The organism is Aminobacter sp. AP02 (genome assembly GCF_003148805.1).
GTDB lineage: Bacteria > Pseudomonadota > Alphaproteobacteria > Rhizobiales > Rhizobiaceae > Aminobacter.
This window is the reverse complement of record NZ_QGGX01000006.1, coordinates 1-55446: the sequence shown is the minus strand read 5'-3', so window position 1 is coordinate 55446 and position 55446 is coordinate 1. Positions and strand designations below refer to the sequence as shown.

Below are 55446 nucleotides of genomic sequence, written 5' to 3'. Positions count from 1 at the left end.
ACAAACAGGTTTTTCGGCGTCTTGTAGAGGTCCATCGGCGAGCCGACCTGCTCGATGTTGCCGGCATTCAGCACCACGATCTTGTCGGCCATGGTCATCGCTTCGACCTGGTCGTGGGTGACGTAGATCATCGTCGTCTTTAGCTGATGGTGCAGTTCGCTGATCTCCAGGCGCATCGTGCCGCGCAGGGCCGCGTCGAGGTTCGACAGTGGTTCGTCGAACAGGAATGCCGAGGGCTGGCGCACGATTGCGCGGCCAATGGCGACGCGCTGGCGCTGGCCCCCCGAGAGCTGGCCCGGCCGGCGTTCGAGATAGTTTGTCAGGTTCAGAACGCGAGCAGCATCCTTGACCTTCTTGTCGATGACGGCTGGATCGTCGCCGGCCATCTTCAGCGGAAAGGCGATGTTCTTGTAGACGCTCATATGCGGGTAGAGGGCATAGGACTGGAACACCATCGCCAGCCGGCGCTTGGCTGGGGCCTCGCCGGTGACGTCGCGGCCGTCGATGTCGATGGTGCCGGAGGTTGTGTCCTCCAGACCGGCGATCAGCCTGAGCAAGGTCGACTTGCCGCAACCCGATGGTCCCACGAAGACGACGAACTCGCCGTCTTCGATCTCCAGGTCGATATTGGGGATGATGGTTGTCGCGCCGAAGGATTTCGACACTTTCTTGAGGTTGATGTTGCCCATGGTTTCCTCCCGCGGGTTCGTCTACTTCACGGCGCCGAAAGTCAGGCCGCGGACAAGTTGGCGCTGGGAGAACCAGCCCATGATCAGGATCGGTGCGATGGCCAGCGTCGATGCCGCCGACAGCTTCGCCCAGAACAGGCCTTGCGGGCTTGAGAAGGAGGCGATGAAGGCAGTCAGCGGTGCCGCGTTGGTGGTCGTCAGGCGGATCGTCCAGAACGACTCGTTCCAGGCCAGGATAATGTTGAGCAGCATCGTGGATGCGATGCCGGGCACGGCCATCGGCGTCAGCACGTAGACGATCTCGCCCCACAGCGAGGCGCCATCCATGCGTGCCGCCTCCAGGATCTCGCCGGGAATCTCGCGGAAATAGGTGTAGAGCATCCACACCACGATCGGCAGGTTGATCAGCATCAGCATGACGGTGAGGCCGATGTGGCTATCCAGCAGGCCGGTGTCACGGAAGATCAGGTAGATCGGTACCAGAACCGCAACTGCCGGCATCATCTTGGTGGATAGCATCCACATCAGGACGTCCTTGGTGCGTTTGGTGGGAGAAAATGCCATCGACCAGGCCGCGGGAATGGCGATCAGCAGCGCAAGGATGGTCGAGCCGACCGCGATGATCACCGAGTTCAGGAAGAACTTGAAATAGTTGCTCTGGGCCTGGACCTCGGCGTAGCTCTCCAGCGTGCCCGACGGGATCAGGCTGAAGCCGGCGATGGCTTCGGTCTCCGACTTGAAGCTGGTGATGATGGTGTAGAGGATCGGGAAGAAGATCAGCAGCGCAACCACCCAGGCGGCGACTGTGAAGCCGATCTTGCGATTGGTCGAGACGGCGCGTGCCATGGGTTGCTCCTCACTTGTCCAGGTTCTTGCCTACGGCGCGCATCAGGAAGAAGGCGACGATGTTGGCGAGGATGACCGCGATGATGCCGCCGGCCGATGCGCCGCCGACGTCGTAGCCAAGAAGCGCCGTCCGATAGATCAGGAAGGGCAGGTTGGTCGACGCGTAGCCCGGGCCGCCATTGGTGGTGACGAGAATCTCCGCGTAGACGCCGAGCAAGAAGATCGTCTGGATCAGGATGACCACTGTGATGGCGCGCGAGATGTGCGGTATCGTCAGGTAGATGAAGCGGCTGATGAAGCCCGCGCCATCCATCTCGGCCGCTTCCTTCTGCTCGCCGTCGAGCGATTGCAGAGCGGTCAGCAGGATCAGCGTCGCGAAGGGCAGCCATTGCCAGGCGACGATGATGATGATCGAAAACAGAGGATATTGCGCGAACCAGTCGACAGGCTGGGCGCCGAAGAACCTGGCGATGTCGGCGAACACACCATAGCCGGGGTGCATGATCATGTTCTTCCACACCAGTGCCGCCACCGGCGGCATGACGAAGAAGGGTGAGATGACAAGGATGCGCACGATGCCTTGGCCGAACATCGGCTGGTCGAGCAGCAGCGCCAGGGCGATGCCGCCGATGACGGTGATCAGCAGCACGCCGACGACCAGAACCAGCGTGTTCCAGATCGACTGGAAGAAGGCCGGGTCGGTGTAGAAATATTTGTAGTTGAACAGGCCGGCGAAGCTGACATTGGCCGGGTTGAGCAGGTTGTAGTTCAAGAAGGAGAACCACAACGTCATGGCCAGCGGCACGATCATCCAGATGAAAAGCAGGATCACCGATGGCGCCATCATCAGGCGCGCGAGCGTACGGGTCTGTCGAGTAGCCATGGCTTTCACCGCCTTCGATCAGAAGATGTTTCGAGCGGAAAGGGGCCGTCCGGACTGGGAAACCGGACGGCCAGGCATCGGGAGGATGCCTATTTTATGTAGCCGGCACGGGTCATCTCGCGGACAGCGGCGGTCTGGGCACCGGCAAGCGCGTCGTCGACGCTCGACTGTCCGGCAAGTGCCGCCGAGAACAGCTGGCCAACTGTCGTGCCCAGGCCCTGGAACTCGGGAATGGCGACGAACTGGACGCCGACATAGGGCACCGGCTTGACGGTGGGCTTGGTCGGGTCGGCCGAGTTGATCGAGTCGAGTGTCATCTTGGCGAAGGGCGCGGCCTTCTGGTACTCGGGGTTGTTGTAGAGCGAGGTGCGTGTGCCGGGCGGCACATTGGCCCAGCCTTCCTTGGAGGCGACGAGCTCGAGATAGGCCTTGCTGGTCGCCCAGGAGACGAACTTCTGCGCTGCCTCGGCCTTCTGCGTGCCGGCGGGAATGCCGAGCGACCATGCCCAGAGCCAGTTGCCACGCTTGCCGAGACCGGTGTCGGGAGCGAGGGCGTAGCCGACCTTGTCGGCGACCGTCGAGTCCTTTGGATTGGAGACGAAGGAGGCAGCGACGGTGGCGTCGATCCACATGCCGCACTTGCCCTGCTGGAACAGCGCCAGGTTCTCATTGAAGCCGTTGGAGGAGGCGCCCGACGGGCCGGCATCCTTCATCAGGTCGACATAGAACTGGAGGGTCTTCTTCCATTCCGGCTGGTCGAACTGGGGCTGCCACTTCTCATCGAACCAGCGCGCGCCGAAAGAGTTGGACATGGCGGTCAGGAAGGCCATGTTCTCGCCCCAGCCGGCCTTGCCACGCAAGCAGATGCCATTGATGTCGGCAGCCCGGTCGGTCATCTTGCGCGCCGCGTCGGCGATGAAATCCCAGGTCGGCGCATCGGGCATGGTGAGCCCGGCCTTCTCCATAAGGTCCTTGCGGTACATGACGAACGAGCTCTCGCCATAGAACGGTGCGGCATAGAGCTTGCCATCTACCGAAAGGCCGCCGGCGATTGCCGGAATGATGTCGGCGGTATCGTAATCGGCGCCGAGACCGTCGAGGGGCAGCAGCCACTGCTGCTTGGCCCAGATCGGAACCTCATAGGTGCCGATCGTCATCACGTCGTACTGGCCGCCCTTGGTGGCGATGTCGGTGGTGACGCGCTCGCGCAGCACATTCTCTTCGAGCGTGACCCATTCGAGCTGGATGTCGGGGTTCTTGGCGGTGAAGTCGTCCGTCAGCTTCTGCATGCGGACCATGTCGCCATTGTTGACCGTGGCGATGGTGATGGTCTCGGCATGAGCGGCAAACGCAAGCGCGCTCGCTCCGCACAAGCCCAGGAAGAGCGTGTTTAGTTTCATCGATTTCCTCCCAAAGGCCAAGGTGAGCATTTGCCTCGGCTATGGGCAATTATTCATCTGATCTGATTTATGTCAAGCTGGAATGTGGGCACGCGCGATCCGCGACTGCCCACGAATGCGCCGAATGCTCAGGATATGAACACTAGAGCGTTCACGCGTGCCGCCCAGATGCGGACGCGCCAAGTATTCAGGACGGCGGCTGCCGCCCAAATTGTCGGGGATTTGGCTCAGCCGGCCAGCAAGGCGGCTGCGGTGCTCTCGTCGGTGATGAGGCCATTGACGAGGCGGCGGGTGATGGCGGCCAGTATGCCCGGCAGCTTGCGTTCGCCCATGGCGAGCGCCACGACCAGCGAGCGTTCGCGTGAGGGCAGGGGGGCGGAGGCGACGCGATCGTTGGTGATGCCGTCGATCAACCGGCCGTCGCGGTCAAAGGCCCAACCGACGATCTCGCCGACGGCACCCGCCTTCTGCAGCGCTTTGAGTTCGGCTTCGGTGATGAAGCCGTCTTCGTAGAGTGGCGCCTTGGGGCCCATGTCGCCGACGCCGACGAAGGTAACGTCGGCTTGCGCCGCCAGCGCCAGCGTCGGCTGGATCAGCGGCTGGCTATGCAGCATTTTCCGCTCTTCCGGCGAAGAGGCGATGGCCGGCAAGGGCATGGGAAAGCTGCGCGCCTTGATCGTATCTGCCATGTTGAAGATGACGTTGTAGAACGCCGCCGAGCCATCCGGCGAGATGTTGCCGGTCAGCGAAACCACCTTGTGGTGCGGGCATTCCATCGGCGGCAGCTGTTCGATCGCAGCCTTCAGCGTACGGCCAGTACCGATCGCCATGACGATCGGTTCTGCAGAGCGTAGCCATTTTTCGATCTCGGCCGCGGCGGCCTGAGCGATGCCGATCGTCGTCGACGACGAGTCCGGATCGCTTGGCGTGACCTCGACCAAATCAAGCGCGAAGCGCGAGCGCAGTCGCGCGGCAAGGTCGAGGCAGTTGGCGATCGGGTGATCGACGCGAACCTTGATCAGGCCTTCGGACATGGCAAGCGACACTAGGCGCTGTGCGCTCTGGCGCGACACGCCAAGCTTCGTTGCGATCTGGTCCTGGGTGTTGCCTGCGACGTAATAGAGCCATCCCGCGCGGGCGGCCTCGTCGAGCCTTGCGTTTTCTGTCCGGGAATTCATGCGTCGCGCCTCTGCTCAGTGCCAGCAGTTTCGCAGGGTTTGTGGAAATGCGCAATTGCCCAAGGATGCGTCATTTGCTCGAATGGTGATGCGCTAGTCGCCAGCCTAATGGCGCCGGAGTCGGCATCGCGCCGGATCTCCGCCAAGTCGCTGTCCCACGTCGAAGATACCCCCGGCGCGGCGTGCCTACCAGCTGTACCTCAATGAAGCGGCCGCCCCGTATGCGGAAACATTGCCGGAAAACTCGCCATTGAAGGATATTTTGGCCGACATGTTGTCGGAGATGCCAAATTCGGCGCCAGCATCTACAAGCAGTGCGTTGCGGTCCGGTTCTGCGCCATCCACGGTAAAGCTCGGCGCACCGAGGTTCTGGAAACTAGCCGTGACTGTGCGTGCAGTGTCGGCATTCCAGGCCCATGCGAGGCGCCCGGTCAATTTGATGCTGGCACTTTCAGTAGCGATGAGGTGCTCCAGACGTGCGCCAAGTTCGGTGCGGACGATGGACTCGGTGTGCGCCTCGTAGTTCAGCGCCATGGGCGCACTGCCGCCCTTGGACGTCTCGGAGTAGTCCGGCATGAAGTAGCTCGCCCCCTGCACCGCGCCATACGGCGTTATGGCTGCAAAGGACGTTTCGTGGCGGTATCCGGCTTCCAGGCGGCCTGACAGCGTGTGGGCGTCATAGTCGGCCTCGTAGTCGTTGCCCATTACTGCGCGCGAGGTGTCGACACTATTATAGGCGTAGGCGGCCGCGCCCGAAACATAAGCCTGGCCGAACGCGCTCGAACCGTAGACGCCGGCATTGAATATCCCGGCGCGGCCGGAGCCCAAGTCGTTGTCCAGAGAGAAGGTCGAGCCGGCGCCTCCGAGCGCCAAGCCGAATTTGCCGCCGTCCAGCTGACGGTCGAACCCTGTCGCGAGACCCCAACTGCGCGTGGTCAAGTCCGACGAGCCGACGCCTGCGTCTCCGTTGACGTCCTGTGCGCCACCATAGGCCGTACCCCACATGCGCCAGGGCGTTTCGAAACCAAGACCGGTCACATCGGCCGAATTCACGCCCGCTTTTGCGAGTTCGTTGTTGGCGGCTTCTGCTGCGCTCGGCGTGTCCCCGCCAAGGGCGGCTAGCGCCACCTGCGAGGACAGTTGTGTGGCGTCAGGCGAATAGCTGTTGAGCGGCGCGGGTTGCTGCGAAACCGGCAGTATGCTGCCAGAGCCCGTTACGAACGGGTCGCTGATCTGTGCCAGGAACATATAGGATGAATGCAAGGCAGATGAGATTGCGGCTGTCCCGACCTCTCCGGAAATGACCGTCAGGTCTTCCGCGCTGAGATCCGCAAATGCCGGTGGAAGTGTGTCATGCGCATCGAAGTAAGAAAGAAGCGAATTGGCGGCTGCCTGCTGGTTCTGGTTCAGCGTTCCATAGTCGGGGCGAGCCAGCCCGAAAGTCATCAGGAATGCGAGATCTTGCTGAATCTCGGACCACATTGATGATGATAGCTGCGAAAAGTTGGTGGAGTTGTTAAAAAATACAAACCTTCCACCTGAGTAATAAGAGTTTGTTGTTAGCGCGCCCCATTTGTAGGAGCCGTTCGCTTGGGATGCGACAGTGGAAGTCGTGAGAAACACCACATACTGCGTCCCGGCCACCAGAGTAACGCCCCCGGTGGTTATGGTAACGGGGCTGTAGGCGGCGCCAGAAGGGGCGGTGAAAACATCCGACTGGTAGAGCGCCGAACCCACTATGCGATTTGTCGACGGGTTCCACTCGTAGACGAAGGCTTGCGTCTGGGGCGCTGTTGCAGATGTGTGAGACAGATAGAACGTGAATTCATGCAGCCTGGTCTGTGCCGAGGTCGGAGTGATGGTTTGGCCGTAGGTCGCTGTATTCGGCACGCCGAATGACGAAATGAAACTGGTCCCATTCCACTCGGGACGGGTATCGATCACTTCATATGTCTGCGCCTGCGCGACACCTGAAATCGAAAACAGCGCAACTGTCGCTGCAATGAACAGCGTACCCCGCCCAACCATGTCGATTATTCCCCCTCAAGCCCAGCAGACGAATATTGCAAAGAATGGTCCGGAGCAATCGCCAACTGCACTCGGTTGCAAAAACGTGGCGCCGCGGCTGTAGGGCAGAGGTTGGTCTGGACACGTGTGCGCAGCGGGCAGGCAGAGTAACGAGGCGACATTCCGCGAACCGGTCCGCTTGTCGCTACAAGCGGGCCGGTCCGGCTCCAGGCTCAGTTCAATTTCACCGTCAGCTTGTCGATCGTTCCGGTAAAGGCGAACGGCACCTGATAAGTCGTCCGGCCATTCGGTAAGTTGCGTAGTCTCGGGAATGACGCCAAGGCGCTTCTGGTTGGCGAAAATCTGGTCGCGCATCGCGTTCCAGCCCATGTCGAACTTGCCTTTGAACTTGGCAATCCATTCGGGCGTCGCATGGTGCGGTGCATGGGTGGCACCGGGCGCGAAATAGATAAAGAACGGCTTGTCCGGCGCTGACGCGTTCAACTGCCTGATGGGTCGATCGCGTTGTCGGCCTCGTCGGTGATCAGATTGTAGCCGGGTTTGCCAACCCACGGGGAAATCTGGGTGTGGTCCTGGAAGGGGTAAGGCTGGCACTGGTTGGAGTCGCCACCATGAAGCTGTAGAAATAATCGAAACCCATGTCGGACGGCCATTGATCGAATGGCCCGGGACAGATGTACTGGAAGGATGGCGTGTTGTGGTTTTTGCCAAACCACGACGTGGCGTAGCCGTTTTGCTTCAGGATGGTGCAGGTCGTGGCATTGTCCACGCCAAACACGGAGTCATAGCCGGGATAGCCCGTCGCCTGCTCGGAAATCACCCCGAAGCCGGCCGAATGATGGTTGCGCCCGGTTATGAGTGCCGCGCGCGTCGGCGAGCACAATGCCGTCGAATGGAACTGCGTGTAGCGCAGCCCCATCTTCGCGACACGGTCGAGCGCTGATGTCGGAATGACGCCGCCGAAGGTCCCCGCTACCCCCTAGCCCGCGTCGTCGGTCATGATTACAGGATGTTCGGCGCACCCTTCGGCGGCACGATCTGCGGCGGCCAAACCGGCCGGTCGTTGAGACTTTCGGGGGCAGGGCGCCCCACGAGTGACAATCCTTTGAAATCAAGGGAACTCAACTGCAACGCGACGCGACATGAAGGCGGTTGCTCCACTGCTTTCATGCTGCCTAAGCTGCTGATTTATTTGAGAGGAGAGTGGTAGCGGGAAGTGGACTCGAACCACCGACCCCAGGATTATGATTCCCGTGCTCTAACCAACTGAGCTATCCCGCCAGGGTGGAGAAGGCTCGAAAAACTGTCTCGCAAGAGGCAGGCATCGATGCGTTCGCCAAGGTCGGGCGGATATAATGTCTGGATGACGAGCCTGTCAAGCAGTCACGTCGGGCAATTTCGGATTATTCCCAAGACGTATCGGCAGGTCATTTGCGCGACCCTTTGCGGCCGGGATTTCGCGGAACATTCTTCCACACCCGGCCATGATGGAAGCGCGCGCGCCCTGCTTGCGGCCTCGCCATGGGATTCGTCGCAAGCGGATTCGGTGCTGCGCCAGCGCGTCAACGCATATGAGCTAGGCGATATTGGCGCAGCGCGCGGGGTTGAGTTCACAAGGCGCGGCCATTATGTCTGCCGCGTAAACTCCCCCAGGAAAGAGCCTGATGAAACCGCGTATTGCAGTCCTTGGATGCGGATATTGGGGCGGCAATCACATCCGCACCCTGAAGTCGCTTGGTGCCCTTCATACCGTCTCCGATGTCGATCCGGCTCGTGCCGAGCGCTTTGCCGCCGAGCAGGGCTGCCTGGCCGTCACCCCTGATGAACTCTTTGCCCGCGACGACGTCGATGCCGTGGTCATGGCGCTGCCGCCGCAGTTCCACGCCGATTTTGCGATTCGTGCCGTCGAGGCCGGCAAGGACGTGCTGGTGGAAAAGCCGATCGCTTTGACCGTGCCTGACGCCGAGCGCGCCGTTAAGGCTGCGCGCGACAATGGCCGCGTCTTCATGACCGGCCATGTGCTCCGTTTCCATCCGGCGTTCGAGGGCCTCAAGGCGCTTGTCGACAAGGGCGAACTCGGCGATGTGGGCTATATCCATTCGCACCGCCTCGGCCTCGGCAAGTTCCATGCCGAAAACGACGCGCTGTGGGATCTTGCCCCGCACGATCTGTCGATGATCCTGGCGATCACCGGCACCGCCCCCATCGAGGTGCGCGGCGAGGGCGCTGCGGTGCTCAACCACCTCAGCGATTTCGCCCATCTGCACATGCGCTTCCCCAACGGCCTGCGCGGGCACTTGTTCGCCTCGCGGCTCAATCCCTATCGTGAGCGCCGGCTGACTGTCGTCGGTACCAAGGGCATGGCGGTGTTCGACGACGTCGAGCCGCAGGAGCGCAAGCTGGCCGTCTATCGCCACAATGTATGGCAAGATGGCGGGCAGTGGACGTCGACCATGAACGAGCCGACTTATATTCCGCTTGAAAATGCCATGCCGCTGACGCGCGAGCTCGAGCATTTTATCCATTGCATCGAAACGCGCGAAGAGCCGCGCACGGGCGCTGAAGAAGCGCTCGGCGTGCTCAGGATTCTGACCGCGGGAACGGTAACGCACGATTGAGCTGAAAGGGGATAGGGCAATGGGGCTGTTGCGGCTGCCCTACTGCCTTATTCCCCTTGGGATCGTCCCAGAAGCCACTAGCCGGCGAGGGCCAGGGTGGCAAGCCACACCACCACAACGAAGGCGAGGCCGGCCAGGCTCCGGGGCTTGGTGACAATTTCGGCCGCCTCGGCGCGGAAGCCGGCCATCAGTTCGGTCGGGATCATGCGGACAACCAGCCAAATGCCCAGAGGCACGATCAGAAGATCATCGAGATAGCCGAGAATGGGCACGAAATCGGGGATGAGGTCGAGCGGGCTCAGTGCGTATGCAGCGACGCACGCGGCGGCGAGCCGGGCGTACCAAGGCGTCAGCGGGCTGCGCGCGGCACGATAGAGCGCCACGACATCGCGCTTCAGGAGCCGCGCCCAGCGCTTGGCTGCTTCCAGCATGGTGACGGGATTATTCCGCAGCTATCGGTCCCGGCGTTGCCGCCAGCCGCGACAGCATCGCTTCGGCGTCGGCGTGGCGTTCGGAGCGCTCGATAAAGCCGCCGCCGAAGACGCGCGCCTCATTGCCATCGTCGGAATACAGCACGCAGGCCTGGCCGGGGGCTATGCCCGACTCGCCGTCGACCAACTCGACCCAGGTCGCGCCGTCGCGATGATGCAAAACGACGGGACGCGGCGGGCGCGACGAGCGCACCTTGGCGTAGAGTTCGAGGCCGCTTGCAGGCACGCCTGACAAGGCATCGTCGCCCAGCCAGTTCATGCCGCGCAGAAAGATCTTGTGTGTCTCCAGTGCCTCGCGCGGGCCGACGACGACACGCGCATGCTCGGCGTCGATATGGACGACATAAAGCGGCTCGCCCGAAGCGATACCAATGCCGCGGCGCTGGCCGATGGTGTAGCGCAGGATGCCTTCATGGCGGCCGAGCACGCGGCCGTCAATATGGACAATGTCACCGGGGTTGGCGGCCGACGGCCTGAGCTTGGCGATGATGTCGGAATATTTGCCCTGCGGCACAAAGCAGATGTCCTGGCTGTCCTGCTTGGCGGCGACCGTCAGGCCCATGCGCTCGGCAGCGGCGCGAACATCGGGCTTGGACATGCCGCCCAGGGGGAAGCGCAGATAGTCGATCTGATCCTGCGTGGTGGCGAAAAGGAAGTAGCTCTGGTCGCGGTCGGCGTCGACCGGGCGATAAAGCGCGCGGTGGGCGCCGTTCTGCTTGGAGCGGATGTAGTGGCCGGTGGCGAGAGCATCGGCGCCGAGCTCGCGCGCGGTGGCCAGCAGGTCGGCAAACTTGACGGTCTGGTTGCACGACACGCAGGGGATCGGTGTCTCGCCGGCGACATAGCTTTCGGCGAACGGATCGATGACCGCCTTGCGGAAGCGCTCTTCATAGTCGAGCACGTAATGGGGAATGCCGAGTGTTTCGGAAACGCGGCGGGCGTCGGCGATGTCCTGGCCGGCACAGCACGATCCGGCGCGGTGGGTGGCAGCCCCATGATCGTAGAGCTGAAGCGTGACGCCAACGACGTCGTAGCCCTCTTGTTTCAGCAGGCCGGCCACGACTGAAGAATCGACACCACCCGACATGGCTACAACCACGCGGGTGTCTTCGGGGCGTCCGGGCAGGTCCAGGCTGTTCATCGGGATTGCGTTCCGCTGTCTTAAGTTCGGCTGCATGCCAATGGCTGCAATATAGGTCAAGCCTCATCGCAGTACCACCCGCACCGGGCCGATGCGCCTTTTTCGGCGCGAAACCAGCCAACAGGGCAGATGGTTAAATTGCGGATTGAGAGTCTAACGATCCGTTCACGTTCGTTACTTAGCTCTTAGTACACGCTTAGGCAATTTTTAAAGCTGTGGCGCTAGTGTGGCAGGTGATTGGGTCTTTGAGTTTTTAGTAGAGAGTACGATGACCGATCTGGTTAGACCGCGTGTCAAATATGTTATCGGGCCGGACGGCAGCCCGCTTACGATTGCCGATCTGCCCCCGACCAACACGCGCCGGTGGGTCATCCGCCGAAAGGCGGAAGTGGTCGCGGCGGTCAGGGGAGGGCTGCTCAGTCTCGACGAAGCGTGCCAACGCTACAAGTTGACGACCGAGGAGTTTCTGTCCTGGCAGGCTTCCATTGACGAATACGGCCTTGCCGGCCTGCGCACCACGCGCATCCAGCAATACCGTCACTGACACCGGCCGTTGCGGCCAACCAACAAGGAAGGGTGCGGCTTGCCGCACCCTTTTTGTTTGCAGCTAGGTTTTTGGGAATTTTAGACCGTTAGCACCACCTTGCCCGCAGGCTTGCTCGCCAGGAAATCGTGAGCAGCGGCCGCCTCGGCAAGCGGGAAGCGCTTGGCAACATGCACCTTGAGCTTGCCGGCCTCGATCAGCTTTGCCAGTTCTTCCAGGCCCGCGCGGTCCGGGCGCACCGAAATGCGCTCGATCCTGATGCCGCGGCCGGCCGCTTCAGCCGCTGCCTTTTCGGTGACGCCGAGCAGGACGACGAGCGTGCCGCCTTGCTTCAGCACCTTCAGCGACTTTTCGGGATGGTCGCCGCCAAGCGCCTCGAAGACCAGGTCGACCATGCCCGCCTTCTCAACGAAATCATCCTTCGTGTAGTCGATCACCTCGTCGGCGCCGAGCGAGCGCACGAAATCGACCTTGCTTGGGCTCGCCGTTGCAATGACGTGGGCGCCTTTCGCCTTGGCGATTTGCACGGCGAGGTGACCGACCCCGCCCGCGGCAGCCTGCACAAGGACGCGGTCGCCGGCCTTGATGTGGCCAGCCGTCACCAGACCCTGCCAGGCGGTCAAGCCGGCTAACGGCAATGCGCCGGCTTCGACGTGGTCCAGCCCGTTCGGCTTGTGGGCAAGTTCAGCCGCCGGCGCCACGGTGAGATCCGCATAGGCGGAGGCCGCGGCCGGAAAGCGCGGCATGCCGAACACCTCGTCGCCAACCGCAAAGCCATTGGCGCCTGTGCCGACAGCCTCCACGGTGCCTGATACGTCCCAGCCGAGCACGAAGGGCGGTTCGCCGAGCAGGGGATAGAAACCGCCGCGAACGGCTGCGTCGACCGGGTTGACGCCAGCGGCCTTGACGCGGATCAGCACTTCACCTGCCTTCGGCTGCGGCGCAGGCTGCTCGCCAATCCTGAGCACTTCAGATCCGCCGACGGTGTTTTGGGTAATGGCACGCATGGACTGTCCTCCTTGGGATGAATGCAAGCTCACTATCATTTGGATAGTATCTTTACCTTGTCGAGTATGTACCTCGATGATATATAGGTACCCCATGGATAGTGAATGCGCCCCTGACACCCCCTTCGGCTATGACGCCTTCAGGCGCCACTGCATGTCTCACACCGTGCTCGAGATGCTGGCGAGCAAGTGGGTCTACCTGGTTGTCGGGGCTTTGAAGCCGGGCAGGCGGCGCTATGGCGAGCTTCAACGCAAGGTCGAGGGCATCACGCCCAAGATGCTGACGCAGACGCTACGTGTGCTGGAGCGGGACGGGCTGGTGCGGCGCGAAATCTTCCTCGTCATTCCGCCGCGCGTCGAGTATGAGTTAACCGATCTGGGGGGCAATCTTGCCGATCTGCTCAACCAGATCAGGGTCTGGGCGGAGCGTCACGCGCCTGAAATTCGTGATTCGCGCGCGCAGTCACTGGCTAGCGAGAATGTGCCCATTGAATATTCGGCCTAGGGCGCGGGCGCGCTCAGGTGGCGATGGACTGACAGCGCTGCTCGTGTTGGACTAAGCTTTTGAAAAATAGGCGGTGGTCTTAGCCGATCATGGCGCTTCGGCCGCTGGTCTCCGCGTCACGCGTGCTGCGGTCGCGCGATTCCAGCATTTCAGCCTTGGACAGCTCCGCTTCAGCTTCGGAGAGTAAGGATTCTGCAGTGGCGCGCTGTTGCGCCAGGTCTTGCTGGGAGTTTTTCAGATTGTCACGTCGTTGCCGTGCGGCTTTGGCGAAGGTTGGATAGGCAAAATGATTGAGATCAGTGATCCCTGCCTTCTTTTCCTCCGCAACGATCTGCAACTCCAGATCGTTGGCCATGCGGTCGAACTCGGCGATCATCGAATCGAGCTGCATCAGCTGCCGGCGCTTTTCGTTCACCTGAAACTGCTTGAGCCTGACCAGGTTCTCACGTGATTTCATGACCCGATACTCCCGAACACCGAAAAACGCACTTCTACTCGCCTACTCCGGCCCCAAGGGACCTTGCCGCACCCGAATCGCATATCAACACCCGGCTATGGAAAACAAACTTTTAAAGTTTTTCTCCGCCGGTAACCATTCGTTTACGGGCATCGTTAATCATACCCATCGAGACTTAAGACCCGGTAAAGATTCTGGTTTTCGCCGCGAATGTGATCGGGACGTGTCCGGAGTCGCTTAGTCAGCCTTGTTAATGCATCGCGTTAAGATGTTGACCGTGTGATTCATGTTTGGATTCAAGAGGGTGTATGCGCCGGTTAAAATTTCTGATATGGTCTTCCATACGAAATTAGGTTTTGTTAACCATTCGATGGCAGCCTCCGATTCAGTAGCACTGAGCCGGCATGGATTGGACCGCGAAGAGGTTCCGGCAGCAGAAAAGGGGATATGAATGCGCGTTCTGCTGATAGAAGACGACAGTGCAACCGCACAGAGCATCGAATTGATGCTCAAATCGGAAAGCTTCAACGTCTATACGACTGATCTCGGCGAAGAAGGCGTCGATCTCGGCAAGCTCTATGATTACGATATCATCCTTCTCGACCTGAACCTGCCCGACATGTCGGGTTACGAGGTTCTGCGCACATTGCGCCTGTCCAAGGTCAAGACGCCGATCCTGATCCTGTCCGGCATGGCCGGCATCGAGGACAAGGTCCGTGGCCTGGGTTTCGGCGCCGACGACTACATGACCAAGCCGTTCCACAAGGACGAGCTGGTGGCACGCATCCATGCGATCGTCCGCCGCTCGAAGGGCCACGCCCAGTCGGTCATCCTGACTGGCGATCTGATCGTCAATCTCGACGCCAAGACGGTCGAGGTCGGTGGCCAGCGCGTGCACCTGACAGGCAAGGAATACCAGATGCTGGAGCTGCTTTCGCTCCGCAAGGGTACGACGCTGACCAAGGAAATGTTCCTCAACCACCTTTACGGTGGCATGGACGAGCCAGAACTGAAGATCATCGACGTCTTCATCTGCAAGCTTCGCAAGAAGCTCGACGCGGCATCCGGCGGCCAGAACTTCATCGAAACTGTCTGGGGTCGCGGCTATGTGCTGCGTGAACCGGAAGAGCTTCGCGAAATCGCCTGAATTCTTGGACTACCTTCAGTCAAAACCCGGCCTCCGTGCCGGGTTTTTTTTAGAGTTTTTTTGAAGCTGACTCAGGCGGCTACGTCGAAGGCGCGGAAGCGGTCGATCAAATGCGGCCTTGTGAACGGCTTCAACAGGTAGCCCTGCGCGCCGGCGCGCTTGGCGCGCATGATGGCGCCGATGTCGACCTCTGTCAGGCAGATCGCGATCTGTGGCTTGATGCGGCCGTCCATGGCTCGGACGCGCCGGATGAATTCAGCCGGCGTCATGTCCTCCAATGCGCCGTCGACAACGATGATCTCGGGCATGTCGTAGGCGCACATGTCGAGGCCCTCGGCGCCGGTCGATGCTTCGACCACGACCAGGTCCGGGCCATTCAGGATGCGTTTGGCGACTTTGCGAATGACGCTCGAATCATCGACGAACAGGCAGCGCTTCATATCCCGGTCCTCTTTTCGGGAGCCGGACGCGTCAGGCGCGCCGGTGTGTTGGCTTAACCCTAGCGTGGTTGCGTAAAGAAGCAGAAAACCCGGATGGTAAAAATCTAGGAAATGGCAGGCTGCGGGACCCGAACCGGTCAGTCGGGGCGCGCGGACCGCATCAGGCGAGGGCGTGTCGCTTCACCATCAGGTCAGTAAAGTCGTTGCTAATATTCGCAACCGCGCGCCATCATTGCCGAAAATCATCTTGGATTTTCGGATTGATGCGGCAAGGCTGCCGCGATCTGCAAAGCAGTGCTTGGATTATACTGGAACGGTCCGCCGATCACTCGGCGGTCAGCAGGATCTCTTCCGGCGTTGCGTGGATCGAGATCGTCATGCCCGCTTCGCGCGCCAGAAGCAGCGTGTAGTAGGGTTGTACCGAATGGGCATCGATTGCCTCTTCCGGCTTGTGTCCGGAATGCAGTTCAAGGAACTTCGGTGGTACGCGAAGCATCGGTCCGCTGGCCGACAGGGTGAATTTCGGCGCGGCATCGACGTTTTCAAGCGTGACGCTGAGCTTGCCGCCGCGCGGGATCGCAGCATGGGCAACCAGAAGGAGGTTGAGCAGCAGCTTGACCTTGTTTTTGGGCAGCAGCGCGCGACCGCCGTTCCAGATCAGTTCCGGCTTCTCGTTCTTGAGGAATGCAGTGGCGACCGCTTCGGCGTCGCCGGTGTCGATCAGCATGCCGGCGGAACCAGCGGCCCCAAAGGCGATGCGGGCGAACTGCAGTCGCGCCGAGGCGTTGCGGGCGCTGGTGCGGATGAGGCGCATGGCGTCTTCGTCGGCGCCGCCTTCGTCGAGCAGTTCGAGGCCGTTGTTGATGGCGCCGACCGGCGAGATGATGTCGTGGCAGACCCGGCTGCACAGCAGCGCTGCAAGGTCAGGGGCGGAAAGCGTCAACAAATCGGCCATGAACGGCATCCCTCGGGCAAATGGCTTGAACCAATGGTAATGCGGCCACGGGACCCAGTCGTGCGAATCAGGGCTGGCCTTGCAGTCCTCTTGGTTACACAGCGCTGCCTCATGCGGCAAGAAACAGCAGCCAAGGCTAGGGCGAAATGCTGGCTTTTCTGCGCAATTCCGGGCTTTTCCATGCGTATGCGCGCCTTCGATCCGCCATCTTCATGGGTCAATTTAATGGTTGAAAAAGGATTACGGCATAGTTTGCCGGAGTTGGACCAGCGAGCCGCCGATCAAGAGCAGCAGCGGGTCCGGGGCGTCGGAGAAAGTGTGCTCCCTGACGGAGATTTGGAAGCATGATTTCCCGATTCTATGGCCGGACGTTCGCCCGGCTTGTTGCCGCGATGTTCGTCCTTGTCGGCGTTCTGGCATTTTCGACATCTGCGTCTCGCGCGGAACAATATACCTCGCAGGAGATCCTTGATTCCGGCCATCGCTTCTTTGGTTCGACGTCGGGCGGTCTCGCCAGCGTCGTGGAGAAGGTCTTTTCGTCCTACGGCCTGCCGAATGGCTATGTCCTTGGCGAGGAGGGTTCGGGTGCCTTTGTCGGCGGCCTGACCTACGGCGAAGGTACACTCTACACCAAGAATGCCGGCGACCATAAAGTGTACTGGCAGGGCCCTTCGCTCGGCTGGGACTTCGGCGGGCAGGGCTCGCGGACCATGATCCTGGTCTACAATCTCGACGACGTGAACAATCTCTATGATCGTTATGGCGGCGTCGCTGGTTCGGCCTATGTTGTCGCCGGCGTCGGCTTCAACGTTCTCAAGCGTGGCAATATCCTGCTCGTGCCGGTGCGCACCGGGGTCGGTGCTCGGCTGGGTGTTAATCTGGGGTACCTCAAGCTGACCCAACAGCCGACCTGGAATCCGTTCTGATGGTAGCGGGTTGATTGGCGCTTGCAGCGCTTCGTGTCCGGCAGGGCGCGCATGGCGCTGCAACACTTTAATTCTGTGCATGACCCCATAGGAAAATCGATTCTGATTTTCAGGGTCATGTGCAGCATTTGCAGCGGTGCTGGATTCCTGCCATGGGAACATGGCAAACTCGCGCCTGACCGCAACGGGTAAAGTGCTTTGGTCCAGTCGATCCTGTTTTTCGTTCTTGGCTTCCTGACCGCCGGGTTTTTGGTGCTGCTGATCGCACCTGCGGTGTGGCGGCGCGCCGTCTCGGTTACCCGGCAGCGGGTCGAAGCAAAGCTTCCGATGACGTTGGAAGAAATCCGCGCCGACAAGGACAGCCTGCGCGCCGAGCACGCCATGGCGCTGCGCAAGGTCGAAGTCCAGCTCAAGGCCTCGCAGGAAAAGGTGCTGTCGCAGGCCGTTGAGCTCAGCCGCCTTCGCGAAGCGCAAAAGGTTGCGGCTGCAGATCACACCACCAAGCAAGGCGTGGTCAGCGAACTCGAAGCCAAACGTGGCAATCTGCGCGAGGAAATTGGCAAGCGCGATGCACATATCAAGGGGCTCGCCGCCCAACTCGCCGAGGCCCAGCGTCTGCTTGAGCAACGGGCCAGAGAAGCAGAGGAAATGGGACGGCTATATGAAGAGGCCACCCTTTCCTCCAGCAGTCGCCAGATTGAACTGGTGAGCCGTGAAAGCGAACTGGGCAAGCTTTCCGACGACATGTCGACGCTTCGCCATCAGCGCAGTGACTCCGACCGCCGCCTGAGCGAACTCGAAGCCGACAACAAGGCGGTTCGCGAGGCCTTGAAGGTGGAGACAAGACGCGCGGGCGAACTCGACAGGAAGCTGCAGGAGATGGCGGCGTCGCTGGGCGACCGCGACGAGAAGATCGAGCAGCGCGAGGGCGAATTGGCCCGTGCGCGCGAGCAACTGAACACGCCGCATGATGCGCCGGAGACGAACAGCATGACCAATGGAGCCGCGCAGGCGCTCGAGCGCGAACGTCTTGAAGGTCGACTGACTGTGTTGGCCCGCGAGAACAAGCGGCTGAAGGGTGAGCTTGCCAAGGCAGGGCGTAACGCTTCGACGCCGGGCCAGGATTCGCAATTGCGCGAACAGATGCACGAACTGGCGGCGGAGGTCGTAGCGCTGACGGCGCGGCTCGAAGGGCCGAATTCACCGATCTCCAGCCTGCTTGGGAATACCGCGGAATTCCGCGCCTCGGTGAACGGCGATCGGCCTGCCGTCATCAGCCTGGCAGACCGCGTCCGGGCGTTGCAGAAATCGCCGGCTGCCGAATAGGCTCCCTCAATTTGTGGCGTCGGTAAAATGATGCAGCGCGATCGCCGAGGCGGCCGCGACATTGAGGCTGTCGAAGCCTGGCGCCATTCTTATTCTTGCAGTGGTCAGCCGCTTCAGCAGCGGCTCCGGCAGGCCTTCCCCTTCGGTTCCGAGATAAAGCGCCAGCCGCTTGGGGCGTTCGACATCTCTGATGTCGGCCTTGCCGGCGGGCGATAGCGCCAGTTGCTCGAAACCGTGGCGAGACAGTGCGTCGGCGAGCGTGCTTGCCGTACCGCCAACCGTGAACGGCACCTTGAGGACCGCGCCAACCGAAACCCTGATTGCCTTGCGGTAGAGCGGATCGCAACAGGTCTCGTCGAGGAGTACCAGATCTGCGCCAAAGGCAGCCGCGTTGCGGAAGATCGAGCCGATATTGTCGTGATTGGAGATGCCGACCGGCACCGCCACGAGTGCCCGCTCGGGCAGGGCGTCGAGCATGTCGTCGATCGCAATCGTCTCGCCCTTGATGCCGATGGCAAGAATGCCGCGATGCATGTGGAAGCCAGCGATGGCATCCATCACCGCGGCCGAAACCACATATACGGGCAAGTCCTCGCGGGCGAGCGCCAGCGTGTCGGCCATGCCTGCCACGCGGTTTTCAAGAACCAGAACGGATTCCGCCTTGAAGCGGCCCGCACCAAACAGCACGTTGAGCACGACCTTGCCCTCGGCGATGAAGCGGCCTTCGCGGCCGACAAGATCACGCTCGCGTATGTCGAGATAGGGTGCGACGCTGGGGTCGGCAGGATCGTCGATGCGGATGATGTTCATGGCCGTTTCATAGCGGAGGGCAGGCCGCTATGGGAGCCTAGAAAAGGCTGGACGATGGTCAGGCGTCTTCGAAGATGCCTTCCAGCGTGCCGAGCAGCTTGCGCACGGCCTCGGACTTGCAGGTGTAGTAGATCATCTGCCGGTCGCGACGTGTTTCGACCAGTTCTTCGTTGCGCAGGCGCGCAAGATGCTGCGACAGGGCCGATTGGCTCAAGGAAACCTTTTCGGCGATCGCGCCCACCGACATCTCGGTGTCGAGCAGGTGGCTCATGATCATCAGCCGCTTTTCGTTGCCCATAAGCGTGAGCAAGGAGGCCGCGGCTTCCGCATTGGCCGTCAGTTTTTTCGGTTTCATGGGTACCCCGTGTATCCGCAATGCTTTCCGGCGTCATGGGGGCAACAACGCCGAATTACCAAACCAGATCGTTAGTGGAATCATTAGCCGATCTAGCTATTCCAGCACAATCAGCTTTCATTTAAAAAATCAAGACTTTGCTGCGCGACCTTCCTTCGCCATTTCGACAAGGCTTCGCCTGAGATCTGCCGCTTCTGCAAGCATTTCAGGGAAAAGAACCCGCCCGGTCTCGTCGCCCGACGCCAGATCCATCCCTTCCGGATCAAAGCCGCTGAGCACCCAGGCCTTGTCTGCGAGCTTGCCGAAATGGCTGGCGTAGATGGCTATCGCCTCGCGGTGATCGGCGTTCATGTGATCGAGTGCCGACTGTTCGGCATTCGCAATGGCCTCCACCGCCGGGCTGGGCAGGAGCAGGTCATCGCGGCTCAGCAGGTAGGCCTTGCCAAAGCCGCCATTGAGGTTGGCGCGCTCCAGTTCGAGCCGGAAAATCGCGAAATCGCCAAGCCCGACATAGAGCTTGGCCTTGGGATTGCGGTTGAGGTAGCGGCGCTCGGCCCGCGCCTGCTCTGGCGTGCCGCGTTCGAGGCGAACAGCCCGGCAAAACAGCGTGATGCGTGGATAGGCCAGCGGATCGCCCTTGCCGATCTCGCCGACCAGGAGCGAGCAGACGGGATTGGCGACGATGCCCTTGGTGTGGGCTGACAGGCCGGAGATCAGGATCAGCGGCGTGCCGTCGACGTCGGTGGCTGTGCCGACGCGGCTTGCAAGCGGAGACCCGGTTTCCGGCTCGATGACGGCAAGCGCGCCGTGACGGGCCGTGCGCAGCAGCGAACGCGCGAGCGCGATCGCCTCGGCGTCGGTCTCCCGGATGACATCCTTCTTGCGCTCTTCCACTGCTGCACCATCAAATATGACAATTCTTATCTACTTATCGTTGGCCCTGGGGGGTTGGCAAGAGTGTCCTGTAGCCAAAGACAACAAAGCCCCGGAAGCTTACGCTACCGGGGCCGGAGCATAGTCTATCCCAGGGCTTTTCGGCGCTTATTTAGGCGCCATGCGGATCGCGCCGTCGAGGCGGATGGTCTCGCCGTTGAGCATCTGGTTCTCGACGATGTGCAGGGCCAGCGCGGCATATTCGGACGGCTCGCCGAGGCGCGGCGGGAAGGGGACGGCGGCGCCGAGCGAATCCTGCACTTCCTGCGGCATCGCCGCCATCATCGGCGTCTTGAAGATGCCAGGCGCGATGGTTGCGACGCGGATGCCCGAGAGAGCGAGGTCGCGCGCGATCGGCAGCGTCATGCCGACGACGCCGCCCTTGGAGGCGGAGTAGGCGGCCTGGCCGATCTGGCCGTCATAGGCGGCGACTGATGCTGTGCTGACGATGACGCCGCGCTCGCCGCCCTGCAGTGGCTCGAGCTTCGATGCACCATCGGCAAACAGCCGGATCATGTTGAAAGAGCCGATCAGGTTGACCTCGACAACCTGGCGGAAGACGCTGAGCGGATGCGGGCCGTCCTTGCCCACCGTCTTCACGCCCACGGCGATGCCGGCGCAGTTGACGAGGATGCGCGGGGTGCCAAGTTTCTCATTCACTTCGGCAAAGGCCGCGACAGCGCTTTCCTCGTTGCTGACGTCGCAGCGCACGGCGATGCCGCCAATGTCTGCGGCAACCTTTTCAGCACGTTCGAGGCTGAGATCAAGGATTGCGACCTTGGCACCCTTGGCTGAGAGTGCGCGTGCGGTGGCTTCGCCAAGGCCGGAGCCGGCGCCGGTGACCACTGCGATCTGCCCATTTGGATTCATGTCAGCCTAGTCCTCTGTTGCTGTGAACGAATGCTCTACCGCATCGGCCCGAAAACCGGAATCGGTTTCGGCAGTCGAAGGCTCGCGCTTGGCTCAGGCAGGCTCGGGCATGCGCTGCGGTGTCTTGGCCAGATGTGCGTGGCAGACTTCACCGGAAAGCAGGGCCACCGCACCCGGCACGATCTCATGCGCGAGCAGACGGTTGAGATCGACTGGGCGCGGCATTTCAATCTGGCCGCGCGGGATGCGAGTGAAGCCAAGCGGTCCGTAATAGGGTTCGTCGCCAACCAGGATCACAGCTGGCTCATTTGCCTTCTCGGCAGCAGCGAGCGCCATGGCGACGAGCTTGCGGCCGATGCCCATGTTTTTGAAATCAGGACGGACGGCAAGCGGGCCGAGCATCTGCGCGCGCCCTTCGCCGGCGGCAATCGGTGTCATCCTGACCGAGGCGATCACCTGTCCACCATGCGTGGCGACAAAGGACAGCGACCGGTCATGCGGGCCGCCTTCGCGGATCTTGTAGGCTGCGCGGGTGAAGCGCCCCGGGCCGAAGGCCTCGGCGTTGATGTCATCGATTTCGAGGTCGTGCGCGGGGGTTTCCGGCAGATAAGTCACGTCGGCAAGGGTCATGTTTTTGCAGTCCGGTGTCCTGGGATGAGATGCCGCGGGCCAAGCCGCAGCGGTCGCAAGTCAGCGCTTCAAGCGCATGCGCTCATTCGTCGTCGGTCGATCCGGATATGTGCAAGACAATGTGACATCGAAATGCCCGCTAGCATCATTTGCGACGTCCGTCCATCGTGCATTTGATCGATGTGCGCCTGTTGTTGACGATCCGTTCAGACTGTGACCCTTCGGATTAAGCCCGTCGTGCCCTACATGGAGGCAAACGAAAGGACTTAACCATGGGATTGCTGGTTGAAGGCAAATGGCAGGACCGCTGGTACGACACCAAGTCGACAGGGGGCAAATTCGTACGCTCGCATTCGCAGTGGCGCGACTGGATCACTGTCGACGGCAAACCGGCGGAAGGCCGCACGCGCGGCTTCAAGGCTGAGCCGGGTCGCTATCACCTCTATGTTTCGCTCGCCTGTCCGTGGGCGCACCGGACGCTGATCTTCCGCGCGCTGAAAAAGCTTGAAGAAGTCATCTCGGTCTCGGTGGTGCATCACTACATGGGAGAGAACGGCTGGACCTTCCGAACCGACGACGGCGCCACCGGAGATACGCTCTACGGGCTCGACTTCCTGCACCAGATCTACACCAAGGCCGATCCGACCTATTCGGGCCGTGTCACCGTGCCGGTGCTTTGGGACAAGAAGGAAAAGACGATCGTTTCCAACGAGTCATCCGAGATCATTCGCATGCTGAACTCGGCCTTCGACGAATGGGGCGACGCCTCGCTGGATTTCTATCCCCAGGCGCTGCGCGGCGAGATCGATGCGGTCAATGAACTGGTTTACCCCTCGATCAACAATGGCGTCTACCGCGCCGGCTTCGCCACCACGCAGGCCGCCTACGAGGAAGCCTTCAACGAGTTGTTCGCAGCGCTCGATACGTTGGAAGAGCGGCTGTCGCACCAGCGCTATCTGGTCGGCAACCGACTGACCGAGGCCGACTGGCGGCTGTTCACCACTTTGGTGCGCTTCGACCCGGTTTATGTCGGACACTTCAAGACCAACCTGCGCCGGATTGCCGACTACCCGAGCCTGTCGAACTATCTGCGCGAACTCTATCAGGTGCCCGGCGTTGCCGAGACGGTGAACCTGCTTCACATCAAGGCGCACTACTACGGCAGCCACACCGGCATCAATCCGACCGGCATCGTGCCGGTTGGGCCGGAGGTCGATCTTACGGCGCCGCACAACCGGGGAAAGTTGCTGAAGGCGGCGTGAGCCGCACTCGGTAGCCGCTCAGTAGCCCTCATGGTGATCCTGTCGAACCACGAGGGCGCTCGGCTCCAGTCTGATTGCCTCAAAACCGGGTTCGACGGGCTGCCATGAAGGTTGTGGCGGGCCTGTCACCAATAGGGCGATGCTGCCACACCCTCAAAAACTTCTGATATCCGCCGCCGGGTTGCCGGCGTCGTGTTTTCCGGCAGCGCGTCGAGCGGGAAGAAGCCTGCTTCGGCGATTTCATAGTCCGGCGCCTTGGGCTGATCCTGCCTGAAGGTTTCGATCAGATAGAAACCGACATGGTCGCGCCGCGTCGCCTGCTTGTTGAGGTGGATCGACCTCAGCACCGGCGGGGCCACAATCGTGATGTTGCCTTCTTCCTCCAGTTCGCGTGTCAGCGATTCGACGAAGGTCTCGCCAACCTCGACGCCGCCGCCCGGCAATTGCCAGCCCGGCACGTAGGTGTGGCGGATCAGGAAGACGGAATTGGTCTCGGCGTCATGGACCAGGCCGCGCACGCCGAGCGTCATTGGCCTCCGCAGCAGGAAATAGAAATGGAACAGGTGCCCGCGCAGGCGCGACCACGGGCTCAGGTGAAGCGGATCGGAATTGACAACATTGACCATCACGCGTGTCGCCATGGCTGGAAAGCCGCCATCGCGTGACCTAAAAGAGTGTGATGTTCAGGCTTGCCCATATTTCCGATGTCCATCTTGGTCCGCTTCCGGATGTAACCTATCGCGACCTCGCCTCCAAGCGTGTGGTCGGCTACGTCAACTGGCAGCGAAACCGCCGCCGCCACCATCATGACGGCATCGTCGATGCGATCGTCGCCGACCTCAAGGCACAAGTGCCCGACCACCTTGCGGTGACCGGCGACCTCGTCAATCTGGCGCTCGACGGCGAGATCGAGCTGGCAAGGCTATGGCTCCAAACGCTCGGCGCGCCGACCGATGTCTCGGTCGTGCCGGGCAATCACGACGCCTATGTGCCCGGAGCCTTCGACAAGGCCTGCCACGCCTGGGCGCCGTGGATGAGTGGCGACGGCTCGCACGGTCCGGTTCGACGTACGAGCTTTCCCTATCTGCGCATCCGCCCGAACGTGGCGCTGATCGGGGTGTCGACGGCGCGTGCGACTGCCCCCTTCATGGCCAGCGGCTTTTTCCGCGAAGGCCAGGCCGAACGATTGGCTGGGATTCTTGAAGAAACGGGCAAGCGCGATCTTTTCAGGGTGGTGATGATCCATCATCCGCCGGTGCGCGGTGCTGTGGGCCAGCACAAGCGCTTGTTGGGCATCGGCAAGTTCCAGAAGGTGATACGGCAAAGCGGCGCCGAGCTCGTGCTCCACGGCCATTCGCATCTGCCAACGCTTCATTGGATCGAAGGGCACACCGGGATGGTTCCGGTGGTCGGTGTCGCCGCTGCCGGCCAGGCGGCAGGTGGCCTCAGGCCCGCCGCACAGTTCAACTTGCTCGACATCTCGGGCGAGCGCGGGAACTGGAACGTGCAGTTGACCCGGCGTGGGCTTTCGGTGCCGGCGGCGCCGCCGTCGGAGGTTTCAACGATAGACCTTACCGCTATAGCGCCACACAGGGCCTTGCTGGTCAGAAGCTGACGCCGGTGGCGGCGAGGCGCAGCCAGTAGAGTGCCGCCATTACCGCGATGCCGGCGACTGCACCGGCAACGAGCAAGCCGAAGCCGGACAGGACGTTCGACCAGACGGGTTGGCCCAAACGCCGCATTGGTGGCTCGGCTTCGGCAACCGTCTCCCTGGCAAACCCCGGCAGCGCCGGATCGGCTCCGCCATCCATCATCTGCTGGCGCTCGACGATGCGTTCGGCGATGTAGCGCGTCACCTGGTCGGCTACGCGCTTTGGGTCGGTGGATTCTGCCAGCACGACGCGGCCGATACGGGTGTCACGGACAAAGCGGAATGTACGTCGGTCGCGGCCAAGGGCGACGTGGCTCACCGCGTCTATCCAAAGTCGCGGCTGGAGGCCGGAGGAGATGGTGAAATCGAAATTGTCGATGTCTTTCGGCACGTCGGCGAAGACCGGTTCGAGTTCCGCGGCCAGCAGTTCGAGCCTCATACGGTGGGCATCGCGCAGGTCGACCACCACATCGGTGCGGTCGGCCGTGGCATTCTTGACGTCGCGAACTGCGTCCGACAGCACGCGCGCCGGTCTCATCGCGCTCACCTTGTCGTCGCTCATGGCCTCTTGCCTCGGATCTCGGTTAAGCAAGAGTTAACATAGTCACGATCGCGGCGGAACTGTATCCCCGACGCACATGCATGAATGTGCTGCAGTCCGAAAGATATTTTTGCACAAGCAGTTAGCGGGCGTCGTGCACGATTTGATTCATCTGGTGTCTCAGGCAGCCAGGGTCGGCTGGGGCCGCTGGCGCCTGCGGCTCATGCGGCGCACGATGTCGGCAACAAGGGCGGGCATTTCCTCCGGCAGCATATGGCCAATCTCCAGCACATGGTGGATTAGGAAACCCGCGGGCAAGTCGTCGGCGTGGCTGTAGGGCAAGACCGCATCGTCAGTGCCCCACACCACCATCACCGGCATCGTCAGGGTCGCGAGGTCGTCGCGCGAGATGACGCCTTGCTTGTCATTGGCGGTCATGGCTTCGGCAAAGGCGATCAGCTTCTCGCTCTGGCCAGTTCGGCTGCGCATCTCGGCGAGTTCGCGGACAGCTGTTTCCGGCACGGCGCTGTCTGGGCTCGACATCTCGGCGAGGCAGATACGGATCTCGTCGGCGCAGGTCGCTGCCGCATACCGTCGGAGCAGGGGGCCATTGATTTCCGGACCGTAGCCGCCCGGCGCGAGCAGCGTCAAGGAAGCCACGCGTTCGGGTTCAAGGAGCGCCGCAAGTGTTGCCACGGCACCGCCCATGGAGTGGCCGACGAAATGGGCGCGGTCGATGCCGCGAGCAGCCAGATCGGCCAACACAGCCTTCGCCGCTACCTTGGCTGGTCCTGCCTTGGGATAGTCAAGCGACTGGCCGTGCCCCGGCAGATCGTAGGCTATTGTAGTGAATGCCCCGTCCAGGCGATCGACGACATCGCCCCAGACGCCGCTGCAACCCCCGAAACCATGTAGCAACACCACCACATTCTTGCCGCTTCCCCGAACGGCCGCATGGATGGAAGAATTCATCGTGGCTCAAATGACCTGAAAACAAATCCGTAGAGAGTTCTAATTACAAGGTAACAAAATGTAAAACATTGTATGAGCGCCAATGGCATAAATTTAGTTATGCGTAAAGCGGCCAGTTACGCGTAAAACGCGCCGGAAACGCCCCGGCGCTCAGATCTGGCTGCCCAATCCTGCAGCGCGCAGCGCCTTGGTCAGCGACCTCGTCAGTTCGGCCGGGTACTTGCCCTTGGTGAAGGTGGCGGCCGGATCGCTGGCAAAAGCCGGGTAGTTCGCGGAAAGCTCCTTGGACAACTCCAAAGCCAAGTTGGAATCGCCGATGAAGTTCGCAGCGATCAGGCGCGCAGCCACGTAGTGCGGTTTCTTTTTCGCTGTGAGTGCAGTTGCGGCACGGGCTGCTGCGTAGCGATTGCCCAGCATGAACTCGCCAAGGAACAAGCCATAGTCCCACCAGCCGGGGTGAGCGCTGGTACTCTCGACGGCGCGTTTCATGATCGGCACGCCATCGCTGTAGGCGCCCGACAGCACAAGAGCGTAGCCGTAGGAAGCGGCCATGGTCAGGTCGTAGGTGTTGAGTTCGTAGGCCTTGCGTGTCCAGCGCATGGAATCGGTGCCGTCGCCGACACGCGACTGCAGATAGCCGAATGCGCGATGCGCGTAAGGGCTTGTGGAGCCCATCTGCACCGCGCTGTGGGCGAGGGCATACGCACCTTCTGTCGAGGCGTTGGGTGGGTAGGAATAGTTGTCGGTCACTGCTTCCAGCTGCAGCGAGGCGAGTTCTGCGTAGACGATAGGCGATTTCGCGCCGCGCTTGGAGAGTTGCTCCATGCACTGGTAGGCGGTGCGATGCTTGGCGGCGTTCTGATCCATGTAGTAGTCACCGCTCAGCAACAGGCAGGTGGTCAGCCCCCGCTGAAGTCCATTCTGCTCGATATAGCCATAAATTTTCCCTGATGCCGGGATCGCCGAAGAGACTATTTCGGCAATTTGGTCGTCGATGGCGTCGGGGCTGACCTCTTCCGGCGACAAGACGCGCGACAGCAGGATCCTGCCGCTGGCCATGTGTTGAAGCTCGACAAGCACCGACCCGCTGCTGGGGCCGGCATTGACGGTGAAATCGAAGTCAGTGGCATCAGCGCGCCTGGTGGTTTCGGACTTGTCACGGGCTATCAGGTCGATCGTGTCAAAGCCCGACAGTGCCGTCCGCAACACGGTTGCCACGCGCGCCGTCTGCCCGTCCTCCGAGACGGAGTGGATATGTACGGCCGGCAGTTCATCCACGGCCTGGCCGATGCTTGAAGTGGCCCCGCGGAAATCTGCCAGGCCGGCGAAGTCAGCTCCGATTGGGCCGCCGAAGTTGCGGAAAACCAGTATGCCGAGCATGACGATGACCAACGCCATCGCTGCCCAGAAAAAGCGCAGCTGCCGCTTGACGCTCGTGCCGGAGTAAGCGGGATCGGCCTGGGGTTCCTCGCCTTGCTGCGGGAGGTTCTCACCGTGGGCGGTATCGGATGCCCCGATGGCGGGTTCGCCTGGCACTCCACCGGAGAGGCGCGCTTCGGGCAAGGCGGCTGCCTCATATGTCGGGACGTAACTGCCGCGCGGAATGACGATGCGGATAGGGTCAGTGCTGCCTTCGGCGGCATAGTATTGCGCCAGCAGTTCCCTCAGGCGCCCGGCCTGGACGCGGACCACTGCGTCGGTGGCTGAATCGAATTCGGCATCCTTGCCGAAGACATCCACTGCGATCGCAAAACCCTTCAGCCGCTCGGCTTCGCCGGCGAGCTCGCGCTCCACAAGATATCGCAGTAACTTTCGTGCCCGGTCGGAACGGCCGAAGGTCTCGCTGGCAACTAGCCGCTCAAGCGCTTCGCGCACTGCGGGGGCAGCAGGCGTGGAGGCAACCAAGTATCGACCCTTTTCGAACCGGTACGAATGGCCCGATCATAGACAGCTGGCGTCGGCGCACAAGCGCGCTGAACAATGATGGGCAAACGCCTCGCCCGTTATCCACGGACGAGGCGTGTTGGAAGTCGAGTTAACCTTAACGCGACAGGATGCGGTTGGCCGCCGAAACCACCGCTTCAAGCGAAGCAGCAACGATATTGGTGTTGATGCCGGCGCCAAACAGGCGACCTGCCGGGTGTTCGACTTCCATGTAGCAGATCGCCGAGGCGTTCGAGCCGCGCTGGATCGAATGCTCGGAATAGTCGAGCACCGACAGGTCGATGCCGATGTGGCGCGAAAGCGCATCGACAAAACCGTCGATCGGGCCGTTGCCGGTTCCGGAGATCATCACTTCCTTGCCATTGTCGACAATGGTTGCTTCGACGACGCGACGTCCCTTCATCACCGGATCCGGGAAGGTCTGGTGGTCGACGAACTTCAGCCGCGCGCGTGGCTGGTCGACATAAACCTCGAGAAAACGCTCGTGGATGCGCTTCGGTGAGACTTCCTTGCCTTCGGCGTCGGTGATCTGCTGGATGTCCTGGCTGAACTCGACCTGCAGCGACCGCGGCAGGTTGAGGCCATAGTCGGCCTGCAGCACATAGGCGATGCCGCCCTTGCCCGATTGCGAATTGATGCGGATGATCGCCTCATAGCTGCGGCCGACGTCCTGTGGATCGATCGGCAGGTAGGGCACTTCCCACAATGGCTTGTTGGCGACCTTGATCGCCTTCATTCCCTTGTTGATGGCATCCTGGTGCGAGCCCGAGAAGGCGGTGTAGACCAGCTCGCCGACGTAAGGATGGCGCTCCGGAATGACCATCTGGTTCGAATATTCGTAGACTTCCTTGATGCGCTCGATGTCCGAGCAGTCGAGTTCTGGATCGACCCCTTGCGTGAACATGTTAAGCGCCAGCGTGACGACATCGACATTGCCGGTGCGCTCGCCATTGCCGAACAGCGTGCCTTCGACACGGTCGGCACCCGCCATCAGGCCGAGCTCGGTGGCGGCGATGCCGGTGCCGCGGTCGTTATGCGGGTGCAGCGAGATGATCAGGTTCTCGCGATTGTCGAGGTTGCGGCACATCCACTCGATCTGGTCGGCATAGATGTTGGGCGTCGCCATCTCGACCGTCGAGGGCAGGTTGATGATCAGCTTGTTGTCGGGCGTAGGTTTGACGATCTCGGTCACCGCATTGCAGATTTCGAGCGCGACCTCGAGTTCGGTGCCGGTGAAGCTTTCGGGTGAATACTCGAAGCGATAGCCGCCGCCAGCCTTGGCCGCCATGTCGGTGATCATCTTGGCCGCGTCGGTGGCGATCTGCTTGATGCCCGCGACGTCCTTTGCGAACACCACGCGACGCTGCAATTCGCTGGTCGAATTGTAGAAATGCACGATCGGCTTATGCGCGCCCTTCAGGGCCTCGAAGGTGCGGGTGATCAATTCGGGGCGGCACTGGACGAGAACCTGCAGCGACACGTCGTCGGCGACATTGCCCTCTTCGATACACCAGCGGGCGAAATCGAAGTCGGTCTGCGAGGCCGAGGGAAAGCCGATCTCGATTTCCTTGAAGCCCATGTCGAGCAGCAGCTGGAACATGCGCGCCTTGCGATCGTGGCCCATCGGATCGACGAGCGACTGGTTGCCGTCGCGCAGGTCGACCGAGCACCAGATTGGCGCTTTGTCGATAACCTTGGACGGCCACGTGCGGTCGGGCAGGTCGATCTTGTGGTAGGCTTGGTACTTGACTGCGGCGATCGGCATGCCGGCGCTCCGGCCGGCATCGGCTGCGGGGGTGGTCTTGCTCATTGTCGGTCTCGTTCTCTTGGCCGCCATGCACGGCATAGCGCGCATGCTTCAGCGGTCTTAAATCAGAAATTCGGTTCTGTTGTGAAGAGCAAAGGAGCTAATGCCTCGGCGGCAATTCGACCGCCGGACGCTCCCTTAACGAGCCCGGCGATCGCCGATAAGGCCGAGAAGAAGAAGAGCCGAAGAAAGCGCGCGCAGCGTCTCGCCCGCAAAAGCGGCCGGACGGGAGATTTCGTTGGTCTTGCGCGAAGTCATGGCCGTTCTCTTACAGGAGCCGTCTTGGGCGCGCAAGGGTGGCAGCGGTCTCAACCGCAAGGAGAGAGAGCGTAGTCCGGGAGTCTCAATCCTTGATCGCCTTGGCCACCAGCTTGGCCAGGGCAGGACCGAACATCAGCACGATCAAAAAGCGCAGCATCTGCAAGGTCAGCACAAAGGAGAGGTCGACGTCCTTTGAGGCTGCGGCGATGATCGCGATGGAATCCATGCCGCCGGGGCTTGTCGCGAGATAGGCGGTCAACGGATCGACGCCAAGGATGGTGTGCAGCCCGAAAGCCAGCGCGCCGCAAAAGGCCATCAGCGCGGCGATCGAGCCGATCACTTGCGGCAAAGCGCGTGCGGCATGGCGCAGGATCGGCCGGGTGAAATTGAGCCCGATCGACCAGCCGATCAGCGTGTAGCCGAGCGCTAGGAGCCATTCCGGCAGCTGTAGCTCAACGCCGAAACCAAGGTGCACGACCGCGCCGAGGATCATCGCACCGACAAAATAGGGTGAGGGGATGCGCAGGAGATAGCCAAGCGTTCCACCGACCACCGCGACGCCGATCATGGCACCAAAGGCTGGCCAAACGATAGCCGGAAACCATTCGAGCGCGGGCGCTTCGACACCTGATGTGTCGACCCAAAGCCTGGCGATGACCGCTGCGGCGACCGAAACCATGATGACGCGCAGATATTGCATGAAGGCGACAAGCCGCGCGTCGGCACCGAAAGCGTCGGCCATCAGCACCATGGCGGTGGCCGCGCCCGGTGCCGAGCCCCACACGGCGGTCGTGCCCGGCAGCACTTTCAGCCGCGAGATGAACCAGCCAAGAAAGCTGCTGGCGGCGACAGTGGCGATGGCCGCGCCCAAGAACAGCGGCCATTCGGCGGCGAACGTGGTGAAGATGCCGGTCGAGATCGAACTGGCGACGAGGCAGCCGATGAACGCCTGTGCCGAAACGAACATCGGCCTGGGAACGCGCACGGTCGCACCGTTGCTGCCGAGCAGAATGGCGACCAGCATCGGCCCGACCAACAGCGCGGCGGGCAAGTGCGCCGTCTCGAGCACGCCGGCCAGCACTACCGAGCACACCAGCAGCAGCAACCACTGTAGCCAGGGTTTGGTGTTGGTGAGCGGGGCAGCGGGCTGCGGGTTTGGCTTCATGGCGCCGTCTTAGACACTTTTGGTCGCTGATGTCAGTATCGCTGGACGCAAAATACAAGGCCAAGGCCGGCTGGATGCCATGGCCCTGGCGTACCGAACGAAAACTGCCGCGCGGGCATTCGTTTGCGACTTCCGTCTACCCCCAACGTCGCATTGACAGCGTATGCAAAGTTCATACGCTTGCCGTTTCACGCGGCTGGCTTCGAGGTGCCGCCGCCAAGATGGGAGGTGCGCACTGATGATTTCCAAGTTCACGCGACGTATGACGCTGGCCCTAGGGCTTTCCGCCGTTTCCTTGCTGGCGCTTGCGCCGCAGGGATCTGCACAGCAGTTCCCGGACCGGACAGTGACGCTGGTGGTGCCGTTTGCCGCGGGCGGTTCGACCGACGTTGTCGCCCGCATCATTGCGCAGAAGATGTCGGACGATCTCGGCCAGCAGGTGGTCGTCGAGAATGTCGCCGGTGCCGGCGGCAACATCGGCGCCGACCGCGTCGCCCGTGCCGAGCCCGACGGCTACACCATTTTGATGGGCACGGTTGCCACGCATGCGCTCAACCCGCTGATCCTCAAGACCAAGCCCTATGATCCGGAAAAGGATTTCACCCCGGTTTCGTTGCTGGTCGTCGTTCCCAACGTGCTCGTCGTCAATCCGCAGCTGCCGGTCAACAACGTGCAGGAGCTTGTCGCCCTGCTGAAGGCCGAACCCGACAAATATGCCTATGCCTCGTCGGGCAACGGCACGCCGCTGCATCTCTCCGGCGAGCTGTTCAAGGCGATGGCCGGCGTCAATATCCAGCACATTCCCTATAAGGGGGCAGGCCCGGCGCTGAACGACGTGGTGGGTAACCAGGTGCCGATCATGTTCGACAATTTGCCGTCGTCTTCCTCACACATCAAAGGCGGCACGTTGCGGGCACTTGGCGTGACGACCGCCGAGCGTGCGCCATCCTTCCCCGATGTGCCGACGATCGCGGAGGCAGGCGTTCCGGGCTACGAAACCTACACCTGGAATGCGCTGTTTGCGCCCGCCGGCACGCCCAAGGAGGCTGTCGACCGGCTGAACGCGTCGGCCAACAAGGCAATGACCGACCCTGCTGTCATCGAAAAGATGAACGGCTTCAGCGCCAGGATCGTTGGTTCCACGCCCGAGGAACTCGGCGCCCACGTCAAGGCCGAACTCGCCAAATGGGCCCCGGTGGTCAAGGACGCGAACATCCAGATCGACTGACCTGCCCTTGGGCGGCGGCTTGCGCATGCTAGGCGCCGCCCATGAACGAGAGCATATTAGCACGGCGGATCAGAAGTTTGCGCGCCTTTGGTGTCAATCCGATTCAACTGGCAAGGCGCAAGGCAGCAGCCGGGCACCATGGCGCGTGGACGACCAGTTCAAGCGAAGGGCACCGCGACCGTGCCCTTGGGCAGCTTGGCCTCGTCATCAGGTTCGACATGGATGATGACGCGAACCGAAGGGATCTCTTCCCTCAGCGCGTCTTCGATGCGGTCGCAGATGACGTGGCTTTCACCCACGCTCATGTCGGCGTCGACTACCAGGTGAAACTCGATGAAGGTGGCGCGCCCGGCGATGCGGGTCTTGAGGTCGTGCACCTCGATCGCGCCCTTGGAATTTGCCGAGATGATGTCGCGGATGCGCATGTGCTCGTCGAGTTCGACCGCGCGGTCCATCAGCCCGTCCATCGACGAGCTGATGACGTGCCAGCCCTGCCACAGGATGTTGAGGGCAACGATCACCGCCAGCACGGGGTCGAGGATCGTCCAGCCGGTGACGAGCGCGCCGACAAGGCCGATCAGCACGCCGGCGGACGTCACCACGTCGGTCATGATGTGATGGCCGTCGGCGACCATGGCCGGTGAGCGTTCGGAGCGGCCGACGCGGATCAGCATGCCGGCCCAGAACGCGTTGATAACCGCGGCAAAGCCGTTGATCCCGAGGCCGAGCCAGGGCTCGTCGGCATTCATGGGGACGCCCCAGCTGCGCCAGACCTCGAACAGGATCAAAAGCGCGGCAACGATGATCAGCACGCCTTCGAGCACCGCCGAAAAATACTCGGCCTTGTGGTGTCCATGCTGGTGATCGAGGTCGGCCGGCTTGTGGCTGATCTTGATAGCCCAGAAGGCGGCCATAGCGGCCACCACGTTGACGATCGACTCCAGCGCGTCCGAATAAAGCGCGACCGAGCCGGTCAGCCACCAGGCGACGAACTTCAACGCCATCACCGCCGAGCCGACGATGATCGACCAAAATGCGATCTTGGCAACGCGCCGCTTGGCCGAGGACGGCTGGCTGCGCGCGGCTGAGCCCTGCGTTTGGGTCTGTGTCATCATCTTCTGTTTAGGCTCCTGTCGGCTTGGACGCTGAAAGCGGCCGCTAGGCCGCCTTGTCCTTGGCCTTACGCGGCATGTGGGCGACCACGTTTTCGATCATGCGCATGCCGGCGTCGTGGCCGAGCGTCATGATCGATTCGGGGTGGAACTGCACCGCCGCGATCGGTTCTTTCTTGTGTTCAAGCGCCATGATCACACCGTCCTCGGTTTCGGCGGTTACGACGAAGTCGGAAGGCAGGCGCACCGGGTCGGCGAAGATCGAGTGATAGCGGCCAACGGTCACTTCCTTGGGCAGGCCGGAAAAGATGATGCCGGGCTTGGAGATGCGGATTCGCGAGGGTTTTCCGTGCATCGGCACCGCAAGCTGCCTGAGTTCGCCGCCATAGGCTTCGGCCAGCGCCTGCAGGCCCAGGCACACGCCGAAGATCGGCAGGTCACGCGCCCGCGCTTTCTTGATCGTTGCCGCGGTGTCGAAATCCTTCGGCGTACCGGGGCCGGGCGACAAGACGACGAGGTCGGGCTTGACCCGGTCGAAGATCTCTTCGGGCACTGGCGAGCGCACTGTCGAGACATCGGCGCCGGTCTGCCGGAAGTAGTTGGCCAGCGTATGGACAAACGAGTCCTCGTGGTCGACGAGCAGGATCTTCACCCCTTCGCCGACACGGGCGGTGGCGCGTTCGGTGCCGGGGGCATTGCCGGTCTTGGCGTCGCGGATGGCGGAAAGCATGGCTGAGGCCTTCAGTTCGGTTTCGGCTTCTTCTTCCTCGGGGACGGAATCGTAGAGCAGGGTGGCGCCAGCGCGTACCTCGCCGATGCCGTCCTGGATGCGGATGGTGCGCAGCGTCATGCCGGTGTTGAGGTCACCGTTGAAATGCACCATGCCGATCGCCCCGCCATACCAGGCGCGCGGGCTCTTTTCGTTCTGCTCGATGAAACGCATGGCCCACAATTTGGGCGCGCCGGTGACGGTCACCGCCCAGGCGTGGCTGAGGAACGCGTCGAAGGCGTCCATGCCTTCGCGCAGGCGGCCCTCGATGTGATCGACGGTATGGATGAGGCGCGAATACACCTCGATCTGGCGGCGGCCGATGACACGCACCGAGCCGGGTTCGCAGACGCGGGATTTGTCGTTGCGGTCGACGTCCGAGCACATGGTCAGCTCCGACTCGTCCTTCTTCGAATTGAGCAGCTTCAGGATCTGCTCGCTGTCGGAGATGGCGTCGTCGCCGCGCTTGATGGTGCCCGAGATCGGGCAGGTCTCGACGCGGCGGCCATTGACCCGCACGAACATTTCGGGCGAGGCCCCGATCAGGTACTCGCCTTCGCCGAGATTGATGAAGAACGAATAAGGCGAGGGGTTGATCGCCTTCAGCCGGCGCGAAATCTCCGAAGGTGCCGTCTCGCAGCGCTCGTAGAACATCTGGCCGGGAACGACCTCGAACAGGTCGCCGCGCTTGAAGCTGTCCATCGCCCGGCGCACCAGCTGGGCGTATTCGCCCGGCTCGTGGTCGGCGCGCGGGGGAATGCGGTCGGAAGGCTCGAACGGCTCGACGACGCTGTCGCGCGCAATGCCCTCGGTCGAAAAGCCCTCGCCGGAGTAGTCGTAGCGGTCATGCCAGGCCTTGGCCGAATAGTGGTCGACGACGAGAATCTCGTCGGGCAAAAACAGCACCAGGTCGCGCTGGCTGTCCTTGCGCACCAGCGTGTGCTCGACCGGATCGAACTGGAAGGCAAGGTCGTAGCCGAAAGCACCGTAGAGGCCGAGATTGCTGTCCTCGTCCGACTTGAACAGGGCAGTGATGGCGCGCAGGACGGTGAACACCGAAGGCACGCGCGAGCGCTCCTCCTCGGTGAATACACGGCCGGGCGTAGCCACTTCGAGCGCGATCAGGCGCTTTGTCGTCTCGGTGATCGTCAGCTCGACGAGCGGCACCAGCACGGCGCGGATCACCGGCAACATCACCTCGCCGCGGGCATTCAGCGCTTCGATCTTCATCGAGCGTCCGCGTGCCGAGATCACCACCGGCGGGTCGATGATGGCGGTGTCCCAGCGGGTATAGCGGCCGGGATATTCGTAATTTGAGGAAAACACTGCGCCGCGGCGGCTGTTGAGCCCGTCTAGATAGGTCTCGATCGCCCCGGCATAGGCGGTTTCGTGGCGCTGCCGGGTGATCGACACCCCGCCTGACGTCACGTAGCGCTCGGCGCCGTTTTCAAGCAATTCCAACGTCATTCCCGTCTCCATCTCTTGCAGTGGGAGCGTCCGGAGCCTGGTTCGAAAAAAGCAAATGGCCGCCCGGAAATCCCGTTGCGGCCATCACAATCTACACGCGCACGCGCTTCAAGAGGCCGCTGTCAGCTGGCCCGCCACCAATTGTTCTGGAGCGAAGTCGTGTTCATGGCCGAATGCATAGCGGCGAATTCGGGACCACGCAACCGGATTTGCGTCGTCTTGCATTGCATTACCAACTGACCCTCAATTTGTCGTGCGGCGGCGCATCAGCACCACGAAAGCCACCCCGCCGATCAGCCCGGTGACGATGCCGAGCGGCATGTCCTGTGGTGGCACAACCGTGCGGGCGGCCATGTCGGCGGCGATCAGGAAGATAGCCCCTACCAGCGCTGACAGAGGCAGAACTCGGCGATAATCGCCTCCGACGAAGAAACGCACGATGTGCGGGATCATCAGGCCGACAAAGGCGATGACGCCGGAATAGGCAACCGCGCAGCCGGTCAGCAGCGCGCAGACGACGAACACCTTGAGCCGGAAGGCGCGTGCCGGGATGCCAAGCGCGGTGGCGCTCTCGTCGCCCAGCGTCATGGCGTTGAGGTTGCGGGTCTGCATCATCAGCCAGGTTGCACCAAGCACAAGCGCCATGAGCGGGTAGGGCAGTTGGCTCCACTGCGCCAGGCCCAGCCCGCCGAGCATCCAGAAGATCGCGACATGCGCCGCCTTGGGATCGCCGATGAAGATCAGAAGATTGGCGGCTGCCGAGATGATGAAACTGACGGCGACGCCGGCCAGGATCAGCTGCCCGGCCGACTGGACCCGTGCCAGATTGGCGATGGCGAGCACGAGTGCGGTTGCCGCCAGCGCGCCGGCGAAGGCAAAGACCGGCACGGTGACGGTCCCGAGCACCATGCCGGCATGGATCAGCGCCATGATCGCGCCGAAGGCGGCACCGGAGGAAATGCCGAGCAGGTGGGGATCGGCGAGGGGATTGCGCGTCACCGACTGCAATGCCGCCCCCACCAGCGCCAGCGAGGCGCCGACGACGGCGCCGAGGATGACACGTGGCGCGCGCACGTCCCAGACGATGTTTTCGCGGCCGCTCGACCACGCCACCTCGACGCTTCCGGGCATCAGCTTGTTGGCGATGACGCCCCACACGGTCTCGAGCGGGATCGCCACCGGCCCGACGCCGACGGCAATCACCATGGCGATGACGAGCACGATGGCCAACCCCGGTATCAGGGCCGGCATGGCGTGAATCAGGGCGTGGCGTGGCCCTGCGACGAGGTGGCGGTGCGACACTTTCAGTCGGCCCGCATTGCGGCGGCGAGGCGCTTGATGGCCGCGATGTTGCGCGGTCCCGGCGTCGCCTCATTGTATTCGAGCACGAAGAAGCCGTTGTTCTTGACCGCGTCGATGTCCTTGAAGGCGGGGTTGGTGCGCATGAACTCGATCTTCTGCTCGGCGGTCACCTCGCCGTAGTTGACGATCACCACCATGTCGGGGTTGCGCTCGATGACAGGCTCCCAGCCGATCTCGACCCAGCTCGACTCGACGTCGTCGACGATGTTCTTGCCGCCGGCGGCCTCGATGATGGCGGTCGGCATGGCGTAGCGGCCCGCCGTGAACGGCTTCTGCTCGCCGGAATCGTAGAGGAACACGCTGACTGGCTTGTCGAGCCTGGGCAGCTTGGCCTGGAAGTCGGCAAGCTCCTTCTCGTAGCCGGCAACAAGCGTCTCCGCCTTCTCGCGCACGCCAAAAATGGCGCCGAGATTGAGCAGGTCGGCATACATGTCCTGAAGCGACGACTTGTCCTTCTTCATGATGTGGATGCAGCTTTCGGTCAGCTCGTAGACCGCGATGTTGAAGGGGGCGAGCGTGTCGGGCGTCACGTCGCCGCCAACCTTCATGCCGTAGTTCCAGCCGGCGAAGAACAGGTCGGTGTCGACGCCGAGAAGCACTTCCTTGGTCACGTATTTCGGCGCGAGTTCGGGCAGTTCGCCGACGCCCTTGCGCAGGTTCTCGTCCAGCGTCTTCCAGCCGGAGATGCCGGAGTAGCCGACCATGCGGTCGGCCAGCCCGAGCACCAGCATCATCTCGGTCAGGTTGACGTCATGGGAGACGGCACGCTTTGGCGCGGCTTCGAAGGTCACGTCGCGGTTGCAGCTCTTGACGGTGACGGGGAAGCCGCTGGCCGCTGCTGAGGCGCAGGTGGCAAGCAGGGCGGCGGCAATGATGGGCAGGCGCATGATGGCTCCTTGTTTCTGGTCAGCGTTCGAGGTGGAAGGAAAAGCGCGGGCGGCCGGTGACCGGATGGTCGTCGAGGGTGGCGCCGACGGAAAAGCTCTGGCGGATACGCTCAGGCGTCAGGATGTCCGACGGCGCACCCCAGGCGACCGCGCGGCCTCCATCCATCACCAGCACCCGGTCTGCGTGAGCCGAGGCGAGCGCCAGGTCGTGCAGCGAGACGATGACGGTGCAGCCGAGATTGCCGAGCAGCTCCAGCACCTCGAGCTGGTGGCGGATGTCGAGATGGTTGGTCGGCTCGTCGAGGATCAGAAGGTCCGGCCGCTGCGCCAGCGCGCGCGCAATCATTACCCGCTGTTTCTCCCCGCCCGACAGCGAGCCGAAGTCGCGTGCTGCAAATGACGTCAGGCCGAGCAGGGCAAGGGCTGCCTCGACGTGATCGTAGTCGTCGTCGCTGGTGCCGAAGCTGGTGACGTGCGGCGTCAAACCCAGCTCGACGATCTCGGCGACGGTCAGCCCGAAGTCGGAGGCGCCTTCCTGCAGAACGGTTGCGATGCGGCGGGCGCAGTCGCGCGGCTTCATCGACCAGATGTCGGTGCCGTCGAGGCGAACGGTGCCAGCCGTCGGCTTGTGATAGCGGTAGAGGCAGCGCAGCAGGCTCGACTTGCCGGCGCCGTTGGGGCCGACGATGGCGAGCAGTTCGCCCGGGGTGACCGACAGTGTCACCGGCTTGAGGATTGGCGTGGAGACACGAGGCCCCCAGCTGACGCCATCGAGTTCCAGAAGTGCCGGGGTCGCGCCTACGAGGCGGCTAGCGGCTTGGACGCGATCGAGCATGCCCTGTCTCCGCGATCAGGCGGAGCAGGCGAAGCGATCCGGGGAGCGCGCCGGCACGAAAATAGGGCAGTCGCAACCATCATCATCTCCGCGGCACACCCCGGCCGGTTGAGTTAATCGGATGATGGCAGGTCTCCTGGCTTGCGGGTGATCGCGCCTCGGAGCCTTCCCGGCCCGTTGGCCAGTGGCATGTTTCCGACTTGCTATCCGCTCACAGTTGCGGGGGCAGCCACGGTTTCGCGTCCAAGACGTCTCACCGTGTTCCCATTTAACCCGCTGCCCGAACCGGCAACGGGAACCATCACTGCAGTGGCTACAACAGCGACGGCCTGCTGACAATCGCTAAAGCGTCATGCCGCCTGCTGAATTGCGTCACGGCGGTCGAGCGCGAAGGAAAAGAGCGCCACGGCGAAGGCAATCAGCGCGATGGTGGCGCCAACCAGAGGCAGATTGGCATAGCTCACGCCCCAGGAAATCGCAGCACCGCCAATCCAGGCGCCGGCGGCATTTCCGGCATTGAAGGCGCCCTGGTTGAGCGTCGCGGCCAGATTGGGCGCGTCGGATGCGGTCTCGACGACGCGCATCTGCATCGGTGGCACGATGACGAAGGTGATGACGCCCCACATGAAGACAAGCAATATCGCCAGCGGCGCGCTCGTATTCCATGCGGCGAAGGCGACATGGATCGCTGCCATGACGATCAATGCGCCCAGAGCTGTCGGCATCAGCTTCCAGTCGGCCAGCTTTCCGCCGATGATGTTGCCGATGGTCATGCCGCCGCCGAAGAGGAGCAGCACCCAGGTCACCGCATGCACCGACATGCCGGTCACGTCGGTCAGGATCGGCTTGATATAGGTGAAGACGGCAAACAGGCTGCCCGAGGCGAGTGCCGAGATGATCATGGCGAGCCACACTTGCGGCTTGCCCAGAACCTTGACCTCGCCGGCGACGCCGCCCTTGCCGGGAGGGGCAACGCCCGCCGGCACCAGGAAGGCAATCGCTGCGACCGAGATCAGGCCGATGACGACGACGGCGTAGAAGGTCATGCGCCAGCCGAAGGCTTCGCCGAGCGCGGTGCCGCCTGGCACGCCGAGTATGTTGGCGAGCGTCAGGCCGGCGAACATCAGGGCGATGGCGCTGGCGCGCTGGTTCATGGGTACAAGGCTTGCCGCCACCACCGAGCCGATGCCGAAGAAAGCGCCGTGGCCGAAGGCGGTGATGACGCGGGCGGCCATCAGCGTCCAGTAGGTCGGCGCGATGGCGCAGAGCAGGTTGCCGAGCACGAACAACATGGCAAGGCCGATCAGCACCGGTTTGCGCGGCAGTCTCGCCGTGCCTATGGCGATGATCGGGGCGCCGATGACGACGCCGAGCGCGTAGCCTGTAACAAGCAGTCCCGCCGCCGGTATCGACACGCCGAGGTCGGCCGCGACCTCAGGCAACAGCCCCATGATCACGAATTCGGTGGTGCCGATGCAAAAGGATGCAACGGCCAGAGCGAAGATCGGCAAGGGCATGGCGGACTCTGGGAGAGCTGAAACGATTTAGATCTACATTTTCGCTAATATGCCCTTTGCGCAAGCGATGCTGCTGCATTGCAGCAATGCGCTGAATGCATGGCAGGCATACGAAGGACCAGACTGCGGCGGTCAGGATTGCTGCGCCAGGTCGCGGCGGAGGAAGTCGTAGAGCCGTTCGACCGCGGAATTGCCTGCCTGCGGGTTGCGCAGGATGCCGATTTCCATGTCGGGCAAAGGCGGCAGGCCTTCGGCCTCACCTATGACCCGCAGGCTCGGCGGCACGCTGCGCTGGGCGAGGCCGGCAACCGCCAGTCCCGCTTGTACGACGGCGATCAGCCCGAGCAGGCTGGCGCTGGAATAGGTGCTGCGGAACGACCGGTCGGCGGCACCCAGCACCTTCAGAACGCTCTTGCGCGCCACGCAGCCCGGTTCGAACAGGGCGACAGGCAGGGGATCGATCTCCCAGGCGACATGGTTGGGCGAGGCGACCCAGACGAGCCGCTCGCGCTGCAGCACCTCGATCGCCTGTTCCGGTCCGCGCGTGATGATTGCGAGGTCGAGCCGGCCCTCGGCGAAGGTCTTCACCAGCGAGGTCGATTGCTCGCAGATCAGCTCCACAGTCACCAGCGGATGGGCGGCGGCAAAGCGCGACAGCACAGACGGCAAGAGGAACGCCGCATAATCGTCGGGCACGCCCAGCCGCACGCTGCCGGCTTCCTCCGGCCGGGTGACGCTCGCCCACGCCTCGTCGGACAGTTTCAGCAGCCGGCGGGCATAGACCAAAAGCTCGTCGCCGATGGCGTTGGGTGTGACAAGGCGGGGACCACGGACCAGCAACTGCTTGCCAGTGGTCTGTTCCAGCCGCTGCATCTGCATGCTGATCGCCGATTGGCTGCGGCCGACCCGTGACGCGGCATGAGAGAAGCTGCCGCTGTCGGCAACGGCGACGAAGGTCCTGAGCAGGTCGAGGTCGAGCGGCATGGCCATGGCGATATCAACAATTCGAATAGGGTTCGCCAAATCTATTCGTTTGAATGAAGTCGTCAATGCTGGCTTGCTTGGCAATCGCCATCGGAACACCAGCATGACCAGCACCTCCCGCTTTCCCGCCCTCAATCTCGCTGTCGCCATGGCGATTGCCGGCACCGTCGGCGCCTTCGTTACCGAGGCCGGGCTCGATCCGGTCACCACGGTGTTCTGGCGCTGCCTGTTCGGCGCGTTGTTCCTCGGCGCCTGGTGCCTGCTGCGCGGCTACCTGCCAGATCGGTCGCTGTCGTGGGGGCGTCTCGCCCGCGCGGCCCTGTGCGGCGTCTGCATGGTATTCAGCTGGACGGCGTTCTTCGCCGGCTTCGCCAAGACCTCGATCGCGGTGATGACCATCGTCTATCACATCCAGCCGTTCTTCGTGGTGCTGATCGGGGTGCTGTTCCTCAAGGAGCGCATCACCGCCGACCAGGTCGCCTGGATGGTAGCTGCTTTCTTCGGCGTCGTGCTGGCGAGTGGCCTCGTCGTTTCCGACAATCCTGTCACAGCCACCTGGATGGCCGGCATCGCCATGGCGCTGGGCGGGGCATTCCTTTACGCGGTGGTGACGATCCTTGCCAAGGGTTTGGGCGAACAGCGCCCGGAAATTACGGTACTGTGCCAGACGGTCGTCGGCGTTGTCATGCTCGCGCCCTTCGCCAACATTTCCGGTGATGTTCCGCTGGCGTCATGGGGTTGGCTGGTCGGCATCGGCGTGCTCCACACCGGCATCGCCTATGTGATGATGTTCTCCGCCTATCCCAGGCTGACGACGCCGGTCATCGGCGTGCTCACCTTCATCTATCCCGTTGTCGCCATCATCATCGACTGGGCGATCTACGACCATCCGATCGGAATCGCGCAATGCGTGGGCATGGCGCTGATCGCGGTCGCGACGCTGGGCGTCAGGCTAGGCTGGCGCCTGCCAATCCGCCGAGGTTCCGCGGCCTTCGCAGGCCAGAAATGAAAAGGGGCGCACGAAGCGCCCCTTCGGATGTCGATACCCTGGAACTCAGTTCTTCTTGGACAGCTTGTAGGCGACGACGTAGTCGCCACGGTCGGGCGACTGGCGCGCGCCGCCGGCCGAGATGACGACATACTGCGTGCCGCTGTCGGGCGACACGAAGGTCATCGGGGTGGCTTGGGCGCCGACGGGCAGGCGGCCCTTCCACAGCTCTTCGCCGGTCTCCACGTCGAGCGCGCGCAGGTAGTAGTCCTGCGTGCCGGCGTAGAAGACGACGCCGCCGGAAGTGGCGATCGGGCCACCCAGCGTCGGCATGCCGATCGGGATCTGGAGACCGGTCTTCATGCCCAGCGGGCCGGTATCCTGAAGCGTGCCGGCCGGCACCTGCCAGACGATCTGGCGGCTCTTCAGGTCGATGCCCGTGAAGGTGCCGTAGGGCGGCTGGTGGCAAGGAACGCCGAGCGGCGACATGAAGCCGTTCTTCAGCGCGCCATAGGGCGTGCCCTTCTGCTGCGACAGGCCGTCATGCGCTGCCGAGCCGCCATAGGTGTCGGTCTCCTCGCGCGGCATCAGCTGGGCGAACTGCGGCATGCGGATGTCATTGACGATCAGCAGGCCACGGGCCTCGTCGATCGCAGCACTGCCCCAGTTCATGCCACCGTAGTATCCCGGGAAGATGATCGAGCGCGTTAGGCCGGGCGGCGTGAATTCGCCCTCGTAGCGCATCTTCTTGAACTCGATGCGGCAGTAGAGCTGGTCGTAAGGCGTCGCGCCCCACATCCGTGCCTCGGTGAAGGGCTCGGTGCCGATCGACGGCATGCCCACCGAATAGGGCTGCGTCGGCGACAGGAAGTCCTCCGGCACGCCGCCGGTCTGTGGCACCGGGCGTTCCTCGACCTCGGCTATCGGCTTGCCGTCGCGGCGGTCGAGCATGAAGATCTGCCCGCGCTTGGTGAGCTGGATCAGCGCCGGAACCGTGCCGCCCTTGCCATCGGGCACGTCGTAGAGCGCCGGCTGGGCAGGAACGTCATAGTCCCAGATGTCGTGGTGCACGGTCTGGAACTTCCAGCGCTCGCGACCAGTGGCGATGTCGAGGGCGACGACCGAAGCGGTGTAGTCCTCGGCGGCCTTCGAGCGATGCGCGCCGAAGAAGTCGGGCGTCGCATTGCCGGTCGGAAGGTAGACGAGGCCGAGCGCTTCGTCATAGGCTGGCGTCGACCAGACGTTCGGCGTGCCGCGCGTGTAGCTTTCGCCTTCCGGCGGCAGCTTGGTGATCGCGGGGTTGCCGAGGTCCCAGGCCCAGACCAGTTCGCCGGTGCGGGCCGAGAATGCGCGCACGGCGCCCGAGGGCTCGCCTGTCTCGACATTGTCCCAGACCCAGCCGCCAACCATGATCAGGTCGCGGGTGACGGTCGGGGCGGAGGTCTGGAAGTAGAAGCCGTCCTTGATCTCGCCCATGCCGGACTTGAGATCGACGATGCCGCCATTGCCGAAGTCCTGGCACAGTTCGCCGGTCTTGGCGTCGAGCTGGATCAGGCGGGCGTCGATGGTGGTCATGACGATGCGCGCAGCACAGGCGTTCGAGGCCGCAACGACGGGGGCTGCCGGAGCTGCCGTGCCGTCGGCGGGCGCGGCTGGAGCGGGTGCTTCAGCCTGGGCCGGAGCCGGAACCGGTTCGTAGTAGCTGACGCCGCGGCAACGCTGCCAGAGCACAGACTTCGCCTTGGGGTCGTAGGTCCACTTCACTTCACCCGTGTCCGGGTTCAGCGCGTTGACGATATTGGTCGGCGAGCAGGTGTAGAGCGTGCCGTCGACGAAAAGCGGCGTGCTCTGGTCCTGCGCGGAGCCGCTAGGCGTGTCGCCGGATCGGAACGTCCAGGCGACCTCGAGTTGGTCAACGTTGTCGCGATTGATCTGGTCGATCGGCGCATAACGCGTGCCAGCCGGGGTGCGGCCATAGTGGCGCCAGTCGGTGGCGCTCGCGGCGGCCGGGGGAACCGACGGCGTGGGCTCGACCTTGGCAAACTCGTTGCGCGTCACGCCATGCGGGGCAAAGGCGTAGAACCCGGTCGCGGCCAGCGCGACGACGAGCAGGCCCGCCAGAGCGAAGGGAGCGGCCTTGCGCGACTTGCCGTCCGAGGACGGAAACAGCGGCGCAAGCAGCAGCGCCGGGATGGCGATGACCGCAGGGGCGACCAGGCGCGGGATCAGCGGCCAGAATTCGAGGCCGGATTCCCACAGCGCCCAGCCGACGGTGGCGAGGAAGACGAAGCCGTAGAGCCAGAGGCCGGCCTTGCGGCGCATCATGTAGAGGATGCCCGAGGCGATGACGCCAAGGCCGGCGAGTGCGTAGTACCATGAGCCGCCAAGGCCGATCAGCTGGACGCCGCCATAGACGAGCGGAGCCCCGATGATGACCATGAGCAGGCCAAATAGAACCAGGAGCCAGCCGCCACTGCCTCCGCTTGTCCGTTGTGCTGCCATTTTGATTACCTGCGAAGAATGAACACGTTACCGCCGCCCTTGTGGGCGGCGGCAGTTGCGACCGTCATGCCGGTGCTCTGCGGGCGTCTCCCCGCCTTCGTCCGCACAGAACCGGCGCCGCCTTTGGCGGCCAGCGCAGCGGCCCGAAGATCGAACTCGACCTCCAGCGGCACGATGCGCGTTCCAAGAATCTGATCGCATCCTAATAGATAGTATGTTATCTTTCTCGAATGTCCAATAGGGCCGTTGATCAAGCCAATTTCGGAAAGAGCCTGCTGTCCGTCGCCCGTCTTTGGCGGCGTGCCGCCGATCGAGCGCTCGATGATTGCGGGCTGTCGCATGCCACCGCCATGCCGCTCGTGGCGCTGTCGCGACTGGGCGACAATATCCGCCAGGGCCTGATCGCCGATCATCTCGGCTTCGAGGGGCCTTCGCTTGTCCGGATCGTCGACCTGCTCGTTGCCGACGGCCTGATCACCCGCAGCGGCGACCCTGGGGACCGTAGAGCCAAGATACTGTCGCTGACAGATGCCGGACGTGCCCGTGTCGATGAGATCGAGCGCATTCTCGAGCGTTTGCGCGGCGAGCTGCTGGCTGGCGAGGACGCTGGCGAACTGAAGATCGCTGTTGGCATGCTGAAGCGGCTCGAAGTGCGCCTGCTGGCCGCCGATCCGGATGGTGGCTGAGCGACTTTTCGCTGGCTGGTAGGAAGTAGAGCGGTGCTCCATTGAGAAGTGGTGAAGCGCTGATAGGCTGCCCACCTCCATATCCCATCCGCGAGGACAAGTTCATGACGACCCAGATCGACAAGGCGAAGGCCTTCCATGCCCTTCATGTGAAGGGCAATCCGGTGGTGCTCTACAACATCTGGGATCCGGGCAGTGCCAACATCGTTGCCAAGGCCGGCGCGAAGGCGATTGCGACGGGCAGCTGGCCGGTGGCCGCGGCCTTCGGCTTCGCCGATGGCGAGAAGATCCCGCTCGACCTTGCGCTCGACAATATCCGCCGCATCGTCGCCGCGGTCGACCTGCCCGTCACCATGGACCTCGAAGGGGGCTATGGCGTCGAGCCCGAAGCCGTCGCCACCACGGTGACACGGGCGCTGGCGGAAGGCGTGGTCGGCTTCAATTTCGAGGACCAGATCGTCGGCGGCAGCGGCCTGCACGACATCGCCGTCCAGGTTAAGCGGATCGCGGCAGCGGCCGACGCCGTCAAGGCATCCGGCATCCCCGCCTTCATCAACGCCCGCACCGACATTTTCCTGAAGGCCAAGCACGACGAACACAGCGACAAGCTTGTCGATGCTGCGATCGAAAGGGCGCAGGCATACGAAAAAGCTGGCGCACATGGGTTCTTCGCGCCGGGCCTCGGTGACGAGAAACTGATCGGTCGGCTGTGCAAGGCTGTTTCCCTGCCGGTCAACATTATCGCGTTGGCGCATGTGCCGCCAAAGGCCAAGCTGGCCGAACTCGGCGTCGCCCGTATCAGCTACGGCCCCGTGCCTTACCGGCAGATGGCCGAATGGCTGGAGGCCAAGGCGCGGGCGGCTTTCGAATAGCATTGAAGCCAGAGCCCATCCGCTTGCCAGGATGGGCTCAGCTGTCCAGCGGTTTCAGTTCGATGGCGATGGTCGGCAGCAGTTCGGCCACCGTCGGATGGATGTGAACGGCGCGTTGCAGCGTTTCGATCGGCGCCTTGGCATACATCAGGTCGAGCACCGCATGGATCGCCTCGTCGCCGCCGGTGCCCAGCACCGAACCACCAAGGATTTCCCTTGTTTCGGCATCGACCAGGATCTTCATGAAGCCTTGAGTTTCGCCTTTTTCGACGGCGCGTCCCACCTTCGTCATCGGGCGTTCGCCTGCCAACACCTTGCGGCCGGACTTGAGTGCCGCCGCTTCCGTCATGCCGGCGCGACCGAGCGGCGGGTCGACGTAAAGCGCATAGGCCTCGATGCGGTCGGAAACCTTGCGCTGGTCGTTGTCGAGCAGGTTCGCCGCAACGATTTCGAAGTCGTTGTAGGAGGTGTGGGTGAAGGCTCCCTTGCCGTTGCAATCGCCCATCGCCCAGATATGCGGCACGCTGGTTCGGAGCTCTTGGTCGACCACGACATAACCGCGCTTGTCCAGTTCGACGCCGGCCTTGTCGAGATCCAGGTCGTCGGTGTTGGGCCTGCGGCCGATGGCCAAAAGCACGTGCGAACCGACAACGGCTCGGTCACCGCTGGTGCAATCCACGCCCACCGTCACGCCATCGGCGTGCCGCGCGAAGCTGATGCACTCGGCGTTGAGCCGGAGCGCGATGCCTTCGTTCTCCATAATGCCCTTCACCGCGTCGGATACGTCTTCGTCCTCGCGCGAGATCAGCCGCGGACCCTTTTCCACCACTGTCACCTTCGAGCCGAAGCGGCGGAACATCTGGGCGAATTCCAGCCCGATATAGCTGCCGCCGACAACGACGAGGTGCTCCGGCAGGAAGTCGATTTGCATCATCGAAGTGTTGGTCAGATAGTCGATGTCGCTGACGCCGGGCATGTCGGGAATGTTGGCGCGGCCGCCGACATTGAGGAAAATGCGTGTCGCCGACAACAAGGTGTCGCCGACGCGCACCTCGTGCGGTCCTTCGAAACGGGCATGGCCGCGATAGAGCGTGCAGCCCTTCATCCCGGCGATCCAACTTTCGAGACCGTCGCGCGAATCGACGGTTACCTTGTCCTTGCGCGCCTTAACCACCTTCATGTCGACGGTAACGGGTCCGCCCGACATGACGCCGTAGCTGGCGCCGGTGCGGGCGAGATGGGCGGCATAAGCACTGGCAACCATAGTTTTTGTCGGCTTGCATCCGGTGTTGACGCAAGTGCCGCCGACAAGCTTGCGCTCGATCAGCGCCACCGTCTGGCCCGCGGCGGTCAGCCGCCCGGCCAGAGGCGGCCCCGCCTGTCCGGCGCCGATGATGATGGCGTCGAACTTCCGGGGCGTGCTCATGCCACGGCACCCACGATCAGCAACGCGCCAACGATGGCGACGACGTCCTCGACGAGCGCGGCCGGCAAATCCTTGCCGAAGGCCGCCGCGAGACGGCCTCGCACTTCCGCGCCTCCGAGCGTGCCGAGGATCGCGCCGATCACGCCGGCGGCCAGCCCGCCGATCATCGCCCCGCCGGCAGTGCCGAGGATCGCGCCGCAGAACGCACCCATCACGATGCGGGCGCCGAACTGCTGCGGCACCTTGCGGCTAGGCGTCGATGGCAACTGGTCGGCAACCAGTTCGACGAGCGCGAGCGCGGTGAAGATCGCTACCGTTATCCAGTGCCCCATGAAGCTGGCCCATGTGCCGGCGAGCGGCAGCCAGCCGAGATAAGCACCCCAGGCGACCGCCGCCGGGGCCGTCATGGCTCTCAAGCCAGCAACAATTCCGATGAGTAGCGCGAGCAGGTAGATCATCCGTTGTCCCCCTTTGGATGAAGCTGGTCCGAAAATGCTCTGCTTGTGCAGTCCGCCAGTTGCCGGCTCGCCGCCAGATCGTCAGGCTAGCACAGCTTGCCTGTTTGACCAGTGGCCTGGAACAGCGACCTTTGTTCTATAGTCTTGCTACGAGCCCAGGAGAGGATGGTGCCATGGCTTTGAGCGAACGGGACAAGATGGCTGCGGGCGAGTGGTACAACTGCGTCGATCCGGAACTCGACGCCATGCGTGCGGTGGCGGCCGATGCCGTCTTCGAGCATCGCTCGCTGCCACCTGCCGAGCGCGGCGACATTGCGCCCATGCTGCGTGCGCTGCTCGGTTCGGCTGGTGAGGGCGCCCGCATCGAAGCGCCATTCCATTGTGCCTACGGCTTCAACATCCATCTCGGCGCGGGCGTCTTCCTCAATGCCGGCTGCACCATCCTGGACACAGCTCCCGTTCGCATCGGCAAGGCGACGATGCTCGGCCCGAACGTTCAGATCTATTGTCCTGAGCATCACAAGGATGCTGCCGAACGCCGCGCCGGCCTCGAGATCGGCCGTCCGGTCGAGATCGGCGAAAATGTCTGGATCGGCGGCGGCGCGATCCTGCTGGGCGGCATCACCATCGGCGACGATGCGATCGTCGGCGCTGGTTCGGTGGTCACGAAGGATGTGGCCGTCAATACCACAGTGGTCGGCAACCCGGCACGGCCGATCGCCAGGTAGGCGGAAACTATTATTCCTGTGATTGACAGCCGCACCCGACGCCGCCATATCGGAAGCGTTAATGTTCTCAGGGCGGGGTGAAAGTCCCCACCGGCGGTAAGGGTTTTCGAACCCAAGCCCGCGAGCGCCTTCCCGAAGGGGAAGGGTCAGCAGATCCGGTGTGACTCCGGAGCCGACGGTCATAGTCCGGATGGAAGAGAACGAACGGGAAAGCGGTAGCGCATGCTGCCGGGATTCCGTCTCGTGCGTCCTGATTCTGGTTCGAAACGGAAGGATGGACCCATGAATCAGCAATCCCCGAAAGACTTCACTACCCGCCGTGTTGCCGTTATCCGTGCACGCTGGCATGCCGACATCGTCGACGAATGCGTCAATGCCTTCGTCGCCGACATCGGGAAGCTCAGCGAAGGCCGCATCGCCGTCGACGTCTTCGACGTGCCGGGCGCCTACGAAATCCCGCTATTTGCCAAGACCCTCGCCGAAACCGGCCGCTATGCCGCGATCCTCGGCGCTGCCTTCGTCGTCAATGGCGGCATCTACCGCCATGAATTCGTGGCGCAGGCGGTGCTCGACGGCATGATGAACGTGCAGCTTCAGACCGGCGTGCCGGTGCTGTCGGCGGTGCTCACGCCGCACAACTACCATGACAGCGCCGAGCATCATCGCTTCTTCTTCGACCACTTCAAGGTCAAGGGCAGGGAAGCAGCCAGTGCCTGCGTCGAGTTGCTCAAGGCCCGCGAACTGGTCGCCGCCTAACCCCGCATCGCAAAGCCTCTCCCTCGACAGGGGGAGAGGCATCGGCACTTCTGGCCCTATGCATCGACGCGCCGGGATCGCATGATCGCGGCGTGTCAGACAAGGAGCCAGCAATGTCGTCCATTCCGCTTCCGCTCAAAGGCGCCTGCCGCTGTGGCCGGGTCGAGATCGAGGTGTCGAGGCCACCTATTTGCACCGCTGCATGCCATTGTCCGGGCTGCCAGAAAATGTCGTCGTCGGCCTATTCGCTGACAGCGATGGTGCCGGCGGATGGGTTTGCGGTGACCAAGGGCGAGACCGTCATCGGCGGACCGCATGGCGCGGACCTGCACCATCAGTTCTGCGATCACTGCAAGACGTGGATGTTCACGCGCGTTGCGGGCGTGGACTGGTTCGTCAATGTACGGCCGACCATGCTGGAGGAAACGGCTTGGTTCCGACCGTTCATGGAAACCTTTACGAGCACCAAGCTGTCCTTCGCTGAAACCGGCGCTGTCAGGAGCTTCGCGGAGTTTCCGGCGATGGAGGAACTTGAGCCGCTGATGATGGAGTACCAGGCCTGGGCGGAAATGGCGGAAGCGCCGAACTAGGGCACGCGCCTTGCCACCGACGCGAAGGTACTGAGGCCGAGCCAGGCTTGCATGGCGCGGGCGATCTTGTTGTCGCCATCGAGTTCCAGTTGTCCGGAATCGATCTCCTGGCTTAGTCCGCTCAGCCCCATCCATACCGATGTCATGCTGCGCAGCGAACCCATCACCCTGAGATCGACCTCGAAGCCGGGATCGGAATTGCACAGGTCGACAGCACCGTCATCGACGACCAGCCACCAGTTCTGCTGCGCCGCCGGCAATTCGGGGTACAGAAAATGAATCGTGCAGCGCTTGGGCGGCAGGGGCTTGGGGTTGAGGTTCCTGCGCATGTCCCACATCAGAAGGGAAGGGTCGAGATTCCTGAGGGTTAGCTGGGATTCGACCCAGCGATGACCCCAGTCGCCAAGGCCAAGGATGATCGGGCGCAGATCTTCGCCAGCCTCGGTAAGGCGGTATTCGACGCTGCCCGAAGCGCCCCGGTCGGTCTGAACCACGCCGGCGCGTTCCAGTTCCTTCAGGCGCTTGGACAGCAGGGCCGGCGACATTCTCGGTACGCCGCGCCGCAAGTCGTTGAAGCGGCTGGAGCCCATCAGCATTTCGCGCACGACAAGCGTGGTCCAGCGGGTGCAAAGCACCTCCGAGGCCATCGAAACAGGGCAAAACTGGCTGTATCCGCCACGATCGCTCATCTGTGTCACCAGCAAATACCTTGCCCTTATAGCGCAAATGCCGCCTTTGCGCACCGGTTCACTTCCTGAACTGGACGGCAACGCTTTCAGGAGCGATCCTGCGCTCGACCTGCCGGTCAACCAGGAGACGACTTGATGGGAAGTCTTGAGAACTCTGCGCTGGCTGCTGCCAGCGTGACGGGTGTCATGCCGGCCGACGTCATAGGCATCGCGCACGACTTGGCGCCCGCGCTCGCCGAACGAGCCCAGAAATTCGATGACAGTGACCGCTTCGTTGCTGAAAACTACGTGCTTTTGAAGGGCGCCGGCCTCGTCAAGGCGGGCGTACCGCTTGAATTTGGCGGTGGCGGCGCCGAAACCACGGAACTCTGCGAGATGCTGCGCATCATGGCCCGTGCATGCGGCTCTACCGCGCTCGCCTTTGCCATGCACACGCATCAGGTGGCGATCCCGGCGTGGCGCTGGCGGCATCAGAATGTGGCCGCGGTCGAACCGCTGCTCAAGCGCGTCGCTGCGGAAAACCTGATCCTGTTGTCGAGTGGCGGATCGGACTGGATCGGTGGTTCGGGCAAGGCCGAAAAGGTCGAAGGCGGCTACCGCATCACCGCGCGCAAGGTTTTCACCTCGGGCGCTGCGGCCGGCGACATCTTGACGACCGGCGCGATCCACCAGGGTGAAGACGGCAAGGAGCATGTCATCCACTTCGGCGTGCCCATGCGGGCGCCGGAAGTCAGCGTCATGGACAACTGGCGTACGCTTGGCATGCGCGGCACCGGCTCCAACGATGTCGTCATCGACGGGCTGTTCGTGCCCGATACGGCGGTCAGTTTTTCCCGGCAGCCGGGGCAATGGCATCCGGTCTTCCAGATCATCGCCACGATCGCCTTCCCACTGATCTACGCCGTCTATCTCGGCGTCGCCGAAAGCGCGCGCGACATTGCCATCGAGATCGCGAAGAAGAAGCCCGCAAGCGAGAGCATGCTCAGCCTGGCCGGTCGGATGGAGACGGCCTTGCGTGCCGCCCAGCTTGCCCACCGTTCGATGGTCGAGACGGTCGAGCGCAACATGCCGTCTGCGGAAAGCGTCAATGACGTCATGATGGGCCGCTCGCTGGTCGCACGTCACGGGCTTGAGGTCGTCGACCTGGCGATGGAACTGGCCGGAGGTTCGTCCTTCTATCGCGAAAAGGGGCTGGAGCGCCGCTTCCGCGACATGCAGGGCGCACGCTTCCATCCGTTGCAGTCAGGCCCGCAGGCGCATTATGCGGGTGCGATGGCGCTCGGCCTGCCGGTGAACGCGATCTTCTGAGGCAACCCCCAAGGCGGTCAGCCGCCGCGACAAGTCGCGGCGGCTGATATGTTCCGGCTATGGTTATGCTTCGATCCGTACCCGCTGATCCAGTGTCAGACCCGTGTCCGGGCCAACGGTCTTTACCTGGCGAATGAGCGCAACGACCTCGTTGCGGTAGACCATGCCGGTGTGATCGAACGGCAAGCCCCGTAGATCCATGCTCGGAATCTCGCCGGGCACTTCGCCACCAATCGGCTTGCCATTCCAGGCTTCGCCAAAACCGCCCAGCGCGACATAGGTGTTGAACGCGATCTTGAACTGCTGGTCGAGCACGTCCTCGATCGGCTTGCCCGCGATCGTGATAGCCGTCGCCGTGGCCTCGGCGGCCGATGCGTTTAGCTTGATCGTATAGCGTACGGCGGACGAGAAATGGAGAAAGCCGCGCGAAACGAAGGCTGACGTGTCGACCTTGCTCACTTCTTCCGGCCGCAGCACGCGTTTGGCGTTGCTCTGGAGCATGTCGCGGATCTGGGCACCGGTCATCGTCGCCACATGCACGCCATCGGCATAAGGCATCACATCGTACCATTGGCGGAAGCTGAGCGGTCCTTGTGGCAGCCCAGAGGTGAGGCCCGACGCATTGAACAGCGCGACGTCGATGCGACCGCTGGGAAAGTTCTCGGAGCGCCGGACCAGCGCGTCGTTCATGAAGTTGGCAAGGGCTGTCTCGCCGACATAGCGGTCGGCGAAGGTGCGTTCATTCGAAACGAGCGTGTCGTCCGAAACCTGGCCGATGACTTCGTTCAGCCGCGTGTCGAGCGCCTTGATCAGGGGCGCCACGTGCGTCTGTTCGAAGTCGACGTCGTAGTCCGCTTCCTGCTCAAAGGTCGCGTAGCCGGCTTCGCCTGCCTTCACACGCTGGTCGCGCACCTTGGTGGGACGCAGGCCTACCGAGCTGAACCAGCCCTTGCGGCCGTTGTCGCTGCGGATCGACATGGCGATTTCGCCGAGATAGGCGCCATGCGCCTGCGCCTGCGTGATCAGCACGCCTTCGACGACATTGTCGGTGTCGATACCCTCGGCGTTGAGCTTGGTGTGGGTATGGGCGCCGATGATGACGATCGGCTTGTCCGTCAGCGGGGCGATGGCCTGGGCAATGGCGAAGTCGCCTTCGCCGACGGTGCGGGTGGTGCCCGCCTTGCCGCTCTTGTGCTGGTCGCTGCCATAGCCGCAATGCGACAGCACAACGATGACATCGGAGACCGATGCCAGCGCTGGCAACACATTCCGCACGGCTTCAAGCGGGCTGGCAACGGCAAGCGTGGGGTCGGCGGGTTGGCCGACGCGCGTGTCGACGGAGGTCGTCAGGCCCACGAAACCGATGCGCAACCCCTTAACCTCGCCGATGGCAGCGGCAACGTAGTCGTCGTCGCGCTTCAGGAAAGACGAGCCATGGACATTCGCCGAAAGCAGCGGGAAGCGGGCGTCGGTGGCGATGGCCTTTTTCAGCACTTCCGTGCCACGGTCGAATTCATGGTTGCCGAGCACCGCGATGTCCACGCCGCCGGCGGAATAGACGCGATATCCGGCGTCAGCGATGAACTCGTCGGGCGACCAGCCCAGCAGTTCGTCGAAGATCGATCCTGTGTGATCGTCGCCACCGGAAACAAACAGGACCACCTCGTCCACGGCGGCGTTGGCGCGTGCGTCCTTCACCTGCTTGACCATCTGCGAGAAGACATGGGTGTCGCCCTTCTTCGCATGCATTTCGGTGATGTGGTTGTGCATGTCGTTGAAATGCATGAGCCGCAGCAGCCGGCGCTCGCCCGTCTCCAGCCCTGAGATGGGCACGGCCGCGCCCGTTTCGGTCACGATCGCCTTGATCGGTCCGGCCAGCGGGTCGCCCTTGAGCAGGTAGAGCTTTTCGAACGCGCCGTTCGAATTCGGCGTCGCGGCGATCATGGCAAGTTCACCTGCCGCGGGTGCCGCCTGCGCACGGAACACGATCTGGGGAAAAACGGCTGCCGTAACAGCCATCGCGGCTCCGCCTTTCAGCATCGAACGTCGCGACAGGCTGCCTTTATGCGTAGTCATGGAAGTTTTCCTTGCCGGTCTCACGCGACATGCGTGGACTCATGGCGGGCATGCCTAGAGGGGCTGCATGACAGTGCGATGAAATCGCATGGGAACGAGGAAGCCCTGCCGGTCGTGGCGACCAGATTAGAGATCGGGCAGCGCTTTTGCATATTCGGGTCGGCGATGAAGGCCGCCTGGGAGACTACCTGAAACGAGAAAGGGGCAAGGCCTTGCAGCCTTGCCCCTTTCGATTGCCGCGAATTTCTGGCCGATCTCAGAACAGGCCCTCGATCTGACCCTGTTCGTTGAGGAAGATCTTTTCCGACGATGGGGCCTTGGGCAGGCCGGGCATGGTCATGATCTCGCCGCAGATGGCAACGACGAAGCCGGCACCTGCCGACAGCCTGACCTCGCGCACCGGCACGACATGGCCCGTCGGAGC

53 protein-coding genes, 1 tRNA gene, 1 pseudogene and 2 riboswitches (1 of these 57 only partly in view) are annotated in these 55446 nt (G+C 62.7%); of the genes and pseudogenes, 16 read left to right on the top strand and 39 right to left on the bottom strand.

All coding sequences use genetic code 11. The features are described from left to right. The 8 genes and pseudogenes from C8K44_RS09210 to C8K44_RS09175 form a co-directional block, all read right to left on the bottom strand. A protein-coding gene (locus C8K44_RS09210; protein WP_109575485.1) for an ABC transporter ATP-binding protein crosses the window boundary here: on the bottom strand, nucleotides 1–689 show its 5' portion. Its footprint begins 310 nt before the window's first position; 689 of the gene's 999 nt are visible here — the first part of the coding sequence; the start codon lies at nucleotides 687–689; the stop codon falls past the left edge of the window. Between the two features lie 21 nt (nucleotides 690–710). Further along, complete coding sequence (locus C8K44_RS09205) at nucleotides 711–1535, bottom strand: carbohydrate ABC transporter permease (protein WP_109575484.1); 825 nt, start codon at nucleotides 1533–1535, stop codon at nucleotides 711–713. Between the two features lie 10 nt (nucleotides 1536–1545). Beyond that, nucleotides 1546–2418, bottom strand: a complete 873-nt coding sequence (locus C8K44_RS09200) for a sugar ABC transporter permease (RefSeq protein WP_109575483.1) — start codon at nucleotides 2416–2418, stop codon at nucleotides 1546–1548. 89 nt (nucleotides 2419–2507) lie between these two features. Next, nucleotides 2508–3818, bottom strand: a complete 1311-nt coding sequence (locus C8K44_RS09195) for a sugar ABC transporter substrate-binding protein (RefSeq protein WP_109575482.1) — start codon at nucleotides 3816–3818, stop codon at nucleotides 2508–2510. Between the two features lie 227 nt (nucleotides 3819–4045). After that, the gene (locus C8K44_RS09190) at nucleotides 4046–4996 is read right to left on the bottom strand and encodes a sugar-binding transcriptional regulator (RefSeq protein ID WP_109575481.1); all 951 of its coding nucleotides are present in this window, start codon (nucleotides 4994–4996) and stop codon (nucleotides 4046–4048) included. 186 nt (nucleotides 4997–5182) lie between these two features. Next, nucleotides 5183–7024: an autotransporter outer membrane beta-barrel domain-containing protein gene (locus C8K44_RS09185; RefSeq protein WP_109575480.1), complete on the bottom strand. Its 1842-nt coding sequence runs from the start codon at nucleotides 7022–7024 to the stop codon at nucleotides 5183–5185. Between the two features lie 270 nt (nucleotides 7025–7294). Then, nucleotides 7295–8116: pseudogene (locus C8K44_RS09180) on the bottom strand (sulfatase-like hydrolase/transferase); the annotation flags it as partial. 112 nt (nucleotides 8117–8228) lie between these two features. Further along, nucleotides 8229–8305, bottom strand: a tRNA-Met gene (locus tag C8K44_RS09175). A gap of 383 nt (nucleotides 8306–8688) precedes the next feature. On the opposite strand from C8K44_RS09175, the gene C8K44_RS09170 reads away from it, so the two are divergent. Further along, nucleotides 8689–9642: a Gfo/Idh/MocA family oxidoreductase gene (locus C8K44_RS09170; protein ID WP_109575479.1), complete on the top strand. Its 954-nt coding sequence runs from the start codon at nucleotides 8689–8691 to the stop codon at nucleotides 9640–9642. A 77-nt stretch (nucleotides 9643–9719) separates the two neighbouring features. Here the strand turns inward: C8K44_RS09170 and C8K44_RS09165 are convergent, their stop codons facing one another. Together C8K44_RS09165 and mnmA are read right to left on the bottom strand one after the other, a co-directional pair. Then, nucleotides 9720–10073, bottom strand: coding sequence for a DUF1232 domain-containing protein (locus C8K44_RS09165; RefSeq protein WP_109575478.1), 354 nt, complete (start codon nucleotides 10071–10073; stop codon nucleotides 9720–9722). Nucleotides 10074–10083: 10 nt separating this feature from the next. Next, a complete protein-coding gene (gene mnmA / locus C8K44_RS09160) occupies nucleotides 10084–11274 on the bottom strand; it encodes a tRNA 2-thiouridine(34) synthase MnmA (protein ID WP_109575477.1) in 1191 nt (396 codons plus the stop codon). Nucleotides 11275–11542: 268 nt separating this feature from the next. On the opposite strand from mnmA, the gene C8K44_RS09155 reads away from it, so the two are divergent. After that, nucleotides 11543–11818: a DUF1153 domain-containing protein gene (locus C8K44_RS09155; RefSeq protein ID WP_013529904.1), complete on the top strand. Its 276-nt coding sequence runs from the start codon at nucleotides 11543–11545 to the stop codon at nucleotides 11816–11818. Nucleotides 11819–11898: 80 nt separating this feature from the next. Here the strand turns inward: C8K44_RS09155 and C8K44_RS09150 are convergent, their stop codons facing one another. Further along, nucleotides 11899–12825 (bottom strand): NADP-dependent oxidoreductase, encoded by a 927-nt coding sequence (locus tag C8K44_RS09150; RefSeq protein WP_109575476.1) that lies wholly within the window; start codon nucleotides 12823–12825, stop codon nucleotides 11899–11901. 94 nt (nucleotides 12826–12919) lie between these two features. Here C8K44_RS09150 and C8K44_RS09145 point away from each other — a divergent pair, with 94 nt between their 5' ends. Next, a complete protein-coding gene (locus tag C8K44_RS09145) occupies nucleotides 12920–13330 on the top strand; it encodes a helix-turn-helix domain-containing protein (RefSeq protein ID WP_109575693.1) in 411 nt (136 codons plus the stop codon). Nucleotides 13331–13409: 79 nt separating this feature from the next. Here C8K44_RS09145 and C8K44_RS09140 read toward each other — a convergent pair whose 3' ends face one another. After that, a complete protein-coding gene (locus C8K44_RS09140; protein ID WP_109575475.1) occupies nucleotides 13410–13787 on the bottom strand; it encodes a flagellar export protein FliJ in 378 nt (125 codons plus the stop codon). A 451-nt stretch (nucleotides 13788–14238) separates the two neighbouring features. Here C8K44_RS09140 and ctrA point away from each other — a divergent pair, with 451 nt between their 5' ends. Then, nucleotides 14239–14934 carry a cell cycle two-component system response regulator CtrA gene (gene ctrA, locus C8K44_RS09135; protein WP_109575474.1) on the top strand — a complete coding sequence of 232 codons (696 nt, stop codon included), beginning with the start codon at nucleotides 14239–14241 and terminating at the stop codon, nucleotides 14932–14934. 71 nt (nucleotides 14935–15005) lie between these two features. Here ctrA and C8K44_RS09130 read toward each other — a convergent pair whose 3' ends face one another. Further along, a complete protein-coding gene (locus C8K44_RS09130) occupies nucleotides 15006–15374 on the bottom strand; it encodes a response regulator (RefSeq protein WP_109575473.1) in 369 nt (122 codons plus the stop codon). 325 nt (nucleotides 15375–15699) lie between these two features. Beyond that, nucleotides 15700–16329 carry a histidine phosphotransferase family protein gene (locus C8K44_RS09125; protein ID WP_109575692.1) on the bottom strand — a complete coding sequence of 210 codons (630 nt, stop codon included), beginning with the start codon at nucleotides 16327–16329 and terminating at the stop codon, nucleotides 15700–15702. A 392-nt stretch (nucleotides 16330–16721) separates the two neighbouring features. On the opposite strand from C8K44_RS09125, the gene C8K44_RS09120 reads away from it, so the two are divergent. Together C8K44_RS09120 and C8K44_RS09115 are read left to right on the top strand one after the other, a co-directional pair. Continuing rightward, a complete protein-coding gene (locus C8K44_RS09120) occupies nucleotides 16722–17255 on the top strand; it encodes an EipA family protein (RefSeq protein WP_245417441.1) in 534 nt (177 codons plus the stop codon). Nucleotides 17256–17636: 381 nt separating this feature from the next. Then, the gene (locus tag C8K44_RS09115) at nucleotides 17637–18581 is read left to right on the top strand and encodes a hypothetical protein (protein WP_348626324.1); all 945 of its coding nucleotides are present in this window, start codon (nucleotides 17637–17639) and stop codon (nucleotides 18579–18581) included. 6 nt (nucleotides 18582–18587) lie between these two features. On the opposite strand, the gene C8K44_RS09110 is transcribed toward C8K44_RS09115, so the two are convergent. From C8K44_RS09110 to C8K44_RS09090, 5 genes are all read right to left on the bottom strand, one after another. After that, the gene (locus C8K44_RS09110; RefSeq protein ID WP_109575470.1) at nucleotides 18588–19391 is read right to left on the bottom strand and encodes an RNA methyltransferase; all 804 of its coding nucleotides are present in this window, start codon (nucleotides 19389–19391) and stop codon (nucleotides 18588–18590) included. 58 nt (nucleotides 19392–19449) lie between these two features. After that, nucleotides 19450–19746, bottom strand: a complete 297-nt coding sequence (locus tag C8K44_RS09105; RefSeq protein ID WP_109575469.1) for a metalloregulator ArsR/SmtB family transcription factor — start codon at nucleotides 19744–19746, stop codon at nucleotides 19450–19452. Between the two features lie 129 nt (nucleotides 19747–19875). Further along, entirely contained in the window at nucleotides 19876–20640 is a 765-nt protein-coding gene (locus tag C8K44_RS09100) for a HugZ family protein (RefSeq protein ID WP_109575468.1), read from the bottom strand. A gap of 147 nt (nucleotides 20641–20787) precedes the next feature. Further along, complete coding sequence (locus C8K44_RS09095; RefSeq protein ID WP_109575467.1) at nucleotides 20788–21549, bottom strand: 3-hydroxyacyl-CoA dehydrogenase; 762 nt, start codon at nucleotides 21547–21549, stop codon at nucleotides 20788–20790. 93 nt (nucleotides 21550–21642) lie between these two features. Continuing rightward, nucleotides 21643–22179, bottom strand: coding sequence for an N-acetyltransferase (locus C8K44_RS09090; RefSeq protein ID WP_109575466.1), 537 nt, complete (start codon nucleotides 22177–22179; stop codon nucleotides 21643–21645). Between the two features lie 272 nt (nucleotides 22180–22451). Here C8K44_RS09090 and C8K44_RS09085 point away from each other — a divergent pair, with 272 nt between their 5' ends. Then, entirely contained in the window at nucleotides 22452–23441 is a 990-nt protein-coding gene (locus C8K44_RS09085; protein WP_109575465.1) for a glutathione S-transferase family protein, read from the top strand. A gap of 125 nt (nucleotides 23442–23566) precedes the next feature. On the opposite strand, the gene C8K44_RS09080 is transcribed toward C8K44_RS09085, so the two are convergent. Beyond that, nucleotides 23567–24082 (bottom strand): NUDIX domain-containing protein, encoded by a 516-nt coding sequence (locus C8K44_RS09080; protein ID WP_245417427.1) that lies wholly within the window; start codon nucleotides 24080–24082, stop codon nucleotides 23567–23569. Between the two features lie 38 nt (nucleotides 24083–24120). Between C8K44_RS09080 and C8K44_RS09075 the strand changes: the two genes are divergently transcribed. Then, nucleotides 24121–25056 carry a metallophosphoesterase gene (locus C8K44_RS09075; RefSeq protein WP_109575464.1) on the top strand — a complete coding sequence of 312 codons (936 nt, stop codon included), beginning with the start codon at nucleotides 24121–24123 and terminating at the stop codon, nucleotides 25054–25056. On the opposite strand, the gene C8K44_RS09070 is transcribed toward C8K44_RS09075, so the two are convergent. From C8K44_RS09070 to C8K44_RS09050, 5 genes are all read right to left on the bottom strand, one after another. After that, nucleotides 25046–25654 (bottom strand): hypothetical protein, encoded by a 609-nt coding sequence (locus tag C8K44_RS09070; protein ID WP_109575463.1) that lies wholly within the window; start codon nucleotides 25652–25654, stop codon nucleotides 25046–25048. The two genes, C8K44_RS09075 and C8K44_RS09070, sit on opposite strands and share 11 nt — an antisense overlap. A gap of 159 nt (nucleotides 25655–25813) precedes the next feature. Continuing rightward, a complete protein-coding gene (locus C8K44_RS09065) occupies nucleotides 25814–26605 on the bottom strand; it encodes an alpha/beta fold hydrolase (RefSeq protein ID WP_109575462.1) in 792 nt (263 codons plus the stop codon). 150 nt (nucleotides 26606–26755) lie between these two features. After that, nucleotides 26756–28510, bottom strand: coding sequence for a hypothetical protein (locus tag C8K44_RS09060; RefSeq protein WP_199227058.1), 1755 nt, complete (start codon nucleotides 28508–28510; stop codon nucleotides 26756–26758). Nucleotides 28511–28646: 136 nt separating this feature from the next. Continuing rightward, on the bottom strand, nucleotides 28647–30386 hold the full coding sequence (gene leuA / locus C8K44_RS09055) for a 2-isopropylmalate synthase (RefSeq protein ID WP_199227057.1): 1740 nt from the start codon (nucleotides 30384–30386) through the stop codon (nucleotides 28647–28649). 313 nt (nucleotides 30387–30699) lie between these two features. Next, the gene (locus tag C8K44_RS09050; RefSeq protein WP_109575460.1) at nucleotides 30700–31782 is read right to left on the bottom strand and encodes an AbrB family transcriptional regulator; all 1083 of its coding nucleotides are present in this window, start codon (nucleotides 31780–31782) and stop codon (nucleotides 30700–30702) included. 238 nt (nucleotides 31783–32020) lie between these two features. Between C8K44_RS09050 and C8K44_RS09040 the strand changes: the two genes are divergently transcribed. Continuing rightward, a complete protein-coding gene (locus C8K44_RS09040) occupies nucleotides 32021–33010 on the top strand; it encodes a tripartite tricarboxylate transporter substrate binding protein (protein WP_109575458.1) in 990 nt (329 codons plus the stop codon). Nucleotides 33011–33168: 158 nt separating this feature from the next. Here the strand turns inward: C8K44_RS09040 and C8K44_RS09035 are convergent, their stop codons facing one another. The 7 genes from C8K44_RS09035 to C8K44_RS09005 form a co-directional block, all read right to left on the bottom strand. After that, nucleotides 33169–34122, bottom strand: a complete 954-nt coding sequence (locus C8K44_RS09035; RefSeq protein WP_109575689.1) for a cation diffusion facilitator family transporter — start codon at nucleotides 34120–34122, stop codon at nucleotides 33169–33171. A gap of 46 nt (nucleotides 34123–34168) precedes the next feature. After that, on the bottom strand, nucleotides 34169–36358 hold the full coding sequence (locus C8K44_RS09030) for an anthranilate synthase (RefSeq protein ID WP_109575457.1): 2190 nt from the start codon (nucleotides 36356–36358) through the stop codon (nucleotides 34169–34171). 243 nt (nucleotides 36359–36601) lie between these two features. Further along, nucleotides 36602–37609 carry an iron ABC transporter permease gene (locus tag C8K44_RS09025; protein ID WP_109575688.1) on the bottom strand — a complete coding sequence of 336 codons (1008 nt, stop codon included), beginning with the start codon at nucleotides 37607–37609 and terminating at the stop codon, nucleotides 36602–36604. A 53-nt stretch (nucleotides 37610–37662) separates the two neighbouring features. Beyond that, complete coding sequence (locus tag C8K44_RS09020) at nucleotides 37663–38607, bottom strand: ABC transporter substrate-binding protein (protein WP_109575456.1); 945 nt, start codon at nucleotides 38605–38607, stop codon at nucleotides 37663–37665. 19 nt (nucleotides 38608–38626) lie between these two features. Further along, nucleotides 38627–39442 carry an ABC transporter ATP-binding protein gene (locus tag C8K44_RS09015; RefSeq protein WP_109575455.1) on the bottom strand — a complete coding sequence of 272 codons (816 nt, stop codon included), beginning with the start codon at nucleotides 39440–39442 and terminating at the stop codon, nucleotides 38627–38629. A gap of 108 nt (nucleotides 39443–39550) precedes the next feature. After that, nucleotides 39551–39760, bottom strand: a riboswitch (cobalamin riboswitch). A gap of 32 nt (nucleotides 39761–39792) precedes the next feature. Beyond that, nucleotides 39793–40959 carry an MFS transporter gene (locus C8K44_RS09010; RefSeq protein WP_109575454.1) on the bottom strand — a complete coding sequence of 389 codons (1167 nt, stop codon included), beginning with the start codon at nucleotides 40957–40959 and terminating at the stop codon, nucleotides 39793–39795. Nucleotides 40960–41091: 132 nt separating this feature from the next. Beyond that, the gene (locus C8K44_RS09005; RefSeq protein ID WP_109575453.1) at nucleotides 41092–41949 is read right to left on the bottom strand and encodes a LysR substrate-binding domain-containing protein; all 858 of its coding nucleotides are present in this window, start codon (nucleotides 41947–41949) and stop codon (nucleotides 41092–41094) included. Between the two features lie 97 nt (nucleotides 41950–42046). On the opposite strand from C8K44_RS09005, the gene C8K44_RS09000 reads away from it, so the two are divergent. Next, nucleotides 42047–42952, top strand: coding sequence for an EamA family transporter (locus C8K44_RS09000; protein ID WP_109575687.1), 906 nt, complete (start codon nucleotides 42047–42049; stop codon nucleotides 42950–42952). 45 nt (nucleotides 42953–42997) lie between these two features. Here C8K44_RS09000 and C8K44_RS08995 read toward each other — a convergent pair whose 3' ends face one another. Together C8K44_RS08995 and C8K44_RS27685 are read right to left on the bottom strand one after the other, a co-directional pair. Beyond that, nucleotides 42998–45433 carry a membrane-bound PQQ-dependent dehydrogenase, glucose/quinate/shikimate family gene (locus tag C8K44_RS08995; protein ID WP_109575452.1) on the bottom strand — a complete coding sequence of 812 codons (2436 nt, stop codon included), beginning with the start codon at nucleotides 45431–45433 and terminating at the stop codon, nucleotides 42998–43000. Nucleotides 45434–45438: 5 nt separating this feature from the next. Beyond that, nucleotides 45439–45774, bottom strand: coding sequence for a hypothetical protein (locus tag C8K44_RS27685; protein ID WP_199227070.1), 336 nt, complete (start codon nucleotides 45772–45774; stop codon nucleotides 45439–45441). Nucleotides 45775–45783: 9 nt separating this feature from the next. Between C8K44_RS27685 and C8K44_RS08990 the strand changes: the two genes are divergently transcribed. Further along, a complete protein-coding gene (locus C8K44_RS08990) occupies nucleotides 45784–46119 on the top strand; it encodes a MarR family transcriptional regulator (protein WP_245417426.1) in 336 nt (111 codons plus the stop codon). A 104-nt stretch (nucleotides 46120–46223) separates the two neighbouring features. After that, nucleotides 46224–46991 (top strand): isocitrate lyase/phosphoenolpyruvate mutase family protein, encoded by a 768-nt coding sequence (locus C8K44_RS08985; RefSeq protein ID WP_109575450.1) that lies wholly within the window; start codon nucleotides 46224–46226, stop codon nucleotides 46989–46991. A 37-nt stretch (nucleotides 46992–47028) separates the two neighbouring features. Here C8K44_RS08985 and C8K44_RS08980 read toward each other — a convergent pair whose 3' ends face one another. After that, the gene (locus C8K44_RS08980) at nucleotides 47029–48417 is read right to left on the bottom strand and encodes an FAD-containing oxidoreductase (RefSeq protein ID WP_109575449.1); all 1389 of its coding nucleotides are present in this window, start codon (nucleotides 48415–48417) and stop codon (nucleotides 47029–47031) included. After that, the gene (locus C8K44_RS08975) at nucleotides 48414–48875 is read right to left on the bottom strand and encodes a DUF4126 domain-containing protein (RefSeq protein ID WP_109575448.1); all 462 of its coding nucleotides are present in this window, start codon (nucleotides 48873–48875) and stop codon (nucleotides 48414–48416) included. The genes C8K44_RS08980 and C8K44_RS08975 overlap by 4 nt, the downstream gene beginning before the upstream one ends. Before the next feature lie 173 nt (nucleotides 48876–49048). Here C8K44_RS08975 and C8K44_RS08970 point away from each other — a divergent pair, with 173 nt between their 5' ends. The 3 genes from C8K44_RS08970 (at nucleotide 49049) to C8K44_RS08960 (ending at nucleotide 50949) form a co-directional block, all read left to right on the top strand. Further along, the gene (locus C8K44_RS08970) at nucleotides 49049–49603 is read left to right on the top strand and encodes a sugar O-acetyltransferase (RefSeq protein WP_109575447.1); all 555 of its coding nucleotides are present in this window, start codon (nucleotides 49049–49051) and stop codon (nucleotides 49601–49603) included. A gap of 59 nt (nucleotides 49604–49662) precedes the next feature. Continuing rightward, nucleotides 49663–49809: riboswitch (FMN riboswitch) on the top strand. A gap of 76 nt (nucleotides 49810–49885) precedes the next feature. Continuing rightward, the gene (locus C8K44_RS08965) at nucleotides 49886–50359 is read left to right on the top strand and encodes a 6,7-dimethyl-8-ribityllumazine synthase (protein ID WP_109575446.1); all 474 of its coding nucleotides are present in this window, start codon (nucleotides 49886–49888) and stop codon (nucleotides 50357–50359) included. 113 nt (nucleotides 50360–50472) lie between these two features. Continuing rightward, nucleotides 50473–50949 carry a GFA family protein gene (locus C8K44_RS08960; protein ID WP_109575445.1) on the top strand — a complete coding sequence of 159 codons (477 nt, stop codon included), beginning with the start codon at nucleotides 50473–50475 and terminating at the stop codon, nucleotides 50947–50949. Here the strand turns inward: C8K44_RS08960 and C8K44_RS08955 are convergent. Continuing rightward, nucleotides 50946–51638 carry a helix-turn-helix domain-containing protein gene (locus tag C8K44_RS08955; protein ID WP_109575686.1) on the bottom strand — a complete coding sequence of 231 codons (693 nt, stop codon included), beginning with the start codon at nucleotides 51636–51638 and terminating at the stop codon, nucleotides 50946–50948. The genes C8K44_RS08960 and C8K44_RS08955 overlap by 4 nt on opposite strands. Nucleotides 51639–51824: 186 nt before the next feature. Here C8K44_RS08955 and C8K44_RS08950 point away from each other — a divergent pair, with 186 nt between their 5' ends. Then, a complete protein-coding gene (locus C8K44_RS08950; RefSeq protein ID WP_109575685.1) occupies nucleotides 51825–52946 on the top strand; it encodes an acyl-CoA dehydrogenase family protein in 1122 nt (373 codons plus the stop codon). Between the two features lie 63 nt (nucleotides 52947–53009). Here the strand turns inward: C8K44_RS08950 and C8K44_RS08945 are convergent, their stop codons facing one another. Together C8K44_RS08945 and C8K44_RS08940 are read right to left on the bottom strand one after the other, a co-directional pair. After that, nucleotides 53010–55022 (bottom strand): 5'-nucleotidase C-terminal domain-containing protein, encoded by a 2013-nt coding sequence (locus tag C8K44_RS08945; protein WP_109575444.1) that lies wholly within the window; start codon nucleotides 55020–55022, stop codon nucleotides 53010–53012. Nucleotides 55023–55278: 256 nt separating this feature from the next. Continuing rightward, nucleotides 55279–55446, bottom strand: a 168-nt coding sequence (locus C8K44_RS08940; RefSeq protein ID WP_146203921.1) for a formate--tetrahydrofolate ligase, incomplete at its 5' end; no start/stop codon positions are given.

Bases quoted from the DNA above. Each gene is read 5' to 3' on its own strand.
- C8K44_RS09025 (WP_109575688.1), bottom strand. From the start codon at position 37,609: ATGCCGGCCCTGATACCGGGGTTGGCCATCGTGCTCGTCATCGCCATG.
- C8K44_RS09140 (WP_109575475.1), bottom strand. From the start codon at position 13,787: ATGAAATCACGTGAGAACCTGGTCAGGCTCAAGCAGTTTCAGGTGAAC.
- C8K44_RS09005 (WP_109575453.1), bottom strand. From the start codon at position 41,949: ATGGCCATGCCGCTCGACCTCGACCTGCTCAGGACCTTCGTCGCCGTT.
- C8K44_RS09090 (WP_109575466.1), bottom strand. From the start codon at position 22,179: ATGACCCTTGCCGACGTGACTTATCTGCCGGAAACCCCCGCGCACGAC.
- C8K44_RS08970 (WP_109575447.1), top strand. From the start codon at position 49,049: ATGGCTTTGAGCGAACGGGACAAGATGGCTGCGGGCGAGTGGTACAAC.
- C8K44_RS09125 (WP_109575692.1), bottom strand. From the start codon at position 16,329: ATGGCCGATTTGTTGACGCTTTCCGCCCCTGACCTTGCAGCGCTGCTG.
- C8K44_RS09075 (WP_109575464.1), top strand. From the start codon at position 24,121: ATGTTCAGGCTTGCCCATATTTCCGATGTCCATCTTGGTCCGCTTCCG.
- C8K44_RS09200 (WP_109575483.1), bottom strand. From the start codon at position 2,418: ATGGCTACTCGACAGACCCGTACGCTCGCGCGCCTGATGATGGCGCCA.
- leuA (WP_199227057.1), bottom strand. From the start codon at position 30,386: ATGGCGGCCAAGAGAACGAGACCGACAATGAGCAAGACCACCCCCGCA.
- C8K44_RS09085 (WP_109575465.1), top strand. From the start codon at position 22,452: ATGGGATTGCTGGTTGAAGGCAAATGGCAGGACCGCTGGTACGACACC.
- C8K44_RS09165 (WP_109575478.1), bottom strand. From the start codon at position 10,073: ATGCTGGAAGCAGCCAAGCGCTGGGCGCGGCTCCTGAAGCGCGATGTC.
- C8K44_RS09010 (WP_109575454.1), bottom strand. From the start codon at position 40,959: ATGCCCTTGCCGATCTTCGCTCTGGCCGTTGCATCCTTTTGCATCGGC.
- C8K44_RS09050 (WP_109575460.1), bottom strand. From the start codon at position 31,782: ATGAAGCCAAACCCGCAGCCCGCTGCCCCGCTCACCAACACCAAACCC.
- C8K44_RS09080 (WP_245417427.1), bottom strand. From the start codon at position 24,082: ATGGCGACACGCGTGATGGTCAATGTTGTCAATTCCGATCCGCTTCAC.
- C8K44_RS09150 (WP_109575476.1), bottom strand. From the start codon at position 12,825: ATGCGTGCCATTACCCAAAACACCGTCGGCGGATCTGAAGTGCTCAGG.
- C8K44_RS09095 (WP_109575467.1), bottom strand. From the start codon at position 21,549: ATGAATCCAAATGGGCAGATCGCAGTGGTCACCGGCGCCGGCTCCGGC.
- C8K44_RS08985 (WP_109575450.1), top strand. From the start codon at position 46,224: ATGACGACCCAGATCGACAAGGCGAAGGCCTTCCATGCCCTTCATGTG.
- ctrA (WP_109575474.1), top strand. From the start codon at position 14,239: ATGCGCGTTCTGCTGATAGAAGACGACAGTGCAACCGCACAGAGCATC.
- C8K44_RS09170 (WP_109575479.1), top strand. From the start codon at position 8,689: ATGAAACCGCGTATTGCAGTCCTTGGATGCGGATATTGGGGCGGCAAT.
- mnmA (WP_109575477.1), bottom strand. From the start codon at position 11,274: ATGAACAGCCTGGACCTGCCCGGACGCCCCGAAGACACCCGCGTGGTT.
- C8K44_RS27685 (WP_199227070.1), bottom strand. From the start codon at position 45,774: ATGCGACAGCCCGCAATCATCGAGCGCTCGATCGGCGGCACGCCGCCA.
- C8K44_RS09030 (WP_109575457.1), bottom strand. From the start codon at position 36,358: ATGACGTTGGAATTGCTTGAAAACGGCGCCGAGCGCTACGTGACGTCA.
- C8K44_RS09020 (WP_109575456.1), bottom strand. From the start codon at position 38,607: ATGCGCCTGCCCATCATTGCCGCCGCCCTGCTTGCCACCTGCGCCTCA.
- C8K44_RS08945 (WP_109575444.1), bottom strand. From the start codon at position 55,022: ATGACTACGCATAAAGGCAGCCTGTCGCGACGTTCGATGCTGAAAGGC.
- C8K44_RS08950 (WP_109575685.1), top strand. From the start codon at position 51,825: ATGCCGGCCGACGTCATAGGCATCGCGCACGACTTGGCGCCCGCGCTC.
- C8K44_RS08990 (WP_245417426.1), top strand. From the start codon at position 45,784: ATGCCGCTCGTGGCGCTGTCGCGACTGGGCGACAATATCCGCCAGGGC.
- C8K44_RS09120 (WP_245417441.1), top strand. From the start codon at position 16,722: ATGTTCGTCCTTGTCGGCGTTCTGGCATTTTCGACATCTGCGTCTCGC.
- C8K44_RS09105 (WP_109575469.1), bottom strand. From the start codon at position 19,746: ATGAAACCGAAAAAACTGACGGCCAATGCGGAAGCCGCGGCCTCCTTG.
- C8K44_RS09015 (WP_109575455.1), bottom strand. From the start codon at position 39,442: ATGCTCGATCGCGTCCAAGCCGCTAGCCGCCTCGTAGGCGCGACCCCG.
- C8K44_RS08980 (WP_109575449.1), bottom strand. From the start codon at position 48,417: ATGAGCACGCCCCGGAAGTTCGACGCCATCATCATCGGCGCCGGACAG.
- C8K44_RS09155 (WP_013529904.1), top strand. From the start codon at position 11,543: ATGACCGATCTGGTTAGACCGCGTGTCAAATATGTTATCGGGCCGGAC.
- C8K44_RS09205 (WP_109575484.1), bottom strand. From the start codon at position 1,535: ATGGCACGCGCCGTCTCGACCAATCGCAAGATCGGCTTCACAGTCGCC.
- C8K44_RS08955 (WP_109575686.1), bottom strand. From the start codon at position 51,638: ATGAGCGATCGTGGCGGATACAGCCAGTTTTGCCCTGTTTCGATGGCC.
- C8K44_RS09145 (WP_109575693.1), top strand. From the start codon at position 12,920: ATGGATAGTGAATGCGCCCCTGACACCCCCTTCGGCTATGACGCCTTC.
- C8K44_RS09110 (WP_109575470.1), bottom strand. From the start codon at position 19,391: ATGAACATCATCCGCATCGACGATCCTGCCGACCCCAGCGTCGCACCC.
- C8K44_RS09000 (WP_109575687.1), top strand. From the start codon at position 42,047: ATGACCAGCACCTCCCGCTTTCCCGCCCTCAATCTCGCTGTCGCCATG.
- C8K44_RS09185 (WP_109575480.1), bottom strand. From the start codon at position 7,024: ATGGTTGGGCGGGGTACGCTGTTCATTGCAGCGACAGTTGCGCTGTTT.
- C8K44_RS09130 (WP_109575473.1), bottom strand. From the start codon at position 15,374: ATGAAGCGCTGCCTGTTCGTCGATGATTCGAGCGTCATTCGCAAAGTC.
- C8K44_RS08965 (WP_109575446.1), top strand. From the start codon at position 49,886: ATGAATCAGCAATCCCCGAAAGACTTCACTACCCGCCGTGTTGCCGTT.
- C8K44_RS08995 (WP_109575452.1), bottom strand. From the start codon at position 45,433: ATGGCAGCACAACGGACAAGCGGAGGCAGTGGCGGCTGGCTCCTGGTT.
- C8K44_RS09040 (WP_109575458.1), top strand. From the start codon at position 32,021: ATGATTTCCAAGTTCACGCGACGTATGACGCTGGCCCTAGGGCTTTCC.
- C8K44_RS08960 (WP_109575445.1), top strand. From the start codon at position 50,473: ATGTCGTCCATTCCGCTTCCGCTCAAAGGCGCCTGCCGCTGTGGCCGG.
- C8K44_RS09115 (WP_348626324.1), top strand. From the start codon at position 17,637: ATGGCGCTGCGCAAGGTCGAAGTCCAGCTCAAGGCCTCGCAGGAAAAG.
- C8K44_RS09195 (WP_109575482.1), bottom strand. From the start codon at position 3,818: ATGAAACTAAACACGCTCTTCCTGGGCTTGTGCGGAGCGAGCGCGCTT.
- C8K44_RS09035 (WP_109575689.1), bottom strand. From the start codon at position 34,122: ATGACACAGACCCAAACGCAGGGCTCAGCCGCGCGCAGCCAGCCGTCC.
- C8K44_RS09070 (WP_109575463.1), bottom strand. From the start codon at position 25,654: ATGAGCGACGACAAGGTGAGCGCGATGAGACCGGCGCGCGTGCTGTCG.
- C8K44_RS09190 (WP_109575481.1), bottom strand. From the start codon at position 4,996: ATGAATTCCCGGACAGAAAACGCAAGGCTCGACGAGGCCGCCCGCGCG.
- C8K44_RS08975 (WP_109575448.1), bottom strand. From the start codon at position 48,875: ATGATCTACCTGCTCGCGCTACTCATCGGAATTGTTGCTGGCTTGAGA.
- C8K44_RS09065 (WP_109575462.1), bottom strand. From the start codon at position 26,605: ATGAATTCTTCCATCCATGCGGCCGTTCGGGGAAGCGGCAAGAATGTG.